The following is a 57671-nucleotide window of genomic DNA, read 5'->3' on the forward strand; positions in this document are numbered from 1 at the left end:
AAGTATTTTGGCCAGGATATGACCCCATCTTTGAAAATCCCAGTCCAACGGCCGCGCTGCGCTTGCGCGCGCAGCTTGGTCTCACTCCACAGCAGCGCCTCACCGCATACACTGGTAACGTCCATACGTCCAATCTAAACGAAGTCCGCCACCTTTACCAAGCCGTGGCCCGCATCAATCAAGCCGGCCAACCGCTCCTACTCTTACGCACTGGTCAAGACATTGTCCCGCCTGTCAGTCGCCACGAAACGGATCTCACCAGAAACGTCATCCATCTCGGCCAGCTTCCACGCCAGGATTTACCCACCTTACTTCGTACCAGCGACATCCTGATCCAGCCCGGTGAAGTTGACGAATGGAACCTTTACCGTGTTCCATCGAAACTGCCGGAGTATTTAGCCTCGTCTCGGCCAGTGCTGCTCCCACGCGCTAACCTTGGCACAGTGCTAACCCACGGCAGCAACGCGCTGATTGTTGATGTTGGTGATGCGCAGACAATCGCAGAAACGGTCCTCGACTGGCTTCCGCGCACAAACCAGCTCCTTAAGATCGGAATCCGTGGTGGCCTGTTCGCCCGACGGGAGCTATCTTGGGAGCAAGCGGCCCAGAAGGTTGCTAAACTTTACGAACGCGCGGCCACCTAGCTCCTTACCAAGTAGCACCTTAAAGTCACAGTAAGCACCTCCGACGCTGCGCCCATAACTAACCCTTAGGTTAGGCTGGCCTGACCAAGCACCTAAGTAGAAACACCTCAATCAAAACCACGCCAACATGCCCAAGAAAGCCCTCATCACCGGCGTCACCGGCCAAGACGGCAGCTACCTCGCCGAATTCCTCTTAGAGAAGGGCTACGAAGTCCACGGCATCAAGCGCCGCGCCTCGCTGTTCAACACCCAGCGCGTCGACCACATCTACGAAGATCCGCATCAGCAGAATCAGCAATTCGTCCTGCACTACGGCGATCTCACTGACACCTCCAATCTGACGCGCATCATCCAACAGGTGCAGCCCGATGAGGTCTACAACCTCGGCGCCCAATCCCATGTCGCGGTCAGCTTCGAGGCCCCCGAATACACCGCCGACGTCGATGCCATCGGCACCCTGCGTCTGCTCGAGGCCATCCGCTTCTTAGGCCTCACCGACAAGACCCGCTTCTACCAGGCATCGACCTCCGAGCTGTTCGGCCAAGTCCAAGAGGTCCCGCAGCGCGAGACCACCCCGTTCTACCCGCGCAGCCCCTATGCCGCCGCCAAGCTCTACGCCTACTGGATCACCGTCAACTACCGCGAAGCCTATGGGATGTACGCCTGCAACGGCATCCTCTTCAACCACGAGAGCCCGCGCCGTGGTGAGACCTTCGTCACCCGCAAGATTACCCGCGCCCTCGCCAACATCGCCCAAGGCCTCGAGCAGTGCCTGTATCTCGGCAACATGGATGCGCTGCGCGACTGGGGCCATGCCAAAGACTACGTGCGCATGCAATGGCTGATGCTCCAGCAGGAGCAGCCCGAAGACTTCGTGATCGCCACCGGCGTCCAGTATTCGGTCCGCCAGTTCGTCGAATGGACCGCCGCTGAGCTTGGCATCAGCCTCGAATTCCAAGGGCAGGGCCTCGATGAGCAAGGCCTCGTCACTGCCATCGCTGACCCCGAGATCGCCCCCGCGCTCAAGGTCGGTGACGTCATCGTCTGCGTCGACCCACGCTATTTCCGTCCTGCCGAGGTCGAGACCCTGCTCGGCGATCCGACACTCGCCCGCGAGCGCCTCGGCTGGGTGCCTGAGATTACCGTCCAAACGATGGTCGCCGAGATGGTCGCCGAAGACCTCCAGAGCGCGCGGCGCTATGCCCTGCTCAAGGCCCACGGCCATGCGATCCCGATTGCGCGTGAGGATGGACGCTGAGCCATCAGCCAACGCATGAGCCCAAGCATGAGCCAAGCAGACGCCAAGCCCGTCATCTTCATCGCCGGCCACCGCGGCATGGTCGGCAGCGCCATCGCCCGCCAGCTGCAAGCCCAAGGTGACGCCGAGCTGCTCACCGCCAGCCGCAACGAGCTCGATCTGCTCAACCAGCAGGCCGTCAACGCCTTCTTCCAACAGCATCAGATCGACCAGGTCATCATCGCCGCCGCCAAGGTCGGCGGCATTGAGGCCAACAACAGCCTGCCGGCCGAATTCATCTACCAAAACCTGATCATCGAGGCCAACCTGATACAGGCCGCGCATCAGGCCGACAGCCAACAACTGCTGTTCCTCGGTTCCTCCTGCATCTACCCGCGCGAAGCCCCGCAGCCGATGGCCGAAGACGCGCTGCTCACCGGCCCACTCGAGCCGACCAACGAGCCTTATGCGATCGCCAAGATTGCTGGCATCAAGCTCTGCGAGAGCTACAACCGCCAATACGGGCGCGACTACCGCAGCGTCATGCCGACCAACCTCTACGGCCCCGGCGACAACTTCCACCCCGAGCACAGCCACGTCATCCCGGCGTTGCTCAGACGCTTCCACGAGGCCACCCAAGCCAACGCCCCCGAGGTCGTCATCTGGGGCACCGGCACGCCGAAGCGCGAGTTCCTGCATGTCGATGACATGGCCACCGCCTGCCTGCATGTGCTGAATCTGGACATTGAGACCTATCAGGCCAACACCCAACCGATGTGCTCGCACATCAACGTCGGTACCGGCGTCGATGTCACCATCCGCGAGCTGGCCGAGACCATCGCGGAGGTGACGGGCTACCAGGGCAGGCTCCGCTTCGACCCGAGCAAGCCCGATGGTGCCCCGCGCAAGCTGCTCGATGTCTCGCGGCTCACCGCGCTTGGCTGGCGGGCGCACTATGACCTGGAAACCGGGCTGAGGCAGGCGTATCAATGGTTCTGCGACAACCTTGATGCCTTTCGGCGCTAAGGCGATGACCAAGCGCGCCATGAAATCACCGGCACCCACCACCGAGACTCGGCGCGAGCCGACCCACGACAGCGGTTACAAGCTCCTCTAGGCCCACGCCGCCATGGTGCGCGACCTGCTCACGGGCTTCGTCCCCGGCGACTGGGTCCGCAGCCTCGATCTCAGCACGCTCGAGCGCTGCAGCGGCAGCTACGTCACCGAAGACCTACGCGACCGCGCCGACGACCTCATCTGGCGCCTACGCTGGGGCGAGGACTGGCTCTACGTCTACCTGCTGCTCGAATTCCAATCCACCATCGACGCCTGGATGGCGGTGCGCATCCAGACCTATATTGGCCTGCTCTACCAAGACCTCATCCGCGCCGAACAGCTTCAAAAAGCCGTTTGGTTCGGGCGGGTGTTCCTGCCCAAACGTCTACCCGGGGTGTCGGTCACCCCCATGAGCGATCTCAGCGAGGTCTATCACATGCTTGCCGATAACGTTGAAACCTGGACTGATCAATGGAAGCAGCAGGGTCTGGAGCAAGGCCTGGAGCAAGGCCATGAAACCACCCGGCACATCCTTTCCCGCTTAGCCCGCCGCCGCTTTGGCCCCGAGGTTGCCGAGCAGAGCCAGCCCCTGCTGGCCCGCATCAGCGACCCCGATCAGCTCGAAGAGCTCGCCGATCAACTCCTGCTCAGCCCCGATGGCGACACCTGGCTTACCCAGCTCAAGCGCGCGTCTTGAGCCATCCCCCGGTGCAAAAAGCCATCGGCAATCTGCGCGCGATGAGCGCCGATGAAGAAGAACGCTACTGGGTCTAGACGGACCCTCAGAGACGCCCAGATCGCCCAAGCAACCGGGCTCACACTTGCCCAAGTCGAAGCCTTGCGTGCGGTCAAGCCGCGCGGCTAAACCCACACTATGAATAAAGACGCCCTCCGTAGAACGACGTTACAATGTCGTGTCGAGCGCGCAGTCAGGGCGTCCAACCCTAACAACCGCCAGCAGATTCCAGCCAGTTCAGCTTGAAAAAAAGCAGTCGAAGAGCCAAAGACCAGGCCGTACATGCCGAAAACCGCCCTCATCACCGGCCAAGACGGCAGCCGCATCACCTGGCTCAAAAACCGCCACGCCGGCGAGCGCTGCGTACTCGTCGCCAATGGTCCCTCGCTCAACCAGATGGATCTCTCCTTCCTCAAGCGAGAAACCAGCATCGGGCTGAACAAGATCTTCCTTGGCTTCAAGCGTTTTCGCTTCTACCCGCGCTACTACGTCGCCATCAACGGCAAGGTCATCGAACAGGCCGCAGACCAGATCAAGGCCCTCAACTGCGTCAAATTTATCAGCCGTGACGATGCCAAGGGCCGCATCCAAGAAGACGCACTCACGCATCTGATCAAGACCCACGCCTTCCAAGTCGGCGAGGACGGCAGCCAACAGCCCGGCTTCTGCCACGACATCGCCACCGAAGGCGTCCACCAAGGCTGGACGGTCACCCACGCCGGCCTGCAGATCGCTTATCATCTCGGCTTTGCCGAAGTCGTGATCATCGGTCTTGACCACCGCTTTGAATACAGTGGCAAGCCCAATGAAGCCAAGGTGATGGAAGGCTCTGACCCCAACCACTTCTGCCCGAACTACTTTGGCGGGGGGCAAACCTGGGACAACCCGGACCTCGAGCACTCCGAAGCCTCGTTTCGGCTCGCTCGGCACGAATATGAAAAGGCAGGGCGGCGGATTATTGATGCAACCTTGAATGGCGCTTGTACTGTGTTTGAGAAAGTTGACTATAAAACACTGTTTCAACTCAATGGCTGAAAATGGCAACCTCAAAATCTTTTGACGTCGCGGCAAATTCGCTCTTGGCTGCAGTTCATCATGCAAAGAAAGATCAGTATGCGGCTTGCCTGACACATGTTCGTGAAGCTATCGATAACCAACCGGCACGTCGTTTACTAGCTGAAGTGGCAACGAAAGGAGAGCTGAATGCGCTTGGCCGCCATATCAGCCTGTCGGGCTCGGTCAATTTTGGGCCCGCAGAAACCTTGATACGACGGTCGTTGGCAGCCACGCCGGCAAGACCACCACGACCTGCTAATACAGCAATGCAGCCCGATTATTGGAACACGCCAGAAGAACTACAAACGGATACGATTGCTGGTTTGATTGAAAAGCGCTCTAAAACGCTGAAGAATAATGCTCGAAAACTGTCAATTCAAACACGCGCGGCGAATCGGCCAGCGCAGCCGCTGATCGTCTGCGCCCATCACAAATCTGGTTCAAACTACACACTCAAGACTTTTCGCGCTTTGGCAAAGGCTTTTAATTTGCGGTTATGGCTGCGTTTCTACGATACAGTGGAGCCTGAACAGGGGTGGGATATCTGCTTGCATCAACATAGTCGCGTGTTGGATGTCATGACTACTGAGAATTTTCGAGGCTGGCATTGTATTCGTCACCCGAAAGCATTGATTTACTCTGCGATGCTCTATCATCAAAAGTGCTCTGAGCCTTGGGTCGATGTCCCTTTAGAACGTTTCACATCCGAAACATTCTGGGCGGCCAGTATTGGTGAAACATATAATATAATTAAGAATCCAAATGTGACAATGAACGTGAAAAAGAAAATTATGAATGAGGGATCAACGACGCAAGGGGGTCCAAGTTTTGAGCATTATGACTCCGGGTACGATTTAAACGGTGCGACTTACCGGGAATTTCTTAAGTCCTTACCAACAGTTCAGGATAAGCTTATTTTTGAAATGCGGGCTCATTCGCAAGGGGTTATTCGTGATATGCTGGCGTTCCCAAAGGATGATAGATTTATCACAATCAAGCTTGAAGATATATCATTCGATGAGAATATGAGTGCTTTACTGGCTGCTATGTTGGGTCTGGGTTTTCATGGGGATGGTTTAGTGCATTCCCTTCTTTCTTGTAGCGCGAACTGTTTATGGAATACGGGTGTAGAAAAGTTTTCAACGCACGCCACGACAGGCATGTCTCCAATATGGAAGAATTTTTTTGTCGGAAATGTTGATGAGCAATACTGCGAACTTTATGGTAATGCAGAACATATTTTAGGATACATCTAGGATAAAATTAGAGAGAAAAATAAAGGAAAGATATGCTACTTGTTGCGATCCCGAAGAGTGCAAGCACTTCTCTGATGCATACGTTGGGGAAAGTGCATCACTTGAAATACACGATGCACTTTGAATGGGCGGGAAGTTTGTGTGATGGGCATGACGCCTACCATTGTCAACACAACTTTGGTTGGGAGCTGAATGAAAAAGTCGCAAATTTTCTAGCTGACAGGGATATCCTTTTCAAAATTCATATTTTTCCGTCTAGCAATAATCTTGCGCTGCTAAAAAATCAGAAGAAAGTCGTTCTTTTGAGAGCGCCGGAGGACATTGTAATGGCTTACCGGAGAGGCGCTGAAACAGGTGTGTATCGGTCTCGATTGAACGCATTCTCAGGCTGCAACACAGAGCGCGAATGGATGGAGGCAGCAATTAGTTCTGGGTTGTACGACAGTCTGCTGTTTTTTCACAACAAATGGAAGGCCGAAACAGATAATGTTCTTCATGTCGACTTTGAAGATTTGGTGAGGTTTCCTAAGTTAATATTAAATAAAATAGAGGTATTTTGGGGGTTAAAAGTGACTGAGACCTCACAACTCGAGAAGCACAAGTATTCTCGGTCAAGTTCAAATTTCAAAAGCCCCCTTGATTTGTTAACCCAAGTTGAAGCCAAAGAAAAGCAGAATCCGCTCTTCGTGCAAGGAAAGTGGATAATAGATGACGAGAAATATTAATTTGCGACTCAGGCGGTATTGTTTGTGAAGATTCTGAATGTCGTTATTACCGGCGCTACTGGTGGCATCGGCCAATCATTGGTTGCCACTTTCATCGAAGCCGGATTCCACGTCATCGCCACTGATATTGCGGCCCAACCGGCTGACCTCCCTTGCAATCACTATATTCAAGCGGATCTCAACAGGGTAGTCGAAGATCAGGCTGCTATGCAGGACCTGATAGCAAGCATCCGCGCCGCGCTCAAAGGCCAAGGCCTGACTGCCATAATCAACAACGCCGCCGTCCAACACCTCGGCGCCACCGAAGACCTCCAACGCAGCCACTGGCAACAAACCCTCAGCGTCAATCTCACGGCCCCCTTCCTGCTCACCCAAGCCCTACTGCCAGAGCTTGAAGCCGCCCAAGGCTGCGTCATCAACATTGGCAGCATTCACGCCCGGCTCACCAAGCGCCGCTTCGTCGCCTACGCCACCAGCAAGGCCGCGCTCGCCGGACTCACCAGGGCGCTCGCGGTCGATCTCGGGGGGCGCGTGCGTGTCAACGCCATCGAGCCCGCCGCTATCGAAACGCCCATGCTTAAGGCCGGCTTCGCCAACAAGCCCGAGCTTTACCAACAGCTCGCCGACTGCCACCCGCAGGGCCGCATCGGCCAGCCAGAGGAGGTCGCCCAACTGGCGCTTGCACTCGCAGGCCCGCAGATGCGCTTTATCAACGGCTCTACCATCGGGCTTGATGGCGGCATCAGCGCGCGCCTGTTCGACCCCGACTAACGCCTAGCGTTATACGCACATTTGCGGGACAATACGGCAATTCGTTAAAGAGCAGACGTGGCAGACTTTCTGGGACCACGCAACGCCTAAATCGGCGGTGTCCGAGCCACCGAACGTCCCGCACAGTCTGCTGACGGCACCCGCAACCCGACCAAGGACCGAATGGAACGCACAGCCAGAATCCCCATCCAGATGCTCGGGCAATCTGGCTGCAAGCTGAGTCTCCCCCAGGGCACGCTCTACCTCGACCCCTACCTCTCCAACTCGGTCGAAGAGCTCGACGCCCCCGACCTCAAGCGTCTCGTTCCCATCCCATTCCCACCAGACAGCGTCACCGACGCCGACTGGGTGCTGCTCACTCATGAGCACATCGACCACTGCGACCCGCACAGCATCCCCAAGCTGGCCCAGGCCTCACCGCAAGCCCGCTTCATTGCGCCCAGCCCGGTCTGCAGCATCCTGCGCGACTGGGGCATCGCCGAGACCCGCATCCAAGGCGCCGCGGAAACCTGGCACGAGCTCGCCCCCGGCCTCAAGCTCCGCGCCATCCCCGCCGCCCACCCGGAGATCGAGCGCGACGCCAACGGCCAGCTCGCCTATGTCGGCTATCTGCTCGACCTCGCCGGCAAGCGCCTCTACCTCGCCGGCGACACCGCGCTGCGGCAAGAGATCATCGACATCCTCAAGGCAGAAGGCCCCATCCACACCGCCTTCCTGCCCGTCAACGAACACAACTTCTTTCGCGGCCGGCGCGGCATCATCGGCAACATGTCCATCCGCGACGCTTTTGGCCTCGCCGAAGAGATCGGCGCCAAACAGGTCGTCGCCGTGCACTGGGACATGTTCGCTGCGAACGAGACCACGCCCGAAGAGATCCGCGCCGTTTACAACCGGCAGCGCCCCAACTTCAGCCTGCTGCTCTCGCCCAGCAGCCTCAACCTGGCCGATGCGCGCATCAGCATCATCATCCGCACCCTCAACGAAGGGCGCCATCTCGACGCACTGCTCAACCGCATCGCCGAACAGCAGACCCAGGGCCTAGGCCACGAGGTCATTCTGGTCGACTCCGGCTCTACCGACGACACCCTAGCGATTGCCGAGCGCCACGGCTGCCGCATCCTGCACATCAGCCGCGAAGACTTCTCCTTCGGCCGCTCGCTCAACCTCGGCTGTGCCGCGGCCCAGGGCGACCTGCTAGTCATCACCAGCGGCCACTGCGTCCCGGTCGACCAGCACTGGCTGCAGCGCCTTTGCCAGCCGTTGCTGGAGAAAGGCGCCGACTACAGCTTCGGCCGCCAACTCGGCGGCGAGCACAGCCACTACAGCGAAAAGCGCATCTTCAGCAAATACTTCCCTGCTGAACGGCACAACGGCCAGAAAGACTTCTTCTGCAACAACGCCAACGCCGCCCTCTGCTTCGCCCAGTGGGAGCGCCACCGCTTCAACGAAGATCTCACCGGCCTCGAAGACATGGAGCTGGCCCAACGCCTGGTGCAGAGCGGCGGCAAGGTCGCCTACGTCCCAGACGCGACGGTCTACCACTACCACTCCGAGACCTGGGCCAAGGTCCAACGCCGCTTCGAGCGCGAGGCCCTGGCCCTGCAGCGCATCATGCCGCAGGTGCATGTGAGCCCGTTCGACGCCCTGCGCTACCTCAGCACCAGCGTCTACAAAGACTGGTGCAGCGCCTGGCGCGAAGGCTGCTGGCGACATCACGCGCTGGACATATTGCGCTACCGCTGGCATCAATACCTCGGCGTCTACAAAGGCAACCACCAGCACCGCAAACTCTCGCACCGCGAGAAAGAAAAATACTTCTTCCCTGAATGAGAGAAGCTGTCGACATGTCCGCCACTAAACCCCGCACCGTCGCCCTGCTACCGATGAAGGCGCACAGCGCCCGCGTCAGCGGCAAGAACTTTCGCGACTTCTGCGGCAAGCCGCTGTTCCGCTGGATACTCGACACCCTGCTCAGCGTTGACGAGATCGACCAGATCGTCATCAACACCGACGCCCGCGACATCCTCGCCAGCCACGGCCTGGTCGACACCGACCGCATCCTCATCCGCGACCGCAAGCCCGAGATCTGCGGCGACTTCGTCTCGATGAACCTGGTCCTCGCCGACGACCTCGCCAATGTCGACGCCGACCTCTACCTGATGACCCACACCACCAACCCGCTGATGAAGGCCGAGACCATCCGCGGTGCGCTCGCCGCCTTCCGCCAAGCCCAGGCCGAGGGCCGCGCCGACTCCCTGTTCACCGTCGACAAGATCCAAACCCGCTTCTACCGCGCCGACGGCTCCCCGGTGAACCACGACCCGGACAACCTCATCCGCACCCAGGATCTTGAGCCCTGGTTCGAGGAGAACTCCAACCTCTACATCTTCACCCGCGCCAGCTTCGCCAAGACCCAAGCCCGCATCGGCAAACAACCGATGATGTACGAAAGCGCCAAGTTCGAGTCGCTCGACATCGACACCCCCGCCGACTGGGACTTTGGCGTCGTCGCCGCCCAATACCTGCTGGAGCAGCCAGCATGATTGACCGCCAAACCATCGAATCCGCCGCGCACCGACTGGTCGGCGCAGCGCGGGCTCCCATGAAGGTAATCCTCTTCGGCTCCTATGCGGTGGGGCGAGCGCGGGATGACTCCGACCTCGATCTGTTGGTGGTCGAGCGTGAGCTGCCGGCGCCAGCGGATGAGTACAATCGGCTGCGTGGCGCGATTGGCGCGATTGGGGTTGGTGTGGACTTGTTGCTGTACTCTCAGCAAGAGTTTGAGCGGCGCCAGCATTGGCAAACATCGCCGGTTTATGATGCCGTCCGCGAGGGCCAAATACTGTATGAGCGTCCCGCGTGATGAAGCCCAGCAGTTGCTTCAGGCCGGTGAGCGTGATCGCTTGTCGTTTCAGTTGCTGGCGCAAACCGGGCGCGCCCCCCATGAAACCCTGGGTTTTCTGGCACAACAGGCGTGTGAAAAGTTTATCAAAGCGGTCATGGTGCTCGGCGCGGTTCGCGTGGTACGAACCCATGATCTTGAGTATCTGGTCGAGCTCGCCCAAGCCGGTGGGGTGACGGTTCCTCTTTCCGTACAGCAGCTCAGGCAGCTCAATCCCTATGCCGTCGCGTTTCGGTATGAGAGCTCGGGGCAGGTCTGGTTGAGTGAGACGGAGGCGGAAAACATGGTCGAGGTTCTGCATCAATGGGCGCGAGAAACATTTTCAAGCAATGAGGTCTAGTGGAAAGCCGATGAACATTCTTGTGACCTGCCCACCGATGCTCGGCATGATCGACAGCTTCCAGGACCTGTTCGCGCAGCATGGCCTGACGGTGACCGCGCCCAAGGTGGTGCAGACCCTCTCGGTCGAAGAGCTGATTGAACTGGTCCCCCAGCATGACGGCTGGATCATCGGCGACGACCCCGCCACCCGCGCCGTGTTCGAGGCCGGCCAGGGCGGGCGGCTCAAGGCCGCGGTGAAATGGGGCATCGGCGTCGACAACGTCGACTTTGCCGCCTGCCAAGACCTCGGCATCCCCATCACCAACACCCCCAACATGTTTGGCGCCGAGGTGGCCGACATCGCCATGGGCTATGTCATCGCCCTCGCGCGCGAGACCTTCGAGATCGACCGCGCCGTGCGCGCCGGGCACTGGCCCAAGCCGCGCGGCATCTCGATCGCCGGCAAGACCGTCGCCCTGGTCGGCTTCGGCGACATCGGCCGCAACGCCGCACAGCGGATGCTCGCCGCCGACATGCGCGTGATCGCCTATGACCCCTTCGCCCCGGACGCCCCCGAACTGAGCGCCGTCGAGCGCGCCGACTGGCCGCAGCGGTTGCCCGAGGCGGATTTCATCGTCGTCACCTCCGCGCTCACCGCCTCGAGCCGGCATCTGGTCAACGCCGAGACCCTAGCGCTGGCCAAGCCCGGAGTGCGGGTGGTGAATGTCGGGCGCGGGCCGGTGATCGACGAGCCAGCGCTGGAGGCAGCGCTCGCGTCGGGCCAGGTGTATTCAGCGGCCTTGGATGTGTTCGAGATCGAGCCGCTGCCGGCAGAGTCGTCGCTGCGTCAGCACCCGCGCTGTGTGTTTGGGTCGCATAATGCGTCGAATACGGCGGATGCGGTGGCGCGCACCAGTGAGATCGCGATTGGCAAGCTGGCGGGATTTCTTGCCGAGATCAGTCGAGAGGGATGAAATACCGATTGCTGCGGCGGCGGGAATGGATTATTTGCTCACTTGGAATCTCAAGCACATCAATAACGCACAAACCAAAGGCAAGATTGTCGCAGTTGTTGAGTCACAGGGATTTGAATGCCCAGTATTGTGTTCGCCAGAAGAATTAGGAGCCGAGATATGGTCGAAGACCCTATCGTTGCTGAGATTCGTCGTTTTCGCGATGAACATGCTGAAACATACGGCCACGACCTCAAACGCATTTGCCAAGCGTTGCGTGAATTTGAACGAGTTTCCGGGCGTCAAGTCGTGAGCCGGAAACCGAGACGCTTGCGGACAAAACCGGCGAGTGCAGAGACAGCGTATTCACCCGTCTCGGCAAACAGCCAATGATGGTCGAGCGAAAAATTGGGGTCTGCCCCCTTTAATTAGTGGTGAATGTCGGACGCGGGCCAGTAATCGACGAAGCGGCGCTAGAGGCCGCGCTCCAGTCTGGAAAAAAAATGGTAGACTATAAAGATGCTTCGATTTGTGACAAAAGAGCAATACTGGAAGGTGTTGGACGAAGGTGTAATGCAAGACGTGCATGAATATAAACCATGGCATTTAAAAAACATACAGGATGCTATTGCTTTTTCTTGGTTATTTGATAAGGAAGACTTGAGTATCGCCGAGGTTGGTGCAGGAGATTCGCGTTTAGTTCCTGCGCTTTCAAAGAAAAACAAGTGTGCTGTCATTGATGAATATAAAGGCGTAGGAAATGGCCCTAAGAAAAAAATAAATGCACCTGGCGTTGACTTCTTTGATTGCATGGTGGGGTCGAGTCAAGGTGTGATTGCTAGTGGTCTCTTTGATGTGCTGTTTTCAGTAAGTGTTATAGAGCATGTGCCGACGCGAAGATTGGGCGGTTTTTTTGCGGACTGTCACCGATTGTTGAAGCCCGGTGGGTTGATGGTGCACTTGATTGATGCTTATGTGAGTGATAAGGATGATGGTAATTGTGAGCTTTGGAAGGTTGTTTCTGAATATATAAAATGCTTGAATGGACCACTATTCTCGCCGGTTGGTGAATTACCAATTAGCAGAGAATCCGATTTAGCTTTTCGAACAAGCTATGCCACCAACCCTGACTCAATGATGAGACGATGGAATTTAAGTTCCCCGGCGCTGACTGAAAAAAGAAAAGTTTTTCAATCTTGCGCCATAGAATTTGTGTTAAAGAAAAACAGTTAATAATTCAGTTAGTAACGGTTCTTTATTTATGTGAATTTCTACATAAATTTTGCGCAGCCAAAAAGTTTAGCTATAAAGCAATAATTTACAATTATATGGCTATAAATCCAGATGTATAATTTGGCTTTTGAGCCGTTACTTAACAACTTCTTTCTGTTGCTCGACGATCAGCCCTCGGAAGACTTTGGCGCCGGGTGCGAGGAAAATATTCGTCCGCTCTAGGAACGGATGAATCAATGCCAAGCGCTGCGAAAGATATTCCAAAGCAACTTCATACCGAGATTGACGCGATTCCAGCCCCTTATCGGGGTTTGTTATTGCGATTGATGCACTATTTACTTACCCGCAGCGCCTCACAAGACGACTAGCATCGGCGAACATTATTAAGAGGCAAATCAATGACCGAAGAAAAGCGGCCGCCATTAGCCTTCATACACATTCCAAAAACCGCTGGTACCTCCGTTGTCAAAGCATTAAAAGACACATTTGGAGACAAAAATATATTTTACGCCTGCACGAGCGAACAAACCGCGTATTTCCGAGACATGTCCTATGAACAACTGATTAACTATGACGTCGCGGGTGGACATATCCCACAGCGTACGTTTCTAAGAAAATTGCCTGGCAGTCAGTGCTTTACTGTTATTCGGGATCCTTACCAAAGGGCCGTATCAATATACAAACACTTCAGTACAAAACCGCAACATAAGTATTACAAATTGAACTGCCAGATGAGTTTTTCTCAACACCTTAGGTGGTTAAGCGAGAATCAAGATATCGCTTATGAAATGTCATAAAGTTATTATCTAAATGAGCCCAGCGAGGTTAGTCTTTATACAACAGAGGGCCTTGATGGAATGATATTGAAAATGGCTGAAGAGAGTTCCCTTTCCGTAGTGCCGCAGGCTGTGCCGATGCTCAATGTGATAAACAAAAATGTTTCCGTGGCTGACCTTGATTATCATCTTATCGGTGAAATATACCAAAACGACCTGGCACTTTTTAACCAAGTCAAGAGCAAAATGATCGACACAAATGCGTGAGTTGAATGGGAAAAACTGAGTTTTAAACATCAGGGTCTGACCCCGACAACTTTAATTTGAAAACAACGTCACGGCCACACGACCACGCAACCACACAAGAATCGCCTAACATCCAACATCTATGCGAAACAAAAGCGACGCGACGATGCTGATTCTCGGGAATGGTCCTTCGTTGAAGAAGGAGTTTTTCCCGCTGATCAGCAATACCCCCTGTCTCGGCATGAATGCAGCCTACCGGTATTGGCAGCGTATTGGCTGGTATCCCGAGGCCTATTGCTGCCTGGACAACCAAGTCGTGTTGTCTCATGCCGATGCGATTCGTGACCTGATCGAGAACCAACACTGCCGGTTCTTCTTCCTGCATCCCAACTTCCTTGATCGACATCCCGACCTCGCCAACGCCTCGGGCGTCTATTTTTTACCCCAACTCATGGCCGGGGAGAGCAACCCCGCGCGCTGCACAAAGTACGGGCTCCATCATACTCCGCAGCAGCACTTCCGCACCACGCAGCCACGCAAGCTAACCACTGGCGCCTTTGCGGCACGTTTTGCAAACTTCCTCGGCTATCGCAAACTCGGTCTGATTGGCATCGACTGTCGCTACACGGAGATCATCAACGAGGCAAAGAAGCGCGGCGGCATCTCGCTAGAGATCGGTGTCACGCCGCAGCGTAACCCGAATTACTTCTTCGATGATTACCAAGTCCGCGGTGATGTCTACAACATCCCCAATCCCGATGGACACGACGGCAACCTGCACCTGCAGGCCCTGGAGGCCCTGCGCGACGACATCGCCACGTTCGGACTCGACATGGAGGTGCAGGTGTGCACGCCGGAGTCGGAACTCTTCGATCAGGGGATCTTTCCCTACCAGCCGATCACGGATTTCGTCTCCGGGCCCAAACTCTCCGCGGTTTTCGTCCCCTTTGTCAGTCACGATCTCGAGCGCCTGACGCAGACCCTAAAACGCTGGGGCGACCGAGAATTCGCCCCCTACCGCAGCCTTCCCAAGGCGCCCACTGTCGAGTTGCACTTGGCCTTCAACGGGCAGCCGAGCCCGGAGCTCGAGGAAACCCTATCGCGGGTCTTCTTCGATGCAGGACTCTGCGGTTACTTCTCCGGCCTGCATTTTCACTACTCGGCGCTCGAAGGACTGCGCGATCTCTACACCCGCAAGTTCCAAGGGCCAGTCGGTCCCGAGGGCTACATGGCTGGGCCCAACAATCAGTTCTTCGACATTATTCAAAAGTTCTCCGTCGGCATGTCGCACATCGTGCTGCTCGAGCCCGACGCCATCCCCATTCGCGCCAATTGGCTCGCCGCGATTGAAGATCTCGTCTGCGGCTCAGAGCGATTCTGGATCTGTGGCAGCCATTACCGTGGCATCGCCAAGATCCACGCCTTCTCCCACATCAATGGCAATGCCATCTACAACGTCGGCGACCCGGCATTCCAGCGCTTCATCGGCGACACGCTCAAGCCCCACTTCCTAGCCCGCGTCCGGGAAGTCCCGCGGCTGTGCTACGACGTCGCGATCTACGACCTTTTCGAAGAGGTCTTCACCGGTGTCGCCGACGCGCAGGCATTCGGCCGATGGTCCGCCGTCGCCCATCGCTTCCGCTTCTCAGAGGTCGTGGTCGATGTCTCGCATCCGCACGACCGCCTCCCAGACGCCTTGCTCTCATTGCGCCAGGCGCGCAGCAAATACCCGGACGCCTACCTCTACCACGGTGCGATTGCAAAGATCGAGGAGACCGCGCTAAGCGGGGTCTTCGTCGGCGCCAGCCACCGGGCGCCGAGTCCGTCCGCAGGCGTGACCCTGGTCATGATCGACCCGGACGCGCTCGGTCAGTTCGGCCACTATCTCGCCTACGACGACCAATTAGACGCAGCCCTTCGCCCCTACGCTGACCGCTTCGTCGTGCTGGCCAATAAAAAGCTGCCTGCATCCATCACCGAGAGTCGCCGCTACTTTCTGCCGTGCCTGACCGACCATTCATGGACGCTCGGCAATCCGAAGGCCAAGCCGCAAGCGGCCAATGCCGCCGGCCTGAAGCGCTTCCAGGCCGAGGTTGTGCAGGCGATTCAGGACCTGCGCCAGCGCCAAGGCGTCGGCGCGGTCCGGTTGTATATGTACTGCGCGGGGGTGCCGCATGCGCTGGCAATGAGCCACATCCTGGACCAATTGCCGCAGATCACCGGCGTGGTCAATCTGTTCTATCTACCGTTTCATCCGTTTCACACCGAGCGCAGCGCCTTCGCCAAACAGTGGCTACCAAGCCTGCGCGCGCTGGCGGCCGATGCGCGCCTGACCGTCAATGTGCCGACGGATAACCTAGCCCAGGCGTTGCGGGACCTCTATGGGCTGGAGCTCGCTGCCGCCCCACATCCGAGTCCGACCATCAGCGATTCGCTGTTCGCCCGCCTGCAGCGAGACCGCGCTGCGGCCCCCGAGCCCCGCGACCAGCGCACAACCGTGCTATTTCCTGGGGCGCCCACCCAGGGCAAGAATATTGAGGTCGCTGTCGCCGCCGCCAATCACCTTGTCGCGACGCGAAGCGAACGGCGGGTTGTGATTCGCGATCTACGCCGCGACAATACGACGCCACAGCAAGTGGCGCTGTTCGAGGCCGCCGACTCACGGCTGGAACGGCTCAAAGGGCAGCTGTCGAATCGTGAGTTCTTGCGACTGTTCCAGTCGGCCGACATCCTCGTTCTCCCCTATACGCCTGAGGGTTTCCGCTATCGCAATTCAGGCTTATTGATCGACGCGGTGTATTGCGGGAAGCCAGTCGTCGTGGTCAAGCAAACCTGGCTTGGCGACTTCGTCGAACGCTACGGCTGCGGCGTGGCGATCAACACGCTGAGTGTCGAGGCCATTGCGGCGGCGGTCACGCGCATCGAAGCGGACCTTGAGCGCTTCTCCCAACGCGCGGCGGCGGCGGCAAAGGGCTACTACCCGACCAATTCCTGGGACGGGCTGGCGCGTCTCGTCATGAGCGAAGGCAGCCCGCGCCGTAAGAGAAGTCGGCACTGGTCCGTTTCTAGATGGCTGGCGGGGCTCTTCACCAGCAAGGGCGGCTCGCGCGGTGCAGCCAAGCCCGTCGCCGCAGCCGATGCGCGACACCGACCCGCACTGGCCGACAAAACGGCGCCGGGCAACAGGGCGCCGGGCAACAGGGCAGGCTTGCGGACCGAAGCCCCCCTCAGTCTGGCCGAGGCCAACCGTCTCCTGCGCCTGGGCGAGCCCGCCGCCGCCTTACCGATGTACCTGCAGCTGCATGAACAGCAACCCCTGAGTATCTATGCCAACAATGCCCTTCATGCCGCGCGCAAGCTGGGCATGACCGACATCACCAGCATCGACCAACTGCGTAGGCAGTACCGAGACGAGAAACGGCCGAAGGTGGGCACCTAACCAATCCGTCACTTGACGCACCGCACGCGAGTCTCTACGGTGGAGTGCTGTTTCGTGCTGCCTCACCGCAGCGCCTGAAAAGCATCGTATGCCATCCCTTCGGAGTGAAGCCCGCTCGTGCTTAGACCCCTCACTCGTCAACCGCAGTCGGCTCAGGTCGAGGACGAGCTGCGCGACGCGCTGAAGGCGAGTCGCGGCTCGTTCATGTTCGCGGGTCTCTTCAGCCTGTTTATCAACATGCTGATGTTGTTGCCCGCGATCTACATGTTGCAGGTCTACGACCGCGTGCTCAGCAGCTCGAGCATCTCGACGCTGGTGGCCTTGACGGTGCTGGTGGTGGCGCTTTACATGGTCATGGGCTTGCTCGAGATCGCGCGCTCCTGGCTCCTGGTGCGGGTCAGCGCCGGGCTTGACATGCGCCTGAACGAGCGCCTGTTCACGGCCATGTTCGACTCCGGGCTGGCCACCGGTCGGGGCAGCGGGGCGCAGCCAATCTCAGACCTCACCAGCCTGCGCCAATTCCTCACCGGCCAGGGCCTGTTCGCGTTCTTCGACACCCCCTGGATTCCGATCTACCTGGCGGTGATCTTCCTACTGCATCCGCTACTGGGCTGGTTTGCGGTCGCCGGCCTGGTCGTGATCGTCACGCTTGCGGTCATCAACGAGCTGGCAACGCGCAAGCCGCTGACCGAATCCAATACGCTGGCGGCGTCGAATCTCAACGCGGTCAACGGGCATCTGCGCAACGCCGAGGCGCTGGAAGCGATGGGCATGCTGGGAAACGTCCATCGTCGCTGGATGGAGCGCCATGTCGAGATGCTCAAGCTGCAGGCGCGGGCGAGCGACCGGGCTGGCGTGCTGGCCAACACTAGCAAATCGTTCCGCATCATGCTGCAGTCGCTAATCCTCGGCCTCGGCGCTTACCTGGCGGTGCTGCAGGAGATTACCCCTGGAGCCATGATTGCGGGCTCCATCCTACTCGGGCGCGCTCTCGCGCCGGTGGATCTACTGATCGGCTCTTGGAAGCAGTTCTTGGCAGCGCGCAGCTCCTATACGCGCTTGCGCGGACTGTTACAGGCGATCCCGGCGCGGATGCGCCGGATGCGCTTGCCAGCGCCGAAAGGACATTTAAAAGCGGAGCAGCTGGTGGTGGTGCCGCCGGGCGGAACGGTGCCGGTATTAAGGGGTGTGAGCTTTGATGTCGCGGCCGGTGAGACGGTGGGAATCATCGGTCCGAGCGCGGCGGGTAAGTCGACACTTGCGCGGGCGGTGCTGGGTGTCTGGCCGGCGGCCTCGGGCGCGATGCGCCTGGACGGCGCGGCGATCACTGACTGGAATCGCGATGAGCTTGGGCCGAATATCGGCTACTTGCCCCAGGACGTGGAGCTCATGGAAGGCACCGTCAGTGAGAACATCGCCCGGTTTGGCGAGGTCGATCCGCGCTCAGTGGTGACCGCGGCGCAAAAGGCCGGTGTGCATGAAATGATTCTGCGCCTGCCCAAGGGCTACGACACGCCAATTGGACAGGGTGGTGCAGTGCTCTCTGGCGGACAGCGCCAACGGGTGGGCCTGGCTCGGGCGCTCTATGGCAGCCCGTGTCTTGTCGTGCTGGATGAGCCCAACAGTAACCTCGACGATCACGGCGAGGCGGCCCTGGTTGCGGCGCTCAGCCATCTCAAGCGCAGCCAGGCCACCGTGATGGTGATTACCCATCGGCCAAACCTGCTCCACCATGTGGACCGCATCATGGTACTGCGTGAGGGGCTGATTCAGATGTTCGGTCCACGCGACCAGGTGCTGGCTGAATTCGCCCGTCCGGCCGCAGTGGGCCGCTCGACTCCTGCCGTTCCGGCCCGCGCCTGAGCTGGCGCCGGCATCCCGCTGGCTGCCGCAATGAGTGACCATGTTCGCGAACACCCTATGATGAGCCCCAACGCTAAGGATTCCTCTACTGCTGAGCTGAGTGCGGCAGCCGCTGAGGCTGAGGCCCCAGGCGATGGTGCGGACAAGGGCGTGCCCGCTGAGACGACGGCGAATCAGCAGCCCGACGTGGCGCAATCTCCAACCGCTGAGCCAGCTCCGGAGCGCTCGTCGTTGCGGACCAATGACCGCCCGGAGCGGCTGTTTGGTCTGCTGATCCTACTCGTGGCCTTCGGTGGCTTTGGCCTCTGGTCGGCGGTTGCGCCGATCGATAGTGCGGCGGTGGCGCCGGGCATCGTCACGGTGGAGAGCTCACGCAAGACCGTGCAGCACTTTGACGGGGGCTTCGTCGATGAGATCTTGGTGACCGAGGGTGATCAGGTCGAGGCCGGGCAGTTGCTGGTGAAGCTGGACGGCACACAAGTACGGGCGCAGCTGGAGATTGCGCGGGGTCAGTATTACGCGCTGCTGGCCGAAGAGGCGCGCTTGATCGCTGAGCGCGACGGTGCCGAGCAGATCCGCTTTCCGGCAGAGTTGACCAATCGGCTGAGTGATCCGCGTGTGGCGGAGCCAACCGATCCACTGATTGACCCGCGCGTCAAGGATGCCGTTGCCGGGCAAAAGCGGCTGTTCGAGAACCGTCGCACGGCGCTGCAGAACGAGAAGCAGATGCTCGGCAAGCGCATCGAGCAGTTGCGCGAGCAGATTCGCGGCTATGAATCGCTTGCAGAAAACTGGGGTCAGCGCGCCTCGCTCTATCGACAGGAGATCGATGCACTGAATCAGTTATTCGAGAAGGGGTTCAGTGACAACTCGCGCCTGCGCGAGTACGAGCGTTTTGAGGCCGAGGTGCTGGGTGAGAAGAGTCAGCACGAGGCGAGTCTGGCTGGCAATAAGCTGAAGATCATCGAAACCGAGCTGCAAATCGTCCAGCTGGAGCGGGATTTCGACACTGAGGTGGCCGAACGCTTACAGCAGGTGCAGCCGGAGATCGCCGACCTCAAGGAGCGCATTCAGGCCTTGAGTGACACCGTTAGGCGGACTGAGATTCGCGCGCCCGTGTCGGGATCGGTGGTGGGGCTGACCGTGCATACCGAAGGGGGTATCGTTGAGCCACGCCAACGCATTTTGGGGATTGTCCCGCAAGGGATGGAGTTGATCGTGGAGGCACGTGTGTCGCCGCAGGACATCGATCGGGTCTCTCCGGGCTTGGATGCTGAAATCCGCTTCACCGCGTTTAATCAGGCCGATACGCCAACGGTTCCGGGGCAGGTGTTGACCGTCTCGGGGGATCGCATCACCGACGAATCGACTGGGCAACCCTATTTTCTGGCCCGTATTCGGGTGAGCGAGGATGGCATGGAGTCCCTGCAAGGGCGGACCTTGCTGCCCGGCATGCCAGCCGATGTCATGATCAAGACCGGTGCCCGCACCCTGCTAGAGTACTTGACGAAACCAATCACCGATCGGCTCGCAACGGCCTTCCGCGAGGATTAGTTGGTCGCCGCCCTCAGCGTGGCATCGGCGCCACGCCGGGTGTCATCAATGGCGTTCACGTTGACAGAGCGAGCCCAAGCGCTTACGCTCCCGCTGCAGCCGTCGGTGGGTTAATCGTCGACATTGAGAAGACAACAGTTTAGGCTCCATCGGCAGGCCCGGACAGCGGGCAGGTAAGCAGCAACAGGACAGGAAGAGAGGATTCGTTCATGCCCCCTGAGCTCGATCGCGTCAAAGACCTCGAGGGCCGGCTGTTCAGCCCTGCGCTCCTAGAGGCCTTTCGGCAAGCCAAGGACGGCGGCTATAGCAAGCAAGAGGCCGTCTATGCCGCGGCCAATGCGTATATGTACGCCGTGGAGCAGGTGCTCAATGACCGTGACCAGCTGAGGTCGCTACTGAGCAGTCAGTTGGCGTATTTGCAACAGCACCGTGACGCGACGCCGGCAGAGGAGCCCAACCGCGTAGACGTTGGCGTAGATACCAACTAATATCCGACGTGGGCAAAAGCCGGCACACCGGTGTACCCACTCAACATCACCCCGTCACATTTTCGACGACCTCGGAGAGAAAGCCATGGCCCTATCAGTGTCCCCCTCGTTGTACGACCAGACAAGCAGCACCTTCTTCCTGCGCAGTACCAACGGTCAGCTGGACCCCGTAAAGTTCGGTTCAACCAGCTTCACCTACGATGCCCTGGCAGGAGATTGGGACGGAGACGGTAACCTCGGCACCGGGCTGTTTCAGACCAACAACGCCAAGTTCTATCTCCGCGACGACAGCGGAAGCGTTAACTCATTCCGCTTCGGGTCGGTTGCGACCGCTGACGCCGGCAAGTACCAGGCGCTGGCCGGCGATTGGGATGGCGATGACAACGTCGGCGTCGCCTTATACGACGAGACCTCCTCCACCTTCTTCACCCGCACGGACGACGGTGTGGTGACCTCCATTAGGATGGGTTCTGCTGCGAAGGCCCAAGCCGGTGACTACCAAGGCATCGCTGGCGACTGGGACGGCGACGGCGACTCGGACGTTGGCCTCTATGATCAAGTCAGTGGGACCTTCTACCTGCGTGCGGAGAACGGTGCGCTCGACTCCTTTAGGCTCGGATCTGTTGCGAAGGCCCAAGCCGGTGACTACCAAGTTGTCACCGGCGACTGGGACGGCGACGGCGAATCGGACGTTGGCCTTTATGATAACGTCTCTGGCACCTACTTCCTGCGCAACGGAGACGGCACGATCGAGCAACTGCGCTTTGGGTCGGTCGCCACTGCACAGGCCGGGGGGTACCAGGCGCTGGGTGTGCCGACGCCAGTAGAGCAGACACCCGGTGAGACCTTCACGCTCACTACTGATGTCGACCTGATTAACGGCACCGCCAATAACGACACAATCGAAGGTACAGACACCACCTATACAACGGGTGACGTCATTCTCGGTAACGGAGGCAACAATGTCCTTAACATTGAAGCTGCCGCAAATCCCGCAGAAACAGCAACAGTTGCCGGCGTTCAGTCGATAAACTTCAACGCTAAGTCCTTTGCAACCCTAACCTACGACGCGGCTGGGGTTGTTGGCAACGGGACAACAATAACCTTCAACAATACGCAGGTAGGCGGTTCTACAAGCGGTACCGTAAACAACGTCGCATCGAGTGCAACCGTTGCTGCTGGTAGCCAGATGACCGGGACATTTACGGTTGATCTCGGGGCATCTGCGAGCGGTGTGACGGTTAACGGTGCGTCCGCCAGCACAATCGCGGTCACGGATGCAGGAAAGGGCGGCGTTACAGTGGTTTCGGATAAAACCGGCACTACGGGCACTCCTGTCAACGTGAGCGTAGATGGTGCTGGTAGCACAACGGGAGGCATCGCCGACGATGCTGCGACCGTCAAGGCGATGGGCGTTGTCAGTTTGGAAACAGCCACTTCTAATAGCCAGGTGGAAAATCTTACCTTGGAAGGAAACGGGGCTGCAGCAACATTCGATTTGGATGCTACTGGGGACGCACCAGAAAAGGTCACCTTCACTGGAGATCAGGATGTAACACTTATCGGCACCGCAGCTCAGTTTGACACTGAAACAGCGATAGACAATACGACAGCTGGAACGACGACCATCAAGATCGATGATGGTGCAAGCGCAAACTTGGAAAAGCTTGCGGTTGACGTGATCGAGATTGCTGATGGTGCTGCTGCTGCTGCTGCTACCTACAACGTTGCGGATGAGGCCACCGTCAAGCTCTCACCAGCTGCCTTGACCGCTGGTGGTAACTTGATCTTTGACTCCACTGTCATAGGCAACACAGATACCGCAGAGACATTAACGCTCGAGATCGATGATGCGGTAGACTTAGACGCTAATGCACTCGATACTAAAGACTTCGAAACTCTGAACCTGTCAACCGCGGATGCTGATATCAACGCAGACGATAGCAATGTGGTAATCGCCAACCTAATAGCGTCTGCTGGCGCTAACGCGGTTGTTAATGTTACGGGCGCAACCGATCTGACGTTGACTGCTGTAACGGCAAAAGAGATCGCTGCAGGTGGCTTCACGGGCAATCTGGCTGCCACCCTGTCCGCGAATATGAACAAGATAACGACAGGATCGGGTGACGACACTTTTACGGCATACGATGGTGACTTTACCATTATGGCAAATGGTGGTAGCGATACGCTGAACGTTGTTGACAGTCTCGATCTGTCCGATAACACGGTATCTATGACCGGCATTGATGTGATCAACATCAACTCCGACGGCGACGCAGCGGTAGATACCTTAAAACTTAAAAGTTCCATCTTGGATGGCACTAGCTATGTCGTGAAGGGCAATGAAACTACGGACCCCGACATCCTTGAAGCGGTCATGGATGCAACAACGCTTGATCTCTCCAGTCTGGTTGTTGACACGACGTCCGCGACTGTTACGGTGACAAATACAGCCGTGAATGGCATTGCGCAGTCGATTCAAGGCTCCAATGGTGCTGATACGCTAAACTCCGTTGGTGCTGGTAATGTCACCATGAATGGCAACGGTGGAAATGATTCCATCACCACGGCAGGTGGAGCGGACGTAATCAACGGCGGTGCTGGTAACGATAACATCGTTAGTGGTGCTGGTAACGATACGGTTACAGGCGGTGAAGGCGCCGACAATATCACTGGTGGAGGAGGTGCTGACACCATCATATTGACGGAAACGACATCGGCAGAAGATAACGTTATCTATGCGGCGCTGACAGATGGTTCCGCTGCAGGCCAGGTAGGTGGGACATTTACAGGGTTTGATGTTATCACCGGGTTCAACACGACCGTCGACGATTTGATCTTCGATAGCAACTACCAAAATGACGGCGCCGTTGATACTAGTTTCATTAGTGCGAGTACTGTTGTTGCTGGTACCGCAGCAACAAGCGCCGCGAATGATCTGACAGCAGCTGATATTACCAATGTCGACAAGGTCGCTGCGTTTCTAAGCGATGGAACCTATACCACCTCCGGTGCCGGTAACGATGATCTGGTTGCCATCACCTTCGATGATTTCACTGCGCTTTACACTGTAACCGATGCTGCTGGTGGTGGAGACATTGTGGCTGGTGAGATAAGTTTGCTGGGCACTGTTGACGAGACACTCGTTACCGGTGACTTAGTCATCGCCTAACCTCCTACCCCGAGGCCAAGCATCCGCCCCCGGGCGGGCTGCTTGAGGCGAAAGCCATCGAACCCTGTCCTTCTCACGAAGGGCGGGGTTTTTTTCCATAAGGACCTTGTGAATGCGCAGGGTCTTTACGGAAGCCATCAAGCGAGCTGACAGTCATGGTCAACACCCCAACGCACAGCGCGTCACTCAGATCACAGATGCTGTTCACTCACCAAACGCGCTCGCGGTTGCTAAACTCGAGCCATGAGCACCACGCCTAATCGCAGTAACGCCATCCCACCTAAGCCCCACGCCAAACTGCTGGCAGAGCTAGAGGGCTTCGAGCATCTGCTGTTCGAGCCCATGACCCAAACGGACCTGGATCAGCTCTATGCCCTGTCGGAACGCTGGACAGCGCAACTTGGAGACAGCCCCGAAGCGATCGCGCTCTGCGATGCGCTGGACGACTTCATCGGCGCGGGGATCGAGGATGCGGACGTGGAGAAGGCGTATCGGGAGCTGGTCGAGTGCGTGCAACAGACGCCTTCGCGCGTGAGCCACCCCTGAAGCATCCTTCGGGTGATCGCAGAGCAGGCTGATTCAACCCTGACCCGCTCGCCCCCTGCCATTGCCCTGTGAGCGTTGCTGTTGTGCGCCCTTCAGGGTGGCCCGAGCACGCGTCGGAGCAGGCAAGACATCCAGGCAGCTCAGTGCATCAAAGGTCGACAGCAACCGTTGCAGGCGCGCGATGGCCTGTGCATCGTCCCGACAGACCAGCCCGAGCTGCGCGCTGCGCCTTGCAGGCTGATCCGGACCGTGAGCGATCAACCCCACGCCCCATCCCTGAGTGATCGTCTCTCGCCAATAGGCAGCGCACTGCTGTGCGCGCTCCTCGGGCGATTCACTGATCGGTCTCGATTCGCGGTTGGTCGGGGCAAACACAAAGACCATCCATAAGCGCAGTCCCTGCTCAAGAGGACTGATCAGGCGCCAGTGATAGCCCAGCAGGTCGACAAACGCGCGCTCGCGTCCCTGGCGACAGGCCTTGAACAGGGCAGTGCGAGCGCGCAAGAACTCACGGTGGTGCTGCGCTCGATCATGCAGCCACTGCTGCCTGTGGGGTTCGCGTTCAAACAGCACATGGACGAAGGTCAGACAGCGATGCTGTTGAAAGTGCCCCTTGACCTTCTGGATGTGGTTCTTCAGCGCTTTACGCTGCGCGCGTTGATGGTGATCGATCGCCTGTTTCAACGACGGAAGTCTGAGGCTCGTCTGCAGGGTGCGCACAAACGCGATGATCGTCTCGGGCTTGGCATGGGCAGGGACCGGAGACTGCGCATAGGTCTGAAACAGCACGCGCAGCATCGGGATCAGCATGGCCTGGATCAGTGGCGACAGACCCGTGATGGCAGACTCGCGCGCCAAGGTTCTCAGGTGGCCTCGCGTCTCCGCGATCAGCGGTTTCAGGGTCGCGTGCGCGAAGAGCGTTTCCGGTTCAGTCTTGCGCAGCCGATCGGTCCATTCCAGCAACTGCTGTCTCTGGCGGGCCTCCTCATAGAGTCCGAAGGTGATGATACGGCGTTGGCTTGGTTGCGCAGAGGCGGTCTGCGGAGGCGCTTGCGGGAGGACGAAGAGATTCAGGTCCCACTCGTTCAGGATGTCGAGTGACTGATAACGGCGGGGAAGCCTGTGCGTCAACGTCTCGCTGTAGTCGGTCATGCGACCCGCGCCTCAAATATCCTTCGTTCGCTGTCAATATGCCTAAAAAAATGGTTCCGTTTGTAGACAAATGGTTCCGTTTAGAAAATAACGGTCCGTGCACGCCTTCGGATCGGGTCGACTGCCCACCCCCGAGCGAACACCCGCTGACCAGTGCGGGCGGTCACCAGGCTGCGGGCTGAGGTCATCGCTGAAGGCGGTCAAGCCCCGTCTGGCGTTCCAGCTCGACGGTGCGTTGCTCGATCAAGGCCTTCAGCTCGCTGGCCATCTTGCGGTTCGTGGCACTGCATGCGGTCTTGAAGCGGGTATGCAGAGGCAAAGGTAGATCGACACTGAAGCGCTTCATCGGTGGGTTCTCCCACTGCGCCCTGATCTTCAAATCGGTTTCATGGTCTTCATACTTCATCGGGCGTTGTGCCACCGGTGGGTGGCGATCTCCAAGGTCGGAGTGGGTGTGCGCAGTCGCCTTGTCGGGCGGTTGCTTGACGGGGGAGACACTGCAGCGGACTTGATGATGGTCATCACTGACGACTCCGAGCAGAACGAAAGTAGCGAACCCGACGCCTCCAGCATCAGGAAAGCGGGCAAGAGCTTCCCGTACTTTGCTGGAAAACACAAGCGCTGTTTTAAGGACATCCTGTTTCAAGGTTTTTTCAACCGTCGACACCCTGTACACAGGCGTCGTGGTGAGCGTCCTAGCGCGGGCTGATCGACGTGGCGAGCGCGTTGATATCCATAGCTGTGTTTCACAAAACGCTGCGTGTGTCAAGCAAAAAAACGCGCAGATTGACGCCTGCGCATCCGCTCCGTTGATACCCCAGCGCGAATCTTTTAGTGTTTTTTTTTGCGAGCGCAACGTCACCCGTTGCACTGCCGACATCCCTGACACCCATCGCAACAGGAGCGACGTCTCATGGCCGATCCCTTCACCGGGCCACCGCAGGCTCTCGACCCGCCAACCGTTCATCATCACCCCCCTGTTTATTCAGCGCTGCAGTCTGTCCTCCCGCCCCCGACGCTGGACTACCTCATCGGATGCGAGGGAGAGCGCTTTGCAGACTCTGTCCATGAGGTGCAGGCACTGACGATGGCACCGCTTGCGCTCTGTCTTCAGAGCGCGCTCGGGGTCGGGGCGTTGCTCATGCAAGGCGTGGGCGAGGTGGAAGCGCCCGACGGGCGTATCACTCCCGCATCCTTGTTCCTGGTCGGGATCGCTGAGCCCGCAGAGGGCAAGTCGTCGGTGTTGAACTACTTCCTAAAGCCAATCGAAGACGCCCTAGAGGCTGATAAGGACGCGCAGAGCGCACAACGCGAGCAGTATGAACTCGACCTGGAGGTCTGGGAGCAGATCAGGAAACGCATGGTCCGAGACCTCGCTAAAGCCCGCGTCGAGGAAGCCTTGAGCGAACGCGGTGCTGAGTCCGAGGCCCTGCTCGAGGCGCTGGCCCCCAGTGCGGAGGAGCTGGAAACCGCGTTACACAAGCATCTAACACAGAAGCCAACACCGCCTCGCTCCATCGGGTTGGCGATCGTCAGTGATATCACATCCGCTGCCTTCTCGACGCTCATCAAAGAAGCGCAGGCCAAATCCATAGGCATTTTTACCGGCGAACCGCAAGAGTTTCTCAGCAGAGGGATCAAACAGGACAGTTCCTTCCTCAACAAGGGCTATAGTGGCGAAAAGACAACGAGATATCGGGCCAATCGTGGCGATGAAAGCCACGACATACCGAAGACCGTCTTACTCTTAGGTCAGCCCGCCATCATCGAGAACGCCTTTGGTGGCGAGAAGAACCCGCTGCGTGACTCTGGGACGGTTGCGCGTTGCCTCTTCACGTTCCCGCCCTCGACGGTGGGTTATCGCACTTACACGACCGATGTCGCCAGTCATCAGGCGCGCATTGAGCGCTTTCAGGACGCCTATCGTCGTTGGGTGGTCGAGCTGATCGAGATCAATCGTCGGCATTTTGTCGATGGAGCAGCCAGGAAACGCATCCGACTGTGTCCGCAAGCGCAGGATGTCTGGTTCCGTCTGCGCGCTGACGTCGAGCAGGCGACCAGACCGGGTGGGCGTTACGCGCAGCACCGTGATCATGGCCAACGCATTCCCGAGCAGGTGCTGCGCGTCGCGGTCGTGATCCATGGCTATAACCAGGGCCTGGAAGGCGACATCTCGGTGGCGACCTTGAGCCAGGCGATTCACCTCGTGAACGGATTTTCCACCGAGTACCAACGGATCTTTCGGACCTTCTCGCGGGAGGAGAAAGACGTCATGAACGTGCTGGAATGGGTCCAAGCGCAGCGTGCTCTGAATCGCCGCTATGTCCCAAAGCGTTTTGCGTCAGCCAACACATCGGTGCGTCCCGTTGCGCGCTTGGATGTTGCCCTTCAGGTACTCCTTCAAAACCGGGAAATCGATATTATCCAGTGTCCCAGCAAGAATCAACGAGGGATCGCCACGAAGCCAATCCTGATGATTGATGTCTTCCCCTTTTACCCTGGTGATGGCAGGCTGCTCGAGCAAGCGGTATTAGCAGCGAGAAGGCTTAATTAAACTTATTAGTAAGATCAGGATCGTTGTTTCGCTGTCGAAATGTGACAAACTGGCAAGCCCAGGGCATTACTTGGGCTTGTCCTAATACATGCTTAACACCCGTGTCAGTAATCTGCAGTATGTGGAAGGCTTAACGCCTTTGTTTAATAAACTACCTTCCAAGGTTGAACTTTGCCTAAAATCTAATCCACTTTCCAAGTCTTTGCTATTAGATGCTTGATCTTTACGTAGAGCAAGGTATTCCATGAACATTAATGCCTCAGGTGCTTCTGCATGGTGTTGTTCGCGCACCATCTCTGGAATGTCAAATGTTCCGATAGTGGGAGTTGAGCTTGTATCCAGAATCACTCTGGCTGCCATGTTAATCTGCGCAGTACCGACAGAGCGTTCTGCGCGTTTGTCAGCAGCTGTACGGTCTGACGCATTCCATCGGTTGTGTAGCCAACCTTCGATGGTCTCAAAGGCAGTTTCTTTTTTTGGGTCGAGTGGTTTTTCAATCCGAAAAAGATGAAAGGCAACATTCATGTCAATGATCGCCTGCGTTGTCACTTTACTTTTTCTGAAGTCACCAGCGTTGTCATAATCCAGGGGGTAGGTGAAACGGTCTCTGATCGCATCGAGGTGAGCAGCCAACACCCGCCCAGAATGCCTCAACGAGATTGGGTGTTTGGTGACGAGGTACTGTTTTATGTAGTCGACCAGATAACCAATGGAGTAACGCCAATCTAAACTATCGCGGATGGACTGAAGAGTAAACTTCCCATCCTCACGATCGAGCTTTAACAGGGTGTCAATACAATAGCTGAGCGCATCAGGGTTATTGATAACTTCAAACAGATGCTGGGGAGCAACCGAAACATAGTCGAATTCAGAGAGGTCGACTTCCTTTGTCGACATTGGTAAATGCCAAAAAGATAAACGCGAGGAGTAGTCCAATCTTAACTTGGCGTCCTGCGGTATGGGTAACAGCACTGATACTTTCGCATCACGAATCGCTTGCAGCACATGCTGTTCGCTGCTATCTAATTGCATGCAGATTTCCTGCAATGACAGGGTAAATTCCATGGTATTGACGCAGTAGAGGCTTGTTTACGGTAAGCAGCAGGGTATGACCATCCATGGAGGCGTCTTAGGCTGGCATCGTGACCCAAGGATACTCGACGATAAATCTATCAATTGCGTTGGCTCGCTGTCAATCTGGCAGCGTTGAGCGATGCTGACGCCAATGCTGGGCGGTGGATCGATGAGCAGCACAGAATGGGCTCGTCTGGGGTGGCAGTCGCCTCTGTGAGCCTCTGTGTAAGGCGCGAAGGGTTTCAGTCAAGCCATCCTACCGGTCGGAATTAAAACCCGTTAGAAAGGCTGCTAAAGCCCCTCACAGCGATTGGAGGAATTCAGCAACAAACCCGACCAGTGATCCTTATACTCAGCGTCACAACGCATGGATACGCATGCCATCTTATTCTTATGGGCTTTACAGTACAGTATTGAAAGACACATCCACGCACGCTGTCTAATCAAGGCGAGAGGTTTGGACTCGTGACTAACAGCTATACGCAAGAGGACGTTCACAATATCCTTTTGGATTACCGGATACTGAGAGCAAAAATCGATACTGTCAGGATCAAGTTCATCCTGACAGAAGCAGCTCAGAGAAAGACCATGGAACGGGCAACCGCAGCCAAAGGGTACGGGCTAGAAATTTGTCCAGTCACCGGAAGCCTCATCAGAGGCGGACATTGTTGGAGGCATTGGATGCTGACCTTTCAAGACCCAACCCCAAAGGGCTTACTGGAGGCTTATGCCCGTGTTCATGAACGCTGGGGGATCGAAAACCATCGTATTAGGCGCATCGATGTCGCCTTTGATGCCAAGCGTAAGGGTGTGAGGAAAGATCAGCCTGTTCCTGATGAACTCGTCCTGTCTTCAGCAAGACATGATCTCATCAGCTTGTACCTGTCCTGTCTCGTACCACTGAAACCACACCATGAGTGGCGAGTGTTTTCTCGTGAGGACGAAGACGGAAACACCACGTCCACGCATTATCTTGGGCACAAGGTTTACGACTTCTTTCGGGTTTACGATAAGGTCGTGGATCAGAGGCAAGACCTTGCACCCGTTGATCGGGTTGCACGTCTTGAACTCTGTCTTCGCCCCCAAACGGTCTCTCGCTATCTCGGTATCGAGACCATCGACGACCTGGTGGCGTTCGATCAGTGGCGATGCGTGCTTGGTTTCTTGCAACTCGTTGATCGACATGGCTATTCTTTAAGGGAGCTGCGGGATCGGATGGGTAAAGCACTGGATCGTTTGAGTCAGCACTGGAAGGCGAGTCAACAGCGATGGGAGCGAACAGCGACAGAGGGTTTTGATTCAGGACGAAAGGCTCATCGAGAAAAGGAGAGCGCAGAGGCTTTTGATAGGGGTGGTGTGATATTTGATTTTAATAGAGGGATAAGTTATAAAGAGAATCGATCTGTGCATGCTCCAGAAAGTCAAGTCAATACCCCGCCAAAAACGCATGATCCGAGTCCTTTCTAATCATTGTCGGATCACAAAAAGTTCTTCACTGGTGTGATAGCAGGGCCTTGATAACAGCGCAATCAAGGCCCTGTTTTTTTAGTGATCGGATTTCTTAGAAAAAGCGGTTCCTGGGTCGTTCTCTACCATTCGGAAGCATTTTTGAAAAAGCTGTCATCACGACCAGCATCACAGTCTTCGCATAAAAACACGTCCGGTTCTGGGTTGGAGACTGCTGGTTGATCGCAGTATTCACAGGTTTCGCCTTCTAAATCCTCATCTTCATCCTCTTCCTCAAATTCTTCCTCCTCTAACGCCTCCTCCTCTAACGCTTCCTCCTCTAACGCTGCTGCTTGTGGATGGGCTAAGACTTGGGGACCTTCTTCTTGTGAATAGTCGGGTTCTTCGAGGGCCTCTGCTTGTAGATGGTCTAAGACTTGGGGATCTTCCCCTTGTGAATAGACAGGTTCTTCGAGAGCCTCTGCTTGTAGATGGGCTAGTAATAGGGGGTCGTTTTCATTGTAGCCTTCCTGGCTGAACGCCTCCTCGCACTCGGGGCATACGCCTTCATCGTCCATCGTCATCTCCAAAAGTAGGTTGGACAGGAACCTAAATGATAGCCTATGACGCGCTTTGAAACGAGTGCGCATCTGTGAGGTCTTTTCCGGTTCGCGACTCCTTGACCCTTCAACGTATGACCGCGCAAGCGCACGCCTACGCATGAGTGCGACGCTTTCAGATCGCGATCAAACGGTAAGAGATCAAACCTCGCGCTTGACCTCAACACGCGTTTGGCTCAGCACCGTTATTTTGCTTGCCTTCATCATCGGTTGATTCAACGAAAATTCAGCACTGTATTACTGAGATGAAGCGACATCCCCGTCACTTCATTCAACGTTGATCAATCCATTCTGGAGGAAGACAGCATGTCTGTTTCATGTCCGAACTGTGGCTCGTCTCAGGTCATCACCCGTGATCTCGGGCGCAAGCTGGGCGGTGCCACGGGCGTGGTCGCGGGCTCGACCTTAGGCGTGACCGGTGCCCTGCATGGGGGCAGGACCGGTGCGACGATGGGCTTCGCGGTTGCGGGACCGTTGGGCGGTGGCGTGGGAGCGCTCGCTGGTGCCCTCCTTGGTGGCTTAGCGGGAGGTGCTGCGGGCGGTCTGACCGGGGCCAGACTCGGTGAGCAGATCGATCAGCGCGTGCTCGACAATCACCAGTGCCAAGCCTGCGGGCAGACCTTCCGCGCGCCCGACGATCCGGTGTTGCCAGCGGACTAATCCCTCACCAACGACCGCCACAGGACCGGAGTCCTGTCCACCCCAAGCCAACCCACACCGGGCTCGCAGTCTCAGGCTGCGGGCCTTTTTTGTGCCGTTGATCCACCCTTTGACCGGAGCATCCACATGCATCCATCAACCCCCGCGTCCGTGCACCCGAGCGCACAGCACGCGCGCGCGACACCGACCCCATCCGCGCCTCCAGCCCCCCGTCTGGAGCCAGCCACCCCGCCTAGGCGTTATCGTGACCAGGCCCAGCGCCTGATCGAGACCCGCAGTCTGGATCGCGCGTCTTGGCTGGCGATGCGTCGCACCGGGATTGGCAGCTCCGATGCTGCTGCTGCGGTGGGACTCAATCCCTACCACTCCCAATTGGCCCTCTGGCTGGAGAAGACCGGACGCGCGGAGCCCGAGCCCGAGCCCAGCGGTGAGGCGCGCTTGAGTAGCCCGCTGCATTGGGGCCAAGTGCTCGAGCCCATCGTCGCGGAGCACTATGCCCAACACACTGGCCATCGGGTGCGACGGGTCAATGCCATCCTGCAGCACGTCAAGCATCCCTGGATGCTGGCCAACCTCGACCGTGAGGTCATTGGCCATGACGCGGTGCAGATCCTCGAATGCAAGAGCGCTGGGCTCCATGGCGCCCGGTTGTGGAAGGACGGGGTGCCCGAGTACGTGCAGCTGCAGGTCATGCACCAGTTGGCGGTGACCGGGCAGCAAGGCGCTGATGTGGCGGTCTTGCTCGCTGGCCATGAGCTGCAGATCCATCGCATCACCCGCGATGAGGCCATGATCGCGCAGCTGATCGCCTTGGAACGTCAGTTCTGGGCGCAGGTGGTCGAAGACAGACCCCCTCGCGCTGATGGCAGCGACTGCGCTGCCCGGGCCTTGCGCCGCTTATTCCCTCAGGACAACGGACAGACGCTTGACTTCAGCGCTGATCCCACCCTGAACCAGACCTTTGTCGACCTGCAACGGGTTCGCCAACGCCTGGACGACCTCCATCAGGAAGAAGCCCGCCTCAAGCAGCAACTGCAGCAGGCGATGGGACCCGCGACCGGTGCCACCTTTGTCAGTGGTCGCCTGAGCTACAAGCGCAGCGCCCCAAGCCAGCGCCTCGACACCCAGGCCCTGCAACAGGACCACCCCGCGCTCTATGCCCGGTACCTGAAGTCCGTCCCGGGCTCGAGGCGTTTCCTGGTGCGCGATGAGCGCCCTTCACCTTAACCCTTCACCCTTCACCCTATCCGCACCACGCCTCAGAGCGCCCTGTATCGGGCCTCTGGGGCGTGGTGCGTTTTGGGTCTTACGATTAGGAGAGTCTCATGCTCAAAGGCTTTGTCATCACCCCACCCATCCTTGGGCGCATCACCATCGGCAAGGTGGTCGAACACAACGGCAAGCGCCTGCCACAAAAGGACGATCAGTTCACCCTGACCTCGCAGATCCAGACCCCTGAAGGCTGGCGACGTCATCCGCTCGATGAGACGCTGCGCAACGCGCAACAGGGCAAATTGCGTCGCCTCCCGATCCGCCTGCTGTTCAACGAGCCCGAGCTGAATCTGCGCGCTGAGTACGCCTTGTTCGATCGCCAAACCGCACGACCCCTGTGCGTGGGCGATGGCGCGCAGTGCAAACGTCGCACGCGTGAGGGCCTGGAGACCTTGAACTGTCCCGCACCGGACCTGTGCGCCCTGGCCCAAGGCGGGGCCTGTAAGCCCTATGGGCGCTTGAATGTGCTCATCGGTGAGGAAGACCCGTTGGGCAGCTTCATCTTTCGCACCACGGGCTTTAACTCGATCCGCACCCTGGCAGCGCGACTGGCCTACTTCAAGGCGATCTCCGCAAACCGGTTGGCCTGTCTGCCACTGGAGTTGCGCCTACGCGGGAAGTCGACGCGTCAAAGTCACGGGACACCGATCTTCTACGTCGATATCACCTTACGTGACGGGTGGACGCTGGAGCAGACCCTGGCGGAGGCGCAGCGTTTGGATGAGGAGCGTCAACAGAGCGGGTTCGATCAAAAGGCGCTCGATAAGGCAGCCAAGGCGGGCTTTGCCAACGGGGCCTTCGAGGACAGTGTTGAGGAGTCCGTCGACGTCATCGAGGAGTTCTATCCCGAGCCAAGGGCTCAGAGCGCCAGCGAGCCCCTCTCCCAGGCGCCACTGACCTTGGCGGACAAGCTGCAGGCCAAGAGCCAAGCGCAGGCGCCATCGCCACAGGCTGACGCCCTCCCGCAACCGGAGGCTGAGCGTCCATCGCGACAGGCCAAGCGGGCCTGAGCGCACAGGCGCTGTTTGCTCCCTGACGTCACTGCCACAGGACCCGCTGTCGATCCGGGCAGCGGGCTTGTGGCTCGGTTTCACCCCTTTGGAGACGCCTGATGTCGACTCTACAACCGTTCCAGGTCTCGACCACCTTCAACGTCCAAGCCCATCCCGAGCTGGAGGTGCTTGGGTTTAGCGATGCCAACCATCCGCAGATTCCCCCGCGTCAGGACGGGTATGTGTTCCGCCATGCCTTGCTGCGCGATGTGCTGGCCTTTCTCCATGACGCGGGTGGCGATGGGCTGTTCCTGACCGGTCCAACCGGATCGGGTAAGACCTCCCTGATCACCCAGATCGCGGCACGCCTGAACTGGCCGGTGCAGTCGGTGACCTGTCATGGGCGCCTGGAGCTGCAGGCGTTGATCGGTCAGTTCGTGCTGAACAACGGCTCGACCCAGTTCGTGCATGGGCCATTGTCGGTGGCGGCACGCGAGGGCCATCTGCTGATCTTAAACGAGTCCGACCTGATGGACCCCTCGGAGCTGGCGGGGCTCAATGACATCATCGAGGGTCAACCGCTGGTCATTGCGGAGCATGGCGGGGAGGTGATCCACCCGCATCCGCAGTTTCGGGTCATGGCCACCGGGAACTCTGCGGGATCGGGGGATGGCTCAGGGCTCTACCAAGGTGTCCTGCGCCAGAACCTGGCCTTCATGGATCGCTTTCGGGTGATCCAAGTCGATTATCCCACCCTGGAGATCGAGCAAGCGGTGGTACAGCGCGCGGTCCCGAGTCTGCCCTTGGAGATCATCCACAAGATGCTGGTGGTGGCTTTGGAGATCCGTCGCCTGTTCTTGGGCGCAGACCACGAAGCCCCAGCGCTGACGGTGACCATGAGTACCCGCACCCTGGTGCGCTGGGCAACGTTGGCGATCACCTTCAAGGGCGCCCCGCAGGTGTTCGAGTATGCCCTGAGCCAAGCCTTGACCGCGCGCGCTGAGCCCGAGCAGCGCGAGGCGATTCATCGCATTGCAGCAGATGTCTTCGGGGACTACTGGGAGCCCGCAGCCTGAGGTGCTGTGAGCGACTCGGACCCGGGAGCGGTTTCGACTTCTCATCCCTTCATCACAACGCCAACGCGGTGCAGAGGCTCGCCCCAGGGTGAGTCTCTGCGTGACGCGTGGCAGGAGCCCATCCATGTACACCATGACGGAAATCACCGATCGCATCACCCTGGTGGTGCTGGACATCCACATCTGGTCCGGGCGCAAGAAGCTGCGCGCGGAAGACCTGCATCTGGCGGACGGGGCGATTCCGCCCGAGGAGCTGGTGTCGCTGGGCTCAAAACGGGTCTGCGATCCAGAACCGTTAAAACCCTTTCATCGTCTGAAACAATCCGCTGAGCGCGCCTGTCTGCGCATCGGGACGCGGTTTCTTGGGGGCTTTGCGGTGCCCAAGGACCTCAGTGCTGGGCTGGCGGTAGAGTTGGATCGTCTCAAAGCGGAGTTTGAGGTCCATCGTCAGCGCTTTCTGTCCGGTTATGACCGCGATCTGGAACGCTGGATTGGCACCTTGCCCGGGTTCGAGGCAGCGATCCGCAGAGCGGTGGAGCCCGTCGAGTGCGTTGCGGGACGCTTGCGCTTTGGTCATCAGTTGGTGGCCATCACCCCTGCTGAGCAACCGGGCACGCTGGCGGAGACGGTGGAGCGTCTCGGTGATGGCATCTTCGCGGAGGTCGAGCAGATGGCCCGAGAGCTGAACGCGAGCTTCGAGGGCAAGGACAAGCTGCATCGACGCGCGCTGGGCACCTTTGGACGGGTGCGCGAGAAGCTCGCCTGTCTGAGCTTCATCGATGGGCGTATCCAACCAGTGGTTGACAGTCTCGATGACTGGCTGCAACGCCTTCCGGTGAGCGCCCCGATCGAGGGCGCCTTGTTCAACGAGGGCTTGGGCCTGGCCTTGTTGCTCTCGGATGCGGAGCGCATGGCCCGCCATGGGGGCGGACAGTTGACCCGCACGCGAACGCGCACCCGAGTACCCGCGCAGCGTCGGTCCGATCAGCAACGCGATCCGGTCTCGCCCGAGCCACCCCCGCTCAGCCCATCACCGCCACCGCGTCAGGAGCCAACCAGCTTCTTCTTCTGATTGGCGCGCGCATCCCAAGCGCACGATCAGGGGCCTGCATCCAACCCACGTATCCATCCACCCACCCAAGGCGCAGCGACTTACCGGTCCTGCGCCTTTTTTGTTGCCTGGAGCACCACGCATGCGTCTGAACACCCTCAACCACGCCTTACCCATCGTCGCTGCTGCCTATGGTCGCCAATTCGGTGTCGCGGTTCATGTCGGTGGCGACACCGCTTGTACCGATGGTCGCACCATCCAGATCCCGCAGCTGGTCGATGATCCGATTGCCAAGACCCTGGCCTGGGGCTATCTGGCCCATGAGGCGGGGCATGTGCGCCATACCGACTTCAACGTCTGGCCAGACACCGCTCAGCACACCGCACTGACCCGCACGATCACCAATATCTTAGAAGATGTGCGCATCGAGCAGGCGATGCTGCGCGACTATCCCGGGACGCGTCAGACCCTGGACGCGGTCTTGGACTGGATGCTGGCCAAGGGCCAGATCAGTGCCCCCACACCCCACGCATCACCGCCGACGGTGTTTGCCAATAGCCTGTTGGTGTTGGCCCGCTATCGCTATCGCCAGCAGGCGATGTTGGCCACTGTAGCGAGCCAGGCGGAGCAGGTGTTGCGACAGGTCTTCCCCGCCCGCTTCGTGCATCGGTTATTGGGCTTGATGACAGCGATCCCGCAGTTGGGCAGTACCGCTGAGGCGGTGGATCTGGCCCAGCGGATCATCGCTTTGATGGAAGAGGAGACACAGGCACCGGTGCCTCACTCGCACGCGCCAACACCCGCAGCGGATGCGCGACCAGGGCAGCAGGAAGCACCGGTGCAGACACCACCAGAGTCGTCGGGTGAGGTGGGTGCTGATGCGGATGATGGAGACCCTGACGATCAGGGTGGCGATGGAGCGGACGCGCCTCAGACAGAAGACCAGTCCACTCAGGGTGCTGAGCACGACGGACAGGATAGCGGATCGGTTGCTGATGACGGTGACGCTGGGGCTGAGGCTGAGTCTTGCGCAGCGGGGTCGAAGATGGACACGGACAGGGACAGGGATGCAGCGGTCAGCGCAGCAGGCTCCGCAGTGGCGCAGACCCTGTCTGCCAATGCGGATGCCTTCCCTGAGGATCTCTTTACCCAACTGGCAGCGGTCTTGGACACGCACAGTCAGGCGTCACCGACCCTGATGCCAACGCTGGAGCGCAGCGAGGGGCCTCAGGACCAGGGTCAAGCGCTGTTGCAGCAGGTCAGAACCCACTCCGCGACGCTGACCACACGGTTACAGGCGCTGGTGGAATCGCAGACCCGCACGCGCAGTCGCATCGTTCGCGCTGGTCGCCACCTCAGTGGTGCGCATCTGCATCGCGCAGGCGTCGGTGATCCGCGTCTGTTCCGACGCACCGATGCGCGACGGGCACCGAATACAGCGATCCATCTGTTGGTCGATCTATCCAGTTCGATGCGTGGTTACCAGGATCGTTTGGCCTTGGAGGCGGCGATGGCGCTGGCCTTGGCGTTGGAACCGATCCGGGGGGTGTCGCGGGCAGTGACAGCGTTTCCGGGGCGTCAGGGAGATGAGGCACAGGTGACGCAACTGCTGGCCCATGGCGAGCGGGTGGCGCGTCGCTCCGGGGCCTTTGTGCAACGGGGACGGGGCTCGACCCCGATGACCGGGGCGTTGTGGTTTGCCACAGCGGATCTGTTGGCACGTCCTGAGCCCAGAAAGGTGTTGTTGACCCTGACCGATGGCATCCCGAATGACTTGGACAGTGCGCGGGCCTTGATCAAGCAGGCGGGGAGCGCGGGGATCGAGCTGATCGGGGTTGGCATCGCGCATGACGTCAGTCGGGTGTTCCCGCTGGCGATCCGCATCGAGGCCATCGCGACGCTGAAACAAGCGTTGTTCCAGGTCGCGGAGCAGCTGTTGTTGTGGCGTCGACCTTAGGGGCTTGGCTGCGTCCATCGGTCCCTTTTTTTCCTTCACCCTTGCGGGTAGATCGCAGCCCGCAGGGGCTGCTGTGTCTGCCTGCGTTTTTTAACGGAGATAGACAATGCGTATGCAGAAACGTCCTCCCATGGCGAGCCCTTGGTTGAATGATCCCTTGCGTCGGTCTGCGCTCCCTGAGCATGAGGCGCAGCTCGTTGCGGAGGCGATCCGCTGTCTGGAAGCTCGCTATCAGGTCGCGGGTGAGTGTCTGAACAGCCCGGAGTTGACGCGCGAGTATCTGAAGCTGCGCCTGTATGGCCTGGCCTATGAGGTGTTTGCGGTGATCTACCTGAACAGTCGCAACCAGGTCATCCAGTACCGCGAGCTGTTTCGGGGAACCATCAATGGAGCGAGTGTGCATCCGCGTGAGGTGGTGCGCGAATGTCTGCACTGGAATGCCTCCTCGGTGATCTTGGCGCATAACCATCCATCAGGCGTGGCGGAGCCCAGTCAGGCGGACCTGTGCATCACCAAGCGTCTCCAAGAGGCCCTCGGGCTGATCGATGTGCAGGTGCTCGATCACCTCGTCATCGGGGACGGTGCGGGGGTGTCGTTCGCAGAGCGGGGCTTGCTCTGAGACCAGGGCTCAGGGAGGATCAAGGATGTCTGGGAGTCCGACCAAGACCACCGCCGCTATCAGGCGCTGATCGGACTCCCCGCCCGCTGCGGGCTTGGTTACCGGGCTGAGAGGCGTGGTGGCTTGATCGGCAGTGTCCCTGGAGATGGCGATGGCCTTCTTTTTTTGACTGCATCGAGACAGACATGACCCTGCAGACCTTACTCAATCCGACCAACGATTACGTCTTCAAACGGTTGTTTGTCGAGGCCCCTGAGCTGTTGGTGGCGCTGATCAATGATCTGCGCCCGGATCTGCCCGACATCGCCTCGGTTGAGATTTTAAACCCCAACATCGAGCCCAGTGATTTGACCGGGAAGTACATCATCCTCGATGTGCTGGCTCGCGATACGCAAGGCCATTGCTACAATGTGGAGGTCCAGGTGCGTCGCTACGGGGCCTGGCACAAGCGCGGGTTGTTCTATCTGGCGCGCACCTTGGGCGGGCAACTCAGTGTTGGTGAGGACTACCAGGAGCTGAGAGCCTCGGTCGGGCTGCATCTGTTGGACTTTGACCTGTTCACCGCCAGCGAGCAGGAACGCCAACAGGCGCTCTGGCGTTTTGAGATGCGCGATGAGCAGCAGCCCAGCGTGACGCTGGGGAACATCCTGCAGATGAACCTGATCGAATTGAGCAAGGCGGATCGCTTAGGACTGGCACCAGGTCCGCTGCGGGCTTGGGTGACCTTCTTCAAACACTGGCAAGAGGAACTGACGATGGCGACTGTGGCCCATGAACCGGTCCAGCAGGCGATGAACCGAATCCGCGAGCTCAGTGCGGATGAGGAGGCTCGTCGTCTGGCCTTCGTGCGGGAGCGTGCGCTGCACGATGAGGTGTCGTTTCTCAATGAGGCGAGGCGAGAGGGACGTGAGGAAGGGCGTCAGGAAGGGATGCAGAAGGGACGCGAGGAAGGACGCGAGGCAGGACGCGAGGCAGGACGCGAGGAAGTGGCTCAGAACCTCATTGCCTTGAAGCTGTTGGCGGATGAGCAGATTGCCGCTGCGTCAGGCTTGAGCGAAGCGGAGGTTAAAGCACTTCATGAGAGGCTGAAGCATTAAGCGCGATGAACCGAATCCGCAAGCTGAGTGCGGATGACCAAGCCCGTCGTCTGGCCTTCGTGCGGGAGCAAGCGTTGCACGGATTTTGCCCGTCTTCTACATGACGGACTGAAAGAGCAGCCCCTGTGGCTGCTGAGGGTAGCCCCTGTGGCTCCCTAGCGATGACGTCTACGTTGTGTCTTTATTCGTCTTCCGGGTCGCTGCTGGGCGCATCGTCGCCCGGTGGAGACTGCACCGGTGCGGGTGGTGTACCTGTTCCCTGTTTCGCCTTCATGCCCGGGGCGCAACCGGGCTGCTTGCCACTGCCGCTGTCTCCCTCGCGCTCAAGCGCCTTAATGGCCTCCTGATCCTGCGCTGTCTCAGTCTCAGTCTCTCCCAATGCGCGCGCCTCCCGATCCCAAGGCACCGAGCGCGCTGCAGTATCCGCTGCAGATAACAACGACTCTTGGCTCAGATGCGCATAACGCTGCGTGGTCTTGACCTGCGTGTGACCGAGCAGTTGTTGCACCTCGTAGAGCGAACGCCCCTGGTTGATCACGTAGCTGGCGAAGCTGTGGCGCAGATCGTGGATGCGCAGGTCACTGAGTCCCGCCAGGCAGCGGGCGGTGTTCCAGGAATTGAAGATACTCACGAATGGCTTGCCACTCTTCGGGTTGGGAAACAGGTACGGATTCCCTGCTGCTCGGGGCAGCTTTGCCAGTAGCGAGAGCATCCCCTGTGACAACGGCACATGGCGGGTCTTGCCGCTCTTATTGCGCTCGATGCGCCAGCGTTGCTGCTCGCGGTCGAGATCCGCCCACTGCGCATCCAGCACCTCACGCTTGCGCGCTCCGGTGAGCAGGAGCATGGCGATGATGTAGGACAGGAGCGGATTGGGTGAGGCTTCCAGCGCCTCGAAGAGGCGTCGTGCCTCGTCCTTTTTCAGGTAGCGCTCGCGCTTGTTGTTCTCTGGGTAGAGATCGATCCCCGCAGTCGGGTTACGACTGAGTCCTTCCACCTCCCATTTCAGCGCGCAGTTGAAGACGTACCGACACAGGATGATCACCCGGTTGGTCGAGGCAGGTTCGTGGTGCTCACGGTGCAGACTAAAGATCTCCACCAGATGTTGGCGCTTGATCTCGTCGAGATACAGCTTCCCGAGCTGGGGCAGGACATGATTGCGCAGCAAGCCCTCATCCGTCTGCCAGCTGCGCTTATACCCCTTCACATGCGGTAGATAGGCTGAGGCAGTGAACTCAGCGAGGGTGGGCACGTTGCGCAGTGCGCGACGCTGCTCGAAGGGGTCCTCACCCATGGTGACCTTTGCCAGGATTTCCTGGGCGATCCGTCGTGCCTCACTGAGCGTGAGTGTGGCGGCACTGGCGAGTTTGCGCTCGATCAGCTTGCTGTGGCTGTCGCGATAGCGCAGATAGTACGACTTGTGGCCAGAGGGGAGCACCTTGAGCGAAAAGCCTACCACCTTCTTATCGTAGTAATCGATCCTAGCCTTTTCAGGCGGGCAGCGGGCTTGCTGCTCGACAAAGTGCTGCGTCAGGTTTAACTTGGGCATTTGATTCTCCTTAGACGCCTTTTTTTTTCGAGAAGAGCGTCATAAAACCTAAAGATCACTTCAGTGACGAAATCGCCACTGAAGAGCATCATAGCTTGCCTTTCTTTGGAGTCAAGTCCCATGTACGAAACCACGCGACTGGCGATCGCCTTGCGCATGGCTCGGGCTGTCGCCCAGATGACACAAGTCGAGTTGGCCAGTGCGCTCGACGTGAGTAAGACGATCATTGCGCGCAACGAACGCGCGGACATGGCGATGCGCGCGGATACGCTGGTTCGACTGATCGCGGTGATGCGATCGCGACAGATCGAGATCGACCTCTTCAGCACGCTCGATACGGTCAGGCTTGAGGCTGCAGGCCCTCATCTGGATTCCGCTGCGATGCGAGCAGCCCGTGCTGCACTCAACATCAGCCAGCAGGCGTTTGCGGATGAACTCGGGTTGAGCAAGTCCGTCGTGACCCATGGCGAGCGCAACGACAGCATCATGCGCTCAGATACGCTGATGATTTTGATCGAGACCATGCAAGCGCGAGGGATCGACCTCGACTGGTCTCCCGTGAATGAAACCTTGAGCGTGATCGTGCAGGCGAAGGCTGTTCTCGCGATCGAGGAGGAAGAACGTCGTGAACTGATTCCCCTCAGTGCTGTGAGCGGCGTTAAGGAGGGGCAAGCCTCTACAGGGACGATGACCGAAGCGACTGAGACCGAGCACGCCTTACTGAGCAAACTGCTCAGCACACCGTCGGAGGCGAGCCCACGTGCGGATCAGTCCGAGCAGGGCAGTGAAGATGAGCCATCGTGAGCGTTGGCTAGGAACAGGTCGATAGCAGCCAACTGGAAACGGGATGGAAAACCAACGAAGAGACGGTGTCTAAGAAAAACAAGCGCTTAGCGTCAGCCAGCGATTGCGAGCGGGGCAGGCCAGCAGGGGGATGGGTGGAAATCAGGTGGAAAACGCCAGAATCGCGCTTTCGAGAGGGTGGAAAGATCAATTGAATCAGTCGGTTGTGAAGAGCCCAGACTAGGACGCTCACTACTGGTGTCGATAATCTCGATGGCACAACGAGTGACGATATTTTCTCAGGGCCGTTAGCTACATTAGTTAACTCAGCTGCTGTCATGAACACCCTAACCGAATTCGACGACCTGGATGGCGCTGGGGGCACCGACACGCTGAATGCTCGTCTCGCGGACGACGTCGACAATACTGTCACCTTGACAAGCATCGAGGTCGTGAATCTGCGCTCGTCCGCTGATGCATCTGGATCTAGTGGTGGGATTGACGTTAATGCCGAAAACTTCTCCGGCATAGAACAACTCTGGAGTGATCGTTCCAACTTTGAGCTCAACGTCAAGGACGTTCAAGGGCCTGTCATAGCCGGCTTGAATCAGGTGGCCGCAGGTGCTGACTACAACATCACCTATGCATCAGACGTGCTCGGCTCAGACAGCTACACGCAGCAGATCGTGCTGCAAGGTGCGGGTAATGCTACCGCTAGTGGCTCAGTGGACTTAACCATCGCCGCCAGTGGCGACGATGATATCACCGGTCTGGACATCAATGCCGCCTCAGGGGTCAACCACCTCTCTTTCTTTGGGGTCAGTGGGGCTGGCGCTTCGGAAGACGACGACATCGAGACCCTGGCGATTGAAGGCTCGGCAGGCTTGATGATCAATGGAAACGACTTCGGCAACGCGCTCGAGTCGGTTGACGCCACTGGCTATAGCGGCGACCTTGAGCTGGATATCAGTGGGAAAGATGGTGGCAGCGGCGGCGCCGACAACTACGGCCCGCTGGATGTCATTCTTGGCGACGGAGACGACACCCTGACGGTTGCGGCGGAGATGGTTGGCCTTGAGTCTGGAGCCGGCACCACAACACTGCCCACTGATATCTCCATCGACGGCGGCTTAGGCGCTAATACGTTGGTCGTTGATGATGACTCTTTCATTTATTCCGGTGGCTTGTCGGATTACGATTTCGCCAACGTCAGCAACTTCCAGGAGCTATCGTTCCTGAACAACTTGGGCCCTGGTTCTGGGAGCGATACGCTCGATCTCAGTGAAACCGGTTTCACGAGCCTGACCCTCCAAGGGATGACAAGAGTTGGAGTCAATTCTAGCGGTGGTGAAACTGATAACGATCTGACCATCATCGGCTCCGAAGCCTTCAATGAGATCACGCTTAAGAACACACTAAACGTGGGCGAGAGTGGTGGCTCGTCTGGTCATGGTTCCATCACCCTCGAAGGCTTTAGTGCCCTTGCGATGACCTTTGAAGAAGAGGCTAGTGGCTCATATGTCGGGGGCGGCGGGCTGATCGCAAATGACCTGGTCAACGGCACCGTCAATCTCGTCGGCGATACATCCGTTGAAGTGGCCGCACTGAACTCCACGAGCTTGGAGACCTTGACGCTCAACTTGGGCGAGGGCTCGGGTTCCTTCACTGGACCGCTGAGTGCCGATGCCGGTGTCTCGGCTAGCCTAGAGACCGTGACCGTGACCGGTGGAGAAGATACAACGCTGACGTTCGGCATGGGAGTAGACCAAGACTCCTTCTCCACCCTGGATCTCTCGGGCATGAACGGAGGCGATGGGGCGAGTGGCGGTACCGGTACAATGTTCACGATTGCCGATGTCGCTCAGCAGGTGACAATCCAGGTTGGCACGGGGGATCTGGAGTACGATACGCTGAATACTCAGCGTGATCTCTTCCAGTTCGTCGGCGATGACATTGGCTATGTGGAAATCGGACAGGTCAGTGAAAGCGGAGGATTCGATGCGGGCACAGGAGCCAATAAAGATCGACTGGACTTCAGCCTGTTCGAGGGGATTACGGATGGCAATGACCTCGATATCGTACAAGACGGTGCTAATGCTGTGATTACCGCCGCCGATGGCCAGTTTGAGGGGACAATCGTGCTTGTCGGTGTCGATGCAGACGCCGAGCTCTCAGCCAGTCTCATCTTCGCCTGATCGGGGCTATACGAACACTGCCTGCCGGTCTAAGGCGGGTAGTCGTCGCGCAAGGGGAGCTTCGGCTCCCCTTTTTTTATCCTCAGCCCCCTGATGAACAAACCGGTGACTACATCGTCTCGATTATGGAGGCCGTCGCCATCGCGCACTGGCCCCGTGAGGGTGGCCCACTGCGCAACCTCGAACGCCGCCCCTTGCCCGCGTCAGAGCCAGAGCGCGGCCCTGCGTCGATGCGGGCATTGGGTCGAGCCGCGCTCTGACCGTCGCCGATACGCGCCCGGCGCGTATGCCCGCACTGCCGGGGGGCTGAATTGAGCGGGCTCGAGGCGGCGACCGCGCCTCATCCCGAGACCGTCGCGGGCTGGCTGCGGCAGGCGATCCTGCTGGATCGCGGCGGACAGCACCAGGCCGCGGCCGAGACCCTGCTGAAGGTGATGCGCGCCCCGCAGGCCACACCTGAGCAGCGCCTGCGCGCGGCGCGGTTGGTGGCGCGGTTCGAGCAGCGGGGCCTGGCGCTAACGGTGGCCACCGAGGCCTTTGAGCAGATGGGGCGGCCACTGCAATGGGCGAGCGCCCTGCTCTATATCGCCCAGCGCACGGCGGATTGGGATCTGGTCGCGGCGCTGACCGCGCAGATGCGCTCGGCCTATGCGGCGGGCCAGGCTGAAGCCCTGCGGGAGACGCCGCGCACCCACCTCGCATGCCTTAGCATATCATCAGCTGATAACAGTTGCCGCGCCGGTGTGGTGACTCCTGCCGCCGTCGCTACCCGAACCCGGCGGGGTTGGTGGCAAATCATCATCGTCTGGCTGGTGCAAGTGCGCTGGCAGGTCACCAGCCCAGCCCGAGGGCTGCCCCCGATCCTACCGATCGTGCTCTACAATGGGCTTGAGCGTTGGCATGCCGCCGAAGACATTGACGAACTGGTGCGTCCCACGCCGCCGCTGTTCCTACGCGCCTATCAGCCGCACCTGCGCTATTACCTGATTGACGAAGGCCGCTACACACCCGAGCAGCTCAGCGCCATCGACAGTCCATTGAGCGGTGTATTCGAGGTCGAGATCGCCTCCGGGGATCGGGTCTCATTACAAGCAGCCGTCGATCGACTGGTGCGCCTGATCCAAGCCGACCCCAACAAGGCCCGGCTGGATCGGCTCATCACCCATTGGCTCAAGCGCCACCTGCGGCGGCTGAGTGCGGACATTGACCTCAAACAGATCAACTCATTAGTCGAGGACAAGGCCATGTTAGCCGAGAACCTAGAAAGCTGGGCACAGCGCGAGCGTCGGGAAGGGCGTTTGGAAGGGGAGCGGATCGGGATGAAGAAAACGGCTCAAGACACGGCCCGCAATCTCATCGCACTGGGCATGCTCAACGACGGGCAGATTGCCCAAGCCACCGGCCTGAGTGTGGCGCAGGTCGAGGCATTACGCGCAGACAACTGATGCTGTCCGGTGACTAGGCGCGCTCCCTGTTGCTAGACTCAAACTATGCGTACCAAGCCTGATCGCAGCAACGCCATCCCACCTCAGCCCCACGCCAAACTGCTGGCAGAGCTAGAGGGCTTCGAGCATCTGCTGTTCGAGCCCATGACCCAAACGGATCTGGATCGGCTCTATGCCCTGTCGGAACGCTGGACGGAGCAACTCGGAGACAGCCCCGAGGCGATCGCGCTCTGCGATGCGCTGGAAGACTTCATCGGCGCGGGGATCGAGGATGCGGACGTGGAGAAGGCGTATCGGGAGCTGGTCGAGTGCGTGCAACAGACGCCTTCGCGCGTGAGCCACCCCTGACGCATGCTTCGGGTAGACGCAGAGCAGGCTGATTCAACCCTGACCCGCTCGCCCCCTGCCATTGCCCTGTGAGCGTTGCTGTTGAGCGCCCTTCAGGGTGGCCCGAGCACGCGTCGGAGCAGGCAAGACATCCAGGCAGCTCAGTGCATCAAAGGTCGACAGCAACCGTTGCAGGCGCGCGATGGCCTGTGCATCGTCCCGACAGACCAGCCCGAGCTGCGCGCTGTGCCTTGCAGGCTGATCCCGACCGTGAGCGATCAAGCCCACGCCCCATCCCTGAGTGATCGTCTCTCGCCAATAGGCAGCGCACTGCTGTGCGCGCTCCTCGGGCGATTCACTGAGCGGTCTCGATTCGCGGTTGGTCGGGGCAAACACAAAGACCATCCATAAGCGCAGTCCCTGCTCAAGAGGACTGATCAGGCGCCAGTGATAGCCCAGCAGGTCGACAAACGCGCGCTCGCGTCCCTGGCGACAGGCCTTGAACAGGGCAGTGCGAGCGCGCAAGAACTCACGGTTGTGCTGCGCTCGATCATGCAGCCACTGCTGCCTGTGGGGTTCGCGTTCAAACAGCACATGGACGAAGGTCAGACAGCGATGCTGTTGAAAGTGCCCCTTGACCTTCTGGATGTGGTTCTTCAGCGCTTTACGCTGCGCGCGTTGATGGTGATCGAGCGCCTGTTTCAACGACGGAAGTCTGAGGCTCGCCTGCAGGGTGCGCACAAACGCGATGATCGTCTCGGGCTTGGCATGGGCAGGGACCGGAGACTGCGCATAGGTCTGAAACAGCACGCGCAGCATCGGGATGAGCATGGCCTGGATCAGTGGCGACAGACCCGTGATGGCAGACTCACGCGCCAAGGTCCTCAGGTGGCCTCGCGTCTGCGCGATCAGCGGTTTCAGGGTCGCGTCCGCGAAGAGCGTGTCCGGTTCAGTCTTGCGCAGCCTATCGATCCATTCCAGCAACCGCTGTCTCTGGCGGGCCTCCTCATAGAGTCCGGAGGTGATGATACGGCGTTGGCATTCCGGGGACAGTATGCGTAATCCCCCTGACTGACCCACCTAACCACAGGCTTACACCATCCAGCCCCCGGGGTTCGCGCCTCGGGGGCTCTTGCGTACCTTGCTGAGCGGGTGTCTGCGGGTATTCCCCTGCGCTACACTCGCCCGATGAGTACCGACACCACCAACCCTCCATCCACTTCGCCTAAAAGCGACCACGACAGTCCATGGAAAGAAGCCCTGGAGCACTATTTCCCTGAGTTCCTAGCGCTCCTGTTCCCGGCCATCCATGCCGAGATCGACTGGTCAAAGGGCGTGCAGTTTCTCGACAAGGAGTTCCAGCCCATCCCATCTAAAAGGTTGTGCGCGAAGCCAAGACCACCCGGCGCTATGCCGACAAGCTGGTCGGTGCCACGCTGCGCAATGGCACGGCGGTCTGGGTGTTGATCCATGTCGAGGTCCAAGGCGAGCCGGAAACCGCCTTTGCCGAGCGGATGTTCACCTATCATTATAAAATCCGTGATACCTATCAGGTGCCGGTGGCCAGCCTGGCGGTGCTCGCCGATGCCGACCAAGGCTTTCGACCACAGCAGTACAGCGCAGCGCTGTGGGACTGCGACCTCAGATTCCGGTTCCCGATGGTCAAATTGCTTGACTACGACGAGCCCGAGCGTTGGGCCGAACTGGAAGTGAGCGATAATGTCTTCGCCCTGGTGGTGATGGCGCAGATCCGCGCCAAGATCACCAAGGATGCCAAGCAGCTCAAAGGCTGGAAATTCCACCTGATCCGCCTGATGTACGAGCGCGGCTATGAGCGCGCCTTGATTCTAGAATTGTTCCGACTCATCGACTGGATGATCCGCCTGCCCGAGGCGCTGGAAGCGGATTTCCGTCAAGAACTCTATACCTACGAGGAGCAACAGCGTATGCCGTATGTAACCACCGTTGAACAAGCTGGGATCGATAAGGGTATCAAGCAGGGCGTGAAGCTGGGCGAAGCGACCCTCTTACTGGCGCAGTTGGACGAGAAATTCGGCCCAGAAACCGTTGATGCCTACCGCGAGCGCATCACGGCCGCCGAGCCCGAGCAACTGCTGCAGTGGTCGAAACGCATCCTCAGCGCCGAGACGCCTGAGACCATCTTTCACTGAGGTTCGGCTCAGCACCGAATGAGCCGAGACCAGAGCCAAAGCGCACCGATGGCCAAGCACCACGACACCGGCTACAAGGAGCTGTTGTCGACCCCACCATGCCGCTGCGCATGCTCCACTACGTCGCCTGCTTCTATCAGCACCTGCTCAAGACCAAGGTCACCACCACAGCGCAAGGTCTGCCCCCAATCCTACCGATCGTGCTCTACAATGGGCTTGAGCGTTGGCATGCCGCCGAAGACATTGACGAACTGGTGCGTCCCACGCCACCGTTGTTCCTGCGCGCCTACCAGCCGCACCTGCGCTATTACTTGATCGACGAAGGCCGCTCACGCCCGAGCAGCTCAGCGCCATCGACAGTCCATTGAGCGGTGTGTTCGAGGTCGAGATCGCCTCCGGGGATCGCCTCTCCTTGGGGGCCAGGCACGATTTATTTTTCTGCTAGACTTAGGGCATGCCAAGACGCCCCCGCCTGCACATCGGCGACTACCCGCATCACATCATCCAGCGCGGCCACAACCGCGCGGCTTGCTTCTTTGCCGATGAAGACTACCAAGCTTACCCGCATTGGCTCGGGGACGGCTTGCAGAAAACCGGAATCCAGCTTCACGCCTATGTGCTGATGACCAACCACGTCCATCTGCTGCTGACGCCGAAGGCAGCGGAGGACATTCCGCGCTTGATTATCGCGCTGGGGCGGCGGTTCGTGCAGTACATCAATAAGACCTATCGCCGCACCGGCACTCTGTGGGATAGTCGCTACAAGTCCTCCCTGATCCAGACCGATACCTATCTGCTACGCTGCCAGCGCTACATTGAGCTGAATCCGGTGCGCGCCGACATAGTGCGCGACCCAGGGGAGTATCCTTGGAGCAGCTACCGGGCCAATGGTCTGGGCGCGAGCGATCTGCTGCTCTCTCCGCATGGCTTGTATTTGGAACTGGGTGCATCGCCCGAGTCCCGGCAGGCGGCGTATCGGGAACTGTTTCGCACCGGACTGGACGAGGCGGCACTCTCGGAGCTGCGTCTGGCCATTCAACAATCCCAGCCCATCGGCAGTGAGCGATTTCTGCAACAGATCGAGCAGATGACCGGCCAGCGGCGCGAAGCGCGTCCGCGCGGGCGACCTCGCTTGGAGCCGGGCGGGCCGGCGGTGTTGCCGGGGCAGATGGAGTTGGCGCTTTAGCGCTCTGCGCGCTGAATTCCCTGTTACTTGTGCGATGCGCGGGGCGAACCAAGCCTGAAACCCTTAGTCTTTGTTGAAACCTCGGTCATCTCATATCTGACGGCGCGACCGAGCCGGGATGTGGTGACGGCGCGCGTCAGGTCTAGACGCGCGATTGGTGGGATCGAGCTGATCAATACTGGGCACGGGCGATTTCTGAGCTGGTGATCGACGAAGCTTCAAAAGGTGACCCTGTAGCGGCACGACGTCGGCTGGATGTCGTTCGAAGCATTGATATGCTCCGAATCAACCCTGACTGCGAGCGGCTGGCGCAATAGATCATCGAGGCGGGTGCGCTTCCGGCAACGGAAGCGGAGGATGCGCTGCACGTTGCGCTGGCCAGCTATCACGGCGCTCGCTATCTTTTGAGCTGGAATTTTGCTCATCTTGTTGGCCCGGAGCAAAAAGCCCGACTGCTCGATACACTCGTTTCACTTGGCCAGACACCGGCTTTGCTGACAACACCCGAAGAACTGCTCGAAGGCATCCGATGAGATTACCAGCCCAAACCCAACCTCAACCCATGAGGGCGCCCGATCCAATTCTTGCTGAACTTTGGGAGGTGAAGCGTCAGTTGAATGAGGCCGCCGGCTATCGTGTCGCAGAGCGGGCGCGGATGGCTCATGAAGCCACATTGCAGGTCGAAGCGCGCTGGCATGAATCAAGTCATCAAAGGGGCGAGCCATCCGGGCAAGGACGCCCAGCCCCTGACTGATCCCGCCTAATCAGGTTTCACACTTCCAGCCTCCGGGGTTCGCGCCTCGGGGGCTTTTTCATGCGCATCGCGCCAAGCCACAGACCTACCAAGCGACCTGTTCCCTCCGGATGCAGATGCTAAGCCGGCTAGAGAGCCTACTGGCGAAGCGGGTTAAAATGGGCGCTGACCGAGAGCCAACGCCTCCTGACCCAGAGCAACCGCCCATGACCGACTGGACCGTCGGCTACCTCGCCGACATCGATTACACCTAAACAGCTATGGCTAACCTGCAACCGATCACCCTCTCCCGACATCGCGACCAACGCTGGGCGCGCTACACCGACTACCGCTTTGCCGCCGCCGACACGCTGGCGCCACTGGTGGTGCAAGAACTGCCGAAAGCGCTGATGAGCCTGCCGATCGGCTTCATCGAGCAGCAAGACGGCTACGGACTCGTGGCCGTGCAGAGTCTGCAGCCGGGGCAAAACCTCTTCGTTGGTGCCGACGGTCGCTGGCTCGGCGGCTATGTGCCAGCGGTGTATCGAGGCTATCCCTTCGCTTTGGCAAAGACCGAGGAGGGTCAGCAGGTACTGTGTATCGACGAGGACAGCGGCCTAGTGTTGGAGCAACCGCTGCCGGAAGAGGGCGAGCCGTTTTTTGATGTCTATGATCAGCCAGCAGAGCCGGTGCGCAAGGTGCTCGACTTCCTCCAGCAGGTCGCCGCCAACCGAGCCCAGACCGCCACCCTCTGCGCCCGATTGGCCGAGCAGGGACTGATCCAGCCATGGCCGTTGAAGGCCAAGGGCGCCGACGGCGAACGGCCCGTGCAAGGGCTCTACCGCATCGACGAAGCCACCCTCAACGCCTTGCCGGCGGATCAGTTCGAGACACTCCGTCAAGCCGGCGCCCTGCCATTGATCTACTGCCAACTGCTCTCGATGCAGCATATCGGCCGGCTCGGTACACTGGCGCAGCACCACGCTCAGGCCAAGGCCAAGACGAAGCCCGCGTTCGCTTCCAATGACCTCTTCGGCGCCGAAGACAGCCTTAGCTTCGACTGGGACACGTAATCGGGACGTGACCGCCGGGCACGCGCATCCCACCACCAACCCCTGCAGGAATCCATCATGGCTGAATCCCAAACCCTCACCATCGACGGCACCGAGTACAACCCGGGCGACCTCAGCGACGCCGCCAAGCAACAGCTCGCCAACCTGCGCGTCTGCGATCAAGAGATCCAACGCCTGCAGCAGCAGCTGGCCATCGCCCAGACCGCGCGCGGTGCCTATGCCAATGCGCTGAAGGCGGAGCTGCCCGACACCACCACACACTGAGGCATTCCCAGCCCGCCAGCATGGCCTCAGCAAACCATCGCGCGCTCGGGGCTGGATGGCTGGGTGTTGCCGGCCATCACTCGCCACGGCCAGCTGCAGCTAGCCAAAGTCCGTCGTGTCCGTTAGCGTCGGTCACCCATCACCGACCCGAGGCGGTTGTGCCGACCCAACCCACCGATGGCCAAGCACCACGACACCGGCTACAAGGAACTCTTCAGCCACCCCGAGCTCGTCCAGCAGCTGATCGAAGGCTTTGCCCCGCCCGAGATCGCCAGCCTGATGGACTTCACCACGCTGAAGAACCACAGCGGCAACTACATCACGCCGCTGTTCGAGGAGCGCTTCGAGGACGTCGTCTGGTCGGTGCAGGTGCATTGGCAAGGCGTCACCGAGCGGTTGTTCCTCTACCTGCTGATCGAATTCCAATCCACGGTCGACCCCACCATGCCGCTGCGCATGCTCCACTACGTCGCCTGCTTCTATCAGCACCTGCTCAAGACCAAGGTCACCACCACAGCGCAAGGTCTGCCCCCAATCCTACCGATCGTGCTCTACAATGGGCTTGAGCGTTGGCATGCCGCCGAAGACATTGACGAACTGGTGCGTCCCACGCCACCGTTGTTCCTGCGCGCCTACCAGCCGCACCTGCGCTACTACCTGATCGATGAAGGCCGCTACACGCCCGAGCAGCTCAGCGCCATCGACAGTCCATTGAGCGGTGTATTCGAGGTCGAGATCGCCTCCGGGGATCGGGCCTCATTACAAGCGGCGGTCGATCGACTGGTGCGCCTGATCCTAGCCGACCCCAACAAGGCGAGGCTCGATGCGCTGATCACCCGCTGGCTCAAGCGCCACCTGCGCCGGCTGGGCGCGAAGATCGACCTTACACAGGTTCATTCACTCATCGAGGACAACGCCATGTTGGCCGAAAACCTACAACACTGGGCAGAACGCGAGCGTTTGGAAGGCGAGCGGATTGGAATACAGAAAGGCGAGCGCATCGGGATACAGAAAGGCGAGCGGGAAAAGGCTCAGGCCACGGCCCGCAACCTCATCGCTCTGGGCATGCTCACCGACGGGCAGATTGCCCAAGCCACCGGCCTGAGCATTGCGCAAGTCGAGGCGCTGCGCACCGAGACCCAGCGCTAAGAGCGCGTGTCCACAACAAACCCCCGAACCCCCCCGTGCCCGTCGCTGCTGAGCGCTCATTTGAAATCAAAGGGTCCAGGTTCGATTTATTTTCCGGGCCACCTCGGGCAAGGACGCCCAGCCCCTGACTGATCCCGCCTAACCACAGGCTCCCACCATCCAGCCCCCGGGGTTCGCGCCTCGGGGGCTTTTGCTGAGGCGGCTGCCGCTGGTGCCTGCTGGTACGCGCCTGCGCTACACTCGCCCGATGAGTACCGAGACCAACAACACTCCATCCGCTTCGCCTAAAAGCGACCACGACAGCCCGTGGAAAGAGGCGCTGGAGCACTATTTCCCCGAGTTCCTGGCGCTCCTGTTCCCGGCGATTCATGCCGAGATCGATTGGTCCAAAGGCGTGCAGTTTCTCGATAAGGAGTTCCAGCCCAGCCCATCTAAAAGGTTGTGCGCGAGGCCAAGACCACCCGGCGCTATGCCGACAAGCTGGTCGGTGTCACGCTGCGCAATGGCATGGCGGTCTGGGTGTTGATCCATGTCGAGGTCCAAGGCGAGCCGGAAACCGCCTTTGCCGAGCGGATGTTCACCTATCACTATAAGATCCGTGACCGCTATCAGGTGCCAGTGGCCAGTCTCGCGGTGCTCGCCGATGCCGACCAAGGCTTTCGACCACAGCAGTACAACGCGGCACTCTGGGACTATCGGATAGACTTCCAGTTTCCCACCGTCAAACTGCTCGACTACGCTGAGCCGCAACGCTGGGCCGAGCTGGAAGCCAGCGACAACGTCTTCGCCCTCGTGGTCATGGCGCAGATCCGCACCAAGCTCACCAAGGATGCCAAGCAGCTCAAGGGCTGGAAATTCCACCTGATCCGCTTGATGTACGAGCGCGGCTATGAGTGCGCCTTGATTCTAGAATTGTTCCGACTCATCGACTGGATGATCCGCCTGCCCGAGGCGCTGGAAGCGGACTTCCACCAAGAACTCTATACCTACGAGGAGCAACAGCGTATGCCGTATGTGACCACCGTTGAACAAGCTGGGATCGATAAGGGCGTGAAGCAGGGCGTGAAGCAGGGCGAAGCCAGTACACTGCTGCGCCTGCTCGAGCAGAAATTCGGCCCCGAAGCGGCGCAAGTGCATCGCAAGCGCATTGAAACCGCCGAGCTCGAGCAACTAGACACCTGGTTGGGCCGCATTCTCACGGCTGAGAGCCCTGAGACGATTTTTCACTGAGGTTGGAAGCAGCACCCCATGAGCTGATTGAGACCGAGGCGGTTCTGCCGACCCAACGCACCGATGGCCAAGCACCACGACACCGGCTACAAGGAGCTGTTCAGCCACCCCGAGTTCTTCCAGCAGCTGATCGAAGGCTTTGCCCCAGCTGAGATCGCCGCCCTGATGGACTTCTCGACTGGTTACACTTCGAGATCGTCCGTGCTTAATGACGACCCGAAATTTCAAATAGCTTGGGTATATCGAAGCAGATGTTCGTGGCAGACATCACTTATAGACATCAATTCTCCGCGCGAAGCAATACCCATTGTGTTTCTTGCTGTCATCTACAAGAACAAGAACACGCTTACCAGTCGCAACCGCAAGCTGTGCTTGGTCGAGCTTGCGGAACCCGAAGACCTGATCATTAAAATCTCCTGTGCAACTAAACGTGACCCAAAGATCGCAGCCATTCGGGGGGGCCTCTTTGAGCAGCGCCATACAGCCGCCGTAATGGACGGAGTCGACAAAAACGCGCTCAACTTCAGTCACGATCCATGCTGTGCCAGGCCAAGCTGGTGGGCCAGCGAGTGTTATTAGCGCTAATAAACACCAGCCGAGTTGTTTTGCTGTTCTTAATTGCATGATCCAGCTCCAGAAAGTCAAAAGTTAGCGGGTAGTGGGGCGCCGATGTTTCGCACCTTGGCGCTAGCGGTCGGAGTGTGCATCGTCTGATGGTCCGGGGCTTCATCGACATCGCGAAATTCCCCAATCCATTGGCGCTCAGAGTGGATGCCTGCATGAGACGCTATCGGCGGTGCATCGACATCGATGTGTTTGCCAATCTCAATCATCTCCGCCGTCTTGTCCACCTTGCGAGAGGAGCGCTGCTCACCAACCTCGAGCGGCTCGCCAATGTTGATGGTTTCGTGAACGTCTTGAGGTTGATGATCACGAACATTGGGCTGTGGCGAGTCGGGATGGACCATCGGCATATCGAACTCGGTTTCTTCATCGGGTGCGTCGGTGCTCAGTTCGCCGACTCCAGGCCCTGAGAGCAGCGATTCTTTCTGCTCGATCGACTGGCTCGACCGCTGATCCGCGTTGGCTACTGCAGCCCGCCAGCCACCACGAGAGGGCAGTGAGACGTCTTGCCCGGGGTCACTCGATGCGCTTTTTCGGAAGAACTCGGCATCGACCGCAACTGCGTTCTCCAAGGTGAGCTCACAAGAGCCCAGGCCAGAGCAAGCGCCCGACCAACCGCCGAATGCGCTCCCGACAGCGGGTTGCGCTTCAAGCACGATGCCCGTACCGTCGACGAATGTGCCTTCGCAGGTATTGCCACAGGCGATTCCAGCGGGATTGCTTGTGACAGTGCCGCTTCCGGTTCCGGTCTTATTGACACTCAGTTGATAGTCAACACTTTGGGATCTGTAGTCTGCTGACAATGTCACCCCTGAATAGCTTGACCAGGCATGGAGTCTCACGTACCAGGTGCCCGATGTTGGCGTTGGGAAAGTGCAGGTTTCTTCATTACCAGGTAAATACGGTCTGCAATCGTACGCTATCGCCGTTGGCAGTTCACCATAGCGGACATAGAGATAAGCGTCGCCAGTGCCACCGCTGATGCTGATAACGAGATCCGTCGCGCCGGCTGGCACTTGCACAGCGAAGTATTGGGTGCTGCCTGTGGGTCCCGAGAGGTTTGCGATTGGCTCGCCGCTGCTGATTTCTGGCGGCGGCGTGCTGAAGGTGGCCGTGACGATCTTGGATGCGTCCATGGTCAGGCTGCAGGAGCCCGTGCCGCTGCAGCCCGCTCCGCTCCAGCCGTCAAAGCTGTCGCCGGCGTCCGGGTCTGCATACAGCGCAACGTTGGTGTCTTGGGTAAAGACTTGGCTGCAGTCTGCGCCGCAGTCGATGCCTGCAGGAAGACTCTCGACGCGTCCGGAGCCGGTGCCGGCCTTGGCGACCTGAAGGCGGATGTTGCCGTCATTGGTGGTGTAGAGCAGCTTGTTCGGTGAGCCAGCGGGATCGGTGATCTGGTCTGGCGTGGCATTGGTGAGCAACTGCGCGGCGAGGTCGGCGGCCGTGGGAATAGCTCCGCTGTTCTGATACGCAGCATCCAGGTAGAGAGCGGCGGCGCCGGCTACGTGCGGTGAGGCCATCGAGGTGCCGTTCCAGGTGCCGGTGGCCGTGTCGCTGGCATTGGTCGCCGAGGTAATGGCTGATCCGGGGGCGAACAGATCGACACAGCTGCCGAAGTTGGAGAACCAAGAGCGATGATCGGCACTGGTGCTGGCGCCAACGGTGATGGCTTCCGGCGCTGAGGCTGGTGAGCTCGTGCAGGCGTCTTCATTCTCGTTGCCAGCGGCGACCACCACCGGGATTCCGGCGTCGGATGCGGACTTGACCGCTCGATTTAATGCGAGTGAGTAGCCGCCGCCGAGGCTCATGTTGATGACGCCCGGATGCTCGGCGCTCGCGACCTGCGTGACGACCCATTCGATGCCTGAGATGACGCCGCTATCGCTCCCGAAACCGTCACAATCGAGCACCTTGACGGCGACCAGGGAAACCCCCTTCGCCACTCCATAGGTGTTGCCGCCAACGGTGCCGGCCACGTGGGTGCCATGGCCATCACAATCGAGGTCAAACCCATCGCCGGCGGTGTTGGTGCCCCAGCTTGCGCGTGAGCCAAACTCCTGGTGCGTGGTGCGAATGCCGGTGTCGATGATGTAGGCGGTGACCGTGCTGCCGTCGGCCGTGTAGGCGTAGCTGTTGTTCAGCGGGAGGTTGCGCTGGTCGATGCGATCGAGCCCCCAGGTGACGGGACTCTGGAGCGCGCTGGCGGTGACCACGCCGTCTTCCTCGACCAATAAGACGCGACTGTCGCGGGCTAGGCGTGCGGCCGCGGCGGCGTTGAGGCGAACGGCCATGCCTTGCACCGCGCGACTCCATTGGGCGCGGATTTGGCCACCGTATTGGCTGGCGAGGCCTTGATTGAGGGCGCCGACAGCGGATTGAACCTGAATGGCCGAGCGGC

The 57671-nt window shown here is 59.1% G+C and carries 53 protein-coding genes (2 of these 53 cut by a window edge); 45 read left to right on the top strand and 8 right to left on the bottom strand.

The features are described from left to right. From CKO42_RS08930 to CKO42_RS09040, 23 genes are all read left to right on the top strand, one after another. Positions 1–644, top strand: the 3' portion of a protein-coding gene (locus CKO42_RS08930; protein WP_200242370.1) for a glycosyltransferase. It extends 274 nt beyond the left edge of the window; the window shows 644 of its 918 coding nt (coding positions 275–918); the start codon falls outside the window, past its left edge; the stop codon is at positions 642–644. A 127-nt stretch (positions 645–771) separates the two neighbouring features. Beyond that, on the top strand, positions 772–1902 hold the full coding sequence (gene gmd, locus CKO42_RS08935) for a GDP-mannose 4,6-dehydratase (RefSeq protein WP_200242372.1): 1131 nt from the start codon (positions 772–774) through the stop codon (positions 1900–1902). Between the two features lie 27 nt (positions 1903–1929). Then, positions 1930–2907, top strand: coding sequence for a GDP-L-fucose synthase (gene fcl / locus CKO42_RS08940; RefSeq protein WP_200242374.1), 978 nt, complete (start codon positions 1930–1932; stop codon positions 2905–2907). A 103-nt stretch (positions 2908–3010) separates the two neighbouring features. Further along, complete coding sequence (locus CKO42_RS08945; RefSeq protein WP_242479243.1) at positions 3011–3634, top strand: Rpn family recombination-promoting nuclease/putative transposase; 624 nt, start codon at positions 3011–3013, stop codon at positions 3632–3634. A gap of 321 nt (positions 3635–3955) precedes the next feature. Beyond that, on the top strand, positions 3956–4708 hold the full coding sequence (locus CKO42_RS08950; RefSeq protein WP_200242377.1) for a 6-hydroxymethylpterin diphosphokinase MptE-like protein: 753 nt from the start codon (positions 3956–3958) through the stop codon (positions 4706–4708). A gap of 2 nt (positions 4709–4710) precedes the next feature. Further along, entirely contained in the window at positions 4711–5985 is a 1275-nt protein-coding gene (locus CKO42_RS08955) for a hypothetical protein (RefSeq protein ID WP_200242379.1), read from the top strand. A 32-nt stretch (positions 5986–6017) separates the two neighbouring features. Next, positions 6018–6710, top strand: a complete 693-nt coding sequence (locus CKO42_RS08960) for a hypothetical protein (RefSeq protein WP_338034882.1) — start codon at positions 6018–6020, stop codon at positions 6708–6710. Between the two features lie 24 nt (positions 6711–6734). Then, positions 6735–7481, top strand: a complete 747-nt coding sequence (locus tag CKO42_RS08965; RefSeq protein WP_200242384.1) for an SDR family oxidoreductase — start codon at positions 6735–6737, stop codon at positions 7479–7481. Between the two features lie 162 nt (positions 7482–7643). Further along, positions 7644–9311, top strand: a complete 1668-nt coding sequence (locus CKO42_RS08970; protein WP_200242386.1) for an MBL fold metallo-hydrolase — start codon at positions 7644–7646, stop codon at positions 9309–9311. Positions 9312–9325: 14 nt separating this feature from the next. Next, positions 9326–10024: an acylneuraminate cytidylyltransferase family protein gene (locus tag CKO42_RS08975; RefSeq protein WP_242479244.1), complete on the top strand. Its 699-nt coding sequence runs from the start codon at positions 9326–9328 to the stop codon at positions 10022–10024. Then, positions 10021–10344: a nucleotidyltransferase domain-containing protein gene (locus CKO42_RS08980; RefSeq protein WP_200242388.1), complete on the top strand. Its 324-nt coding sequence runs from the start codon at positions 10021–10023 to the stop codon at positions 10342–10344. Before CKO42_RS08975 ends, CKO42_RS08980 begins: the two co-directional genes overlap by 4 nt. Beyond that, complete coding sequence (locus tag CKO42_RS08985) at positions 10328–10723, top strand: HEPN domain-containing protein (protein WP_200242390.1); 396 nt, start codon at positions 10328–10330, stop codon at positions 10721–10723. The genes CKO42_RS08980 and CKO42_RS08985 overlap by 17 nt, the downstream gene beginning before the upstream one ends. A 10-nt stretch (positions 10724–10733) precedes the next feature. Then, on the top strand, positions 10734–11678 hold the full coding sequence (locus CKO42_RS08990) for a phosphoglycerate dehydrogenase (protein ID WP_200242392.1): 945 nt from the start codon (positions 10734–10736) through the stop codon (positions 11676–11678). 25 nt (positions 11679–11703) lie between these two features. Then, the gene (locus tag CKO42_RS08995) at positions 11704–11970 is read left to right on the top strand and encodes a hypothetical protein (protein ID WP_200242394.1); all 267 of its coding nucleotides are present in this window, start codon (positions 11704–11706) and stop codon (positions 11968–11970) included. Positions 11971–12188: 218 nt separating this feature from the next. Then, entirely contained in the window at positions 12189–12890 is a 702-nt protein-coding gene (locus tag CKO42_RS09000) for a methyltransferase domain-containing protein (protein ID WP_200242396.1), read from the top strand. A 398-nt stretch (positions 12891–13288) separates the two neighbouring features. Continuing rightward, on the top strand, positions 13289–13687 hold the full coding sequence (locus CKO42_RS09005) for a sulfotransferase family 2 domain-containing protein (protein ID WP_200242399.1): 399 nt from the start codon (positions 13289–13291) through the stop codon (positions 13685–13687). A gap of 72 nt (positions 13688–13759) precedes the next feature. Next, complete coding sequence (locus tag CKO42_RS09010) at positions 13760–13933, top strand: hypothetical protein (RefSeq protein WP_200242401.1); 174 nt, start codon at positions 13760–13762, stop codon at positions 13931–13933. A 145-nt stretch (positions 13934–14078) separates the two neighbouring features. Beyond that, positions 14079–17351, top strand: coding sequence for a glycosyltransferase (locus tag CKO42_RS09015; RefSeq protein WP_200242403.1), 3273 nt, complete (start codon positions 14079–14081; stop codon positions 17349–17351). A gap of 117 nt (positions 17352–17468) precedes the next feature. Beyond that, positions 17469–19214 (top strand): type I secretion system permease/ATPase, encoded by a 1746-nt coding sequence (locus CKO42_RS09020; protein ID WP_338034883.1) that lies wholly within the window; start codon positions 17469–17471, stop codon positions 19212–19214. 60 nt (positions 19215–19274) lie between these two features. Continuing rightward, entirely contained in the window at positions 19275–20768 is a 1494-nt protein-coding gene (locus tag CKO42_RS09025; RefSeq protein WP_200242406.1) for an HlyD family type I secretion periplasmic adaptor subunit, read from the top strand. A 209-nt stretch (positions 20769–20977) separates the two neighbouring features. Further along, positions 20978–21256 (top strand): hypothetical protein, encoded by a 279-nt coding sequence (locus CKO42_RS09030; protein WP_200242408.1) that lies wholly within the window; start codon positions 20978–20980, stop codon positions 21254–21256. Positions 21257–21341: 85 nt separating this feature from the next. Beyond that, entirely contained in the window at positions 21342–24428 is a 3087-nt protein-coding gene (locus CKO42_RS09035) for a beta strand repeat-containing protein (protein ID WP_200242409.1), read from the top strand. 243 nt (positions 24429–24671) lie between these two features. Then, positions 24672–24974, top strand: coding sequence for a hypothetical protein (locus CKO42_RS09040; RefSeq protein WP_200242410.1), 303 nt, complete (start codon positions 24672–24674; stop codon positions 24972–24974). A gap of 33 nt (positions 24975–25007) precedes the next feature. Here CKO42_RS09040 and CKO42_RS09045 read toward each other — a convergent pair whose 3' ends face one another. Both CKO42_RS09045 and CKO42_RS09050 read right to left on the bottom strand, forming a co-directional pair. Next, a complete protein-coding gene (locus CKO42_RS09045; protein ID WP_200242413.1) occupies positions 25008–26126 on the bottom strand; it encodes a hypothetical protein in 1119 nt (372 codons plus the stop codon). Between the two features lie 184 nt (positions 26127–26310). Further along, complete coding sequence (locus CKO42_RS09050) at positions 26311–26793, bottom strand: hypothetical protein (RefSeq protein ID WP_200242415.1); 483 nt, start codon at positions 26791–26793, stop codon at positions 26311–26313. 246 nt (positions 26794–27039) lie between these two features. Between CKO42_RS09050 and CKO42_RS09055 the strand changes: the two genes are divergently transcribed. Beyond that, positions 27040–28680: a YfjI family protein gene (locus CKO42_RS09055; protein ID WP_200242419.1), complete on the top strand. Its 1641-nt coding sequence runs from the start codon at positions 27040–27042 to the stop codon at positions 28678–28680. An 81-nt stretch (positions 28681–28761) separates the two neighbouring features. Here CKO42_RS09055 and CKO42_RS09060 read toward each other — a convergent pair whose 3' ends face one another. After that, entirely contained in the window at positions 28762–29745 is a 984-nt protein-coding gene (locus CKO42_RS09060; protein WP_200242424.1) for a hypothetical protein, read from the bottom strand. A 474-nt stretch (positions 29746–30219) separates the two neighbouring features. Between CKO42_RS09060 and CKO42_RS09065 the strand changes: the two genes are divergently transcribed. Beyond that, positions 30220–31221 (top strand): hypothetical protein, encoded by a 1002-nt coding sequence (locus CKO42_RS09065; protein WP_200242428.1) that lies wholly within the window; start codon positions 30220–30222, stop codon positions 31219–31221. Positions 31222–31343: 122 nt separating this feature from the next. Here the strand turns inward: CKO42_RS09065 and CKO42_RS09070 are convergent, their stop codons facing one another. Then, a complete protein-coding gene (locus CKO42_RS09070) occupies positions 31344–31778 on the bottom strand; it encodes a hypothetical protein (RefSeq protein WP_200242431.1) in 435 nt (144 codons plus the stop codon). 348 nt (positions 31779–32126) lie between these two features. Here CKO42_RS09070 and CKO42_RS09075 point away from each other — a divergent pair, with 348 nt between their 5' ends. From CKO42_RS09075 to CKO42_RS09110, 8 genes are all read left to right on the top strand, one after another. Further along, positions 32127–32480, top strand: coding sequence for a hypothetical protein (locus CKO42_RS09075; RefSeq protein ID WP_200242436.1), 354 nt, complete (start codon positions 32127–32129; stop codon positions 32478–32480). 126 nt (positions 32481–32606) lie between these two features. Then, positions 32607–33707 carry a YqaJ viral recombinase family nuclease gene (locus CKO42_RS09080; protein WP_200242441.1) on the top strand — a complete coding sequence of 367 codons (1101 nt, stop codon included), beginning with the start codon at positions 32607–32609 and terminating at the stop codon, positions 33705–33707. 98 nt (positions 33708–33805) lie between these two features. Continuing rightward, complete coding sequence (locus tag CKO42_RS09085) at positions 33806–34762, top strand: recombination directionality factor (protein WP_200242447.1); 957 nt, start codon at positions 33806–33808, stop codon at positions 34760–34762. Positions 34763–34863: 101 nt separating this feature from the next. Further along, complete coding sequence (locus CKO42_RS09090) at positions 34864–35820, top strand: AAA family ATPase (RefSeq protein ID WP_200242455.1); 957 nt, start codon at positions 34864–34866, stop codon at positions 35818–35820. Positions 35821–35944: 124 nt separating this feature from the next. Next, positions 35945–36892, top strand: coding sequence for a DUF3150 domain-containing protein (locus CKO42_RS09095; protein WP_200242458.1), 948 nt, complete (start codon positions 35945–35947; stop codon positions 36890–36892). A 121-nt stretch (positions 36893–37013) separates the two neighbouring features. Then, positions 37014–38828, top strand: a complete 1815-nt coding sequence (locus tag CKO42_RS09100) for a cobaltochelatase CobT-related protein (RefSeq protein ID WP_200242461.1) — start codon at positions 37014–37016, stop codon at positions 38826–38828. A gap of 106 nt (positions 38829–38934) precedes the next feature. Beyond that, positions 38935–39447: a RadC family protein gene (gene radC / locus CKO42_RS09105; protein WP_338034884.1), complete on the top strand. Its 513-nt coding sequence runs from the start codon at positions 38935–38937 to the stop codon at positions 39445–39447. 191 nt (positions 39448–39638) lie between these two features. Further along, entirely contained in the window at positions 39639–40544 is a 906-nt protein-coding gene (locus tag CKO42_RS09110; RefSeq protein WP_200242525.1) for an Rpn family recombination-promoting nuclease/putative transposase, read from the top strand. A 181-nt stretch (positions 40545–40725) separates the two neighbouring features. On the opposite strand, the gene CKO42_RS09115 is transcribed toward CKO42_RS09110, so the two are convergent. Next, the gene (locus CKO42_RS09115; protein WP_200242464.1) at positions 40726–42093 is read right to left on the bottom strand and encodes a site-specific integrase; all 1368 of its coding nucleotides are present in this window, start codon (positions 42091–42093) and stop codon (positions 40726–40728) included. A gap of 120 nt (positions 42094–42213) precedes the next feature. Between CKO42_RS09115 and CKO42_RS09120 the strand changes: the two genes are divergently transcribed. From CKO42_RS09120 to CKO42_RS09135, 4 genes are all read left to right on the top strand, one after another. After that, positions 42214–42897 (top strand): helix-turn-helix domain-containing protein, encoded by a 684-nt coding sequence (locus CKO42_RS09120; protein ID WP_200242467.1) that lies wholly within the window; start codon positions 42214–42216, stop codon positions 42895–42897. A gap of 317 nt (positions 42898–43214) precedes the next feature. Then, positions 43215–45071 (top strand): autotransporter outer membrane beta-barrel domain-containing protein, encoded by a 1857-nt coding sequence (locus tag CKO42_RS09125; protein ID WP_200242470.1) that lies wholly within the window; start codon positions 43215–43217, stop codon positions 45069–45071. 311 nt (positions 45072–45382) lie between these two features. After that, positions 45383–46516 (top strand): RpnC/YadD family protein, encoded by a 1134-nt coding sequence (locus CKO42_RS27255; protein ID WP_242479245.1) that lies wholly within the window; start codon positions 45383–45385, stop codon positions 46514–46516. 45 nt (positions 46517–46561) lie between these two features. Beyond that, positions 46562–46864 (top strand): hypothetical protein, encoded by a 303-nt coding sequence (locus CKO42_RS09135; protein WP_200242472.1) that lies wholly within the window; start codon positions 46562–46564, stop codon positions 46862–46864. A gap of 33 nt (positions 46865–46897) precedes the next feature. Here the strand turns inward: CKO42_RS09135 and CKO42_RS09140 are convergent, their stop codons facing one another. Further along, positions 46898–47827 (bottom strand): hypothetical protein, encoded by a 930-nt coding sequence (locus CKO42_RS09140; protein ID WP_200242475.1) that lies wholly within the window; start codon positions 47825–47827, stop codon positions 46898–46900. Between the two features lie 398 nt (positions 47828–48225). On the opposite strand from CKO42_RS09140, the gene CKO42_RS09145 reads away from it, so the two are divergent. The 3 genes from CKO42_RS09145 to CKO42_RS09155 all read left to right on the top strand — a co-directional run bounded on the left by CKO42_RS09145 (position 48226) and on the right by CKO42_RS09155 (position 50200). Beyond that, complete coding sequence (locus tag CKO42_RS09145) at positions 48226–49014, top strand: RpnC/YadD family protein (RefSeq protein ID WP_338034885.1); 789 nt, start codon at positions 48226–48228, stop codon at positions 49012–49014. A 98-nt stretch (positions 49015–49112) separates the two neighbouring features. Further along, positions 49113–49382 (top strand): Rpn family recombination-promoting nuclease/putative transposase, encoded by a 270-nt coding sequence (locus CKO42_RS09150; RefSeq protein ID WP_200242479.1) that lies wholly within the window; start codon positions 49113–49115, stop codon positions 49380–49382. Positions 49383–49468: 86 nt separating this feature from the next. Continuing rightward, entirely contained in the window at positions 49469–50200 is a 732-nt protein-coding gene (locus CKO42_RS09155; protein ID WP_200242483.1) for a transposase, read from the top strand. Positions 50201–50418: 218 nt separating this feature from the next. Here CKO42_RS09155 and CKO42_RS09160 read toward each other — a convergent pair whose 3' ends face one another. Further along, on the bottom strand, positions 50419–50625 hold the full coding sequence (locus CKO42_RS09160) for a hypothetical protein (protein ID WP_200242487.1): 207 nt from the start codon (positions 50623–50625) through the stop codon (positions 50419–50421). A 589-nt stretch (positions 50626–51214) separates the two neighbouring features. On the opposite strand from CKO42_RS09160, the gene CKO42_RS09165 reads away from it, so the two are divergent. The 5 genes from CKO42_RS09165 (at position 51215) to CKO42_RS09185 (ending at position 55228) form a co-directional block, all read left to right on the top strand. Beyond that, positions 51215–52006, top strand: a complete 792-nt coding sequence (locus tag CKO42_RS09165) for a SapC family protein (RefSeq protein ID WP_200242490.1) — start codon at positions 51215–51217, stop codon at positions 52004–52006. A gap of 57 nt (positions 52007–52063) precedes the next feature. After that, positions 52064–52270 carry a DUF6447 family protein gene (locus CKO42_RS09170; RefSeq protein WP_200242493.1) on the top strand — a complete coding sequence of 69 codons (207 nt, stop codon included), beginning with the start codon at positions 52064–52066 and terminating at the stop codon, positions 52268–52270. Between the two features lie 177 nt (positions 52271–52447). Then, positions 52448–53419 (top strand): Rpn family recombination-promoting nuclease/putative transposase, encoded by a 972-nt coding sequence (locus CKO42_RS09175; RefSeq protein ID WP_200242496.1) that lies wholly within the window; start codon positions 52448–52450, stop codon positions 53417–53419. Between the two features lie 441 nt (positions 53420–53860). Continuing rightward, the gene (locus tag CKO42_RS09180; protein WP_338034886.1) at positions 53861–54649 is read left to right on the top strand and encodes an RpnC/YadD family protein; all 789 of its coding nucleotides are present in this window, start codon (positions 53861–53863) and stop codon (positions 54647–54649) included. Between the two features lie 63 nt (positions 54650–54712). Then, positions 54713–55228, top strand: coding sequence for a hypothetical protein (locus CKO42_RS09185; protein ID WP_200242499.1), 516 nt, complete (start codon positions 54713–54715; stop codon positions 55226–55228). A gap of 62 nt (positions 55229–55290) precedes the next feature. Here CKO42_RS09185 and CKO42_RS09190 read toward each other — a convergent pair whose 3' ends face one another. Beyond that, on the bottom strand, positions 55291–57671 hold the 3' portion of the coding sequence (locus tag CKO42_RS09190) for a S8 family serine peptidase (RefSeq protein ID WP_200242502.1). 217 nt of this gene lie beyond the right edge of the window; only the last 2381 of its 2598 coding nucleotides appear in the window; its start codon lies off the right edge, out of view; the stop codon is at positions 55291–55293.

Origin of the sequence: Lamprobacter modestohalophilus (assembly GCF_016583905.1) — a bacterium.
Classification (GTDB): Bacteria; Pseudomonadota; Gammaproteobacteria; order Chromatiales; family Chromatiaceae; genus Lamprobacter; species Lamprobacter modestohalophilus.

What these genes read in the sequence shown, in the direction of transcription:
- CKO42_RS09030 (WP_200242408.1), top strand. Translation starts at nt 20,978, where the DNA reads ATGCCCCCTGAGCTCGATCGCGTCAAAGACCTCGAGGGCCGGCTGTTC.
- CKO42_RS08975 (WP_242479244.1), top strand. Translation starts at nt 9,326, where the DNA reads ATGTCCGCCACTAAACCCCGCACCGTCGCCCTGCTACCGATGAAGGCG.
- CKO42_RS09005 (WP_200242399.1), top strand. Translation starts at nt 13,289, where the DNA reads ATGACCGAAGAAAAGCGGCCGCCATTAGCCTTCATACACATTCCAAAA.
- CKO42_RS09160 (WP_200242487.1), bottom strand. Translation starts at nt 50,625, where the DNA reads ATGAGCAAAATTCCAGCTCAAAAGATAGCGAGCGCCGTGATAGCTGGC.
- CKO42_RS08955 (WP_200242379.1), top strand. Translation starts at nt 4,711, where the DNA reads ATGGCAACCTCAAAATCTTTTGACGTCGCGGCAAATTCGCTCTTGGCT.
- fcl (WP_200242374.1), top strand. Translation starts at nt 1,930, where the DNA reads ATGAGCCAAGCAGACGCCAAGCCCGTCATCTTCATCGCCGGCCACCGC.
- CKO42_RS09035 (WP_200242409.1), top strand. Translation starts at nt 21,342, where the DNA reads ATGGCCCTATCAGTGTCCCCCTCGTTGTACGACCAGACAAGCAGCACC.
- CKO42_RS08985 (WP_200242390.1), top strand. Translation starts at nt 10,328, where the DNA reads ATGAGCGTCCCGCGTGATGAAGCCCAGCAGTTGCTTCAGGCCGGTGAG.
- CKO42_RS09075 (WP_200242436.1), top strand. Translation starts at nt 32,127, where the DNA reads ATGTCTGTTTCATGTCCGAACTGTGGCTCGTCTCAGGTCATCACCCGT.
- CKO42_RS08995 (WP_200242394.1), top strand. Translation starts at nt 11,704, where the DNA reads ATGGATTATTTGCTCACTTGGAATCTCAAGCACATCAATAACGCACAA.
- CKO42_RS09025 (WP_200242406.1), top strand. Translation starts at nt 19,275, where the DNA reads ATGAGCCCCAACGCTAAGGATTCCTCTACTGCTGAGCTGAGTGCGGCA.
- CKO42_RS09015 (WP_200242403.1), top strand. Translation starts at nt 14,079, where the DNA reads ATGCTGATTCTCGGGAATGGTCCTTCGTTGAAGAAGGAGTTTTTCCCG.
- CKO42_RS08990 (WP_200242392.1), top strand. Translation starts at nt 10,734, where the DNA reads ATGAACATTCTTGTGACCTGCCCACCGATGCTCGGCATGATCGACAGC.
- CKO42_RS09120 (WP_200242467.1), top strand. Translation starts at nt 42,214, where the DNA reads ATGTACGAAACCACGCGACTGGCGATCGCCTTGCGCATGGCTCGGGCT.
- CKO42_RS08960 (WP_338034882.1), top strand. Translation starts at nt 6,018, where the DNA reads ATGCTACTTGTTGCGATCCCGAAGAGTGCAAGCACTTCTCTGATGCAT.
- CKO42_RS09100 (WP_200242461.1), top strand. Translation starts at nt 37,014, where the DNA reads ATGCGTCTGAACACCCTCAACCACGCCTTACCCATCGTCGCTGCTGCC.
- CKO42_RS09170 (WP_200242493.1), top strand. Translation starts at nt 52,064, where the DNA reads ATGGCTGAATCCCAAACCCTCACCATCGACGGCACCGAGTACAACCCG.
- CKO42_RS09095 (WP_200242458.1), top strand. Translation starts at nt 35,945, where the DNA reads ATGTACACCATGACGGAAATCACCGATCGCATCACCCTGGTGGTGCTG.
- radC (WP_338034884.1), top strand. Translation starts at nt 38,935, where the DNA reads ATGCGTATGCAGAAACGTCCTCCCATGGCGAGCCCTTGGTTGAATGAT.
- CKO42_RS09045 (WP_200242413.1), bottom strand. Translation starts at nt 26,126, where the DNA reads ATGACCGACTACAGCGAGACGTTGACGCACAGGCTTCCCCGCCGTTAT.
- CKO42_RS09155 (WP_200242483.1), top strand. Translation starts at nt 49,469, where the DNA reads ATGCCAAGACGCCCCCGCCTGCACATCGGCGACTACCCGCATCACATC.
- CKO42_RS08950 (WP_200242377.1), top strand. Translation starts at nt 3,956, where the DNA reads ATGCCGAAAACCGCCCTCATCACCGGCCAAGACGGCAGCCGCATCACC.
- CKO42_RS09150 (WP_200242479.1), top strand. Translation starts at nt 49,113, where the DNA reads ATGCCGCTGCGCATGCTCCACTACGTCGCCTGCTTCTATCAGCACCTG.
- CKO42_RS09185 (WP_200242499.1), top strand. Translation starts at nt 54,713, where the DNA reads ATGGCCAAGCACCACGACACCGGCTACAAGGAGCTGTTCAGCCACCCC.
- CKO42_RS09070 (WP_200242431.1), bottom strand. Translation starts at nt 31,778, where the DNA reads ATGGACGATGAAGGCGTATGCCCCGAGTGCGAGGAGGCGTTCAGCCAG.
- CKO42_RS09060 (WP_200242424.1), bottom strand. Translation starts at nt 29,745, where the DNA reads ATGGAATTTACCCTGTCATTGCAGGAAATCTGCATGCAATTAGATAGC.
- CKO42_RS09115 (WP_200242464.1), bottom strand. Translation starts at nt 42,093, where the DNA reads ATGCCCAAGTTAAACCTGACGCAGCACTTTGTCGAGCAGCAAGCCCGC.
- CKO42_RS09175 (WP_200242496.1), top strand. Translation starts at nt 52,448, where the DNA reads ATGGCCAAGCACCACGACACCGGCTACAAGGAACTCTTCAGCCACCCC.
- CKO42_RS09010 (WP_200242401.1), top strand. Translation starts at nt 13,760, where the DNA reads ATGGCTGAAGAGAGTTCCCTTTCCGTAGTGCCGCAGGCTGTGCCGATG.
- CKO42_RS08945 (WP_242479243.1), top strand. Translation starts at nt 3,011, where the DNA reads ATGGTGCGCGACCTGCTCACGGGCTTCGTCCCCGGCGACTGGGTCCGC.
- CKO42_RS08980 (WP_200242388.1), top strand. Translation starts at nt 10,021, where the DNA reads ATGATTGACCGCCAAACCATCGAATCCGCCGCGCACCGACTGGTCGGC.
- CKO42_RS09055 (WP_200242419.1), top strand. Translation starts at nt 27,040, where the DNA reads ATGGCCGATCCCTTCACCGGGCCACCGCAGGCTCTCGACCCGCCAACC.
- CKO42_RS09135 (WP_200242472.1), top strand. Translation starts at nt 46,562, where the DNA reads ATGCGTACCAAGCCTGATCGCAGCAACGCCATCCCACCTCAGCCCCAC.
- CKO42_RS08970 (WP_200242386.1), top strand. Translation starts at nt 7,644, where the DNA reads ATGGAACGCACAGCCAGAATCCCCATCCAGATGCTCGGGCAATCTGGC.
- CKO42_RS09125 (WP_200242470.1), top strand. Translation starts at nt 43,215, where the DNA reads ATGAACACCCTAACCGAATTCGACGACCTGGATGGCGCTGGGGGCACC.
- CKO42_RS09040 (WP_200242410.1), top strand. Translation starts at nt 24,672, where the DNA reads ATGAGCACCACGCCTAATCGCAGTAACGCCATCCCACCTAAGCCCCAC.
- gmd (WP_200242372.1), top strand. Translation starts at nt 772, where the DNA reads ATGCCCAAGAAAGCCCTCATCACCGGCGTCACCGGCCAAGACGGCAGC.
- CKO42_RS09165 (WP_200242490.1), top strand. Translation starts at nt 51,215, where the DNA reads ATGGCTAACCTGCAACCGATCACCCTCTCCCGACATCGCGACCAACGC.
- CKO42_RS09090 (WP_200242455.1), top strand. Translation starts at nt 34,864, where the DNA reads ATGTCGACTCTACAACCGTTCCAGGTCTCGACCACCTTCAACGTCCAA.
- CKO42_RS09085 (WP_200242447.1), top strand. Translation starts at nt 33,806, where the DNA reads ATGCTCAAAGGCTTTGTCATCACCCCACCCATCCTTGGGCGCATCACC.
- CKO42_RS09080 (WP_200242441.1), top strand. Translation starts at nt 32,607, where the DNA reads ATGCATCCATCAACCCCCGCGTCCGTGCACCCGAGCGCACAGCACGCG.